Source organism: Azorhizobium doebereinerae UFLA1-100, from assembly GCF_000473085.1.
GTDB classification, from domain to species: domain Bacteria; phylum Pseudomonadota; class Alphaproteobacteria; order Rhizobiales; family Xanthobacteraceae; genus Azorhizobium; species Azorhizobium doebereinerae.
Map to the genome: position 1 here is coordinate 55,142 of NZ_AXBA01000005.1, position 56,162 is coordinate 111,303.

General features: G+C 70.2%; 51 protein-coding genes (2 of these 51 running past the window's edge). 33 read left to right on the top strand and 18 right to left on the bottom strand.

Annotated elements, in window-relative coordinates:
- Window positions 1-549, top strand: partial view of a tripartite tricarboxylate transporter permease gene (locus YU1_RS0106585; protein ID WP_029003395.1) — the 3' end only. The gene continues 951 nt to the left of window position 1, outside the view; only the last 549 of its 1,500 coding nucleotides appear in the window; the start codon falls outside the window, past its left edge; the stop codon is at window positions 547-549.
- Window positions 550-553: 4 nt separating this feature from the next.
- Here YU1_RS0106585 and YU1_RS0106590 read toward each other — a convergent pair whose 3' ends face one another.
- The 5 genes from YU1_RS0106590 to YU1_RS0106610 form a co-directional block, all read right to left on the bottom strand.
- Window positions 554-991, bottom strand: coding sequence for a hypothetical protein (locus tag YU1_RS0106590; protein WP_156921987.1), 438 nt, complete (start codon window positions 989-991; stop codon window positions 554-556).
- Between the two features lie 104 nt (window positions 992-1,095).
- On the bottom strand, window positions 1,096-4,839 hold the full coding sequence (gene metH / locus YU1_RS28285; protein WP_035714224.1) for a methionine synthase: 3,744 nt from the start codon (window positions 4,837-4,839) through the stop codon (window positions 1,096-1,098).
- 61 nt (window positions 4,840-4,900) lie between these two features.
- Window positions 4,901-5,158 (bottom strand): hypothetical protein, encoded by a 258-nt coding sequence (locus YU1_RS0106600; RefSeq protein WP_029003397.1) that lies wholly within the window; start codon window positions 5,156-5,158, stop codon window positions 4,901-4,903.
- A gap of 10 nt (window positions 5,159-5,168) precedes the next feature.
- Window positions 5,169-6,089, bottom strand: coding sequence for a methylenetetrahydrofolate reductase [NAD(P)H] (gene metF / locus YU1_RS0106605; protein ID WP_035714227.1), 921 nt, complete (start codon window positions 6,087-6,089; stop codon window positions 5,169-5,171).
- Window positions 6,089-7,111: an ArsR/SmtB family transcription factor gene (locus YU1_RS0106610; protein WP_035714230.1), complete on the bottom strand. Its 1,023-nt coding sequence runs from the start codon at window positions 7,109-7,111 to the stop codon at window positions 6,089-6,091. Before YU1_RS0106610 ends, metF begins: the two co-directional genes overlap by 1 nt.
- A gap of 308 nt (window positions 7,112-7,419) precedes the next feature.
- Between YU1_RS0106610 and YU1_RS32565 the strand changes: the two genes are divergently transcribed.
- Window positions 7,420-8,628 (top strand): L,D-transpeptidase, encoded by a 1,209-nt coding sequence (locus tag YU1_RS32565; protein ID WP_245263248.1) that lies wholly within the window; start codon window positions 7,420-7,422, stop codon window positions 8,626-8,628.
- A gap of 98 nt (window positions 8,629-8,726) precedes the next feature.
- Complete coding sequence (locus tag YU1_RS0106620; RefSeq protein WP_029003400.1) at window positions 8,727-9,179, top strand: GNAT family N-acetyltransferase; 453 nt, start codon at window positions 8,727-8,729, stop codon at window positions 9,177-9,179.
- A gap of 12 nt (window positions 9,180-9,191) precedes the next feature.
- On the opposite strand, the gene YU1_RS0106625 is transcribed toward YU1_RS0106620, so the two are convergent.
- A complete protein-coding gene (locus tag YU1_RS0106625; RefSeq protein WP_029003401.1) occupies window positions 9,192-10,724 on the bottom strand; it encodes a YifB family Mg chelatase-like AAA ATPase in 1,533 nt (510 codons plus the stop codon).
- A gap of 167 nt (window positions 10,725-10,891) precedes the next feature.
- Between YU1_RS0106625 and YU1_RS0106630 the strand changes: the two genes are divergently transcribed.
- Window positions 10,892-11,086 (top strand): hypothetical protein, encoded by a 195-nt coding sequence (locus YU1_RS0106630; RefSeq protein ID WP_029003402.1) that lies wholly within the window; start codon window positions 10,892-10,894, stop codon window positions 11,084-11,086.
- On the opposite strand, the gene YU1_RS0106635 is transcribed toward YU1_RS0106630, so the two are convergent.
- Together YU1_RS0106635 and YU1_RS0106640 are read right to left on the bottom strand one after the other, a co-directional pair.
- Window positions 11,077-11,418, bottom strand: a complete 342-nt coding sequence (locus YU1_RS0106635) for an acyl carrier protein (RefSeq protein ID WP_029003403.1) — start codon at window positions 11,416-11,418, stop codon at window positions 11,077-11,079. The genes YU1_RS0106630 and YU1_RS0106635 overlap by 10 nt on opposite strands.
- A gap of 103 nt (window positions 11,419-11,521) precedes the next feature.
- A complete protein-coding gene (locus YU1_RS0106640; RefSeq protein ID WP_029003404.1) occupies window positions 11,522-12,316 on the bottom strand; it encodes a helix-turn-helix transcriptional regulator in 795 nt (264 codons plus the stop codon).
- A 179-nt stretch (window positions 12,317-12,495) separates the two neighbouring features.
- On the opposite strand from YU1_RS0106640, the gene YU1_RS0106645 reads away from it, so the two are divergent.
- On the top strand, window positions 12,496-13,278 hold the full coding sequence (locus YU1_RS0106645) for a class I SAM-dependent methyltransferase (protein ID WP_051356573.1): 783 nt from the start codon (window positions 12,496-12,498) through the stop codon (window positions 13,276-13,278).
- Window positions 13,279-13,320: 42 nt separating this feature from the next.
- Here YU1_RS0106645 and YU1_RS0106650 read toward each other — a convergent pair whose 3' ends face one another.
- The 3 genes from YU1_RS0106650 to YU1_RS31810 form a co-directional block, all read right to left on the bottom strand.
- On the bottom strand, window positions 13,321-13,632 hold the full coding sequence (locus YU1_RS0106650) for a polyhydroxyalkanoic acid system family protein (protein WP_029003406.1): 312 nt from the start codon (window positions 13,630-13,632) through the stop codon (window positions 13,321-13,323).
- 58 nt (window positions 13,633-13,690) lie between these two features.
- Window positions 13,691-14,635: a glutathione synthase gene (gshB, locus tag YU1_RS0106655; RefSeq protein WP_029003407.1), complete on the bottom strand. Its 945-nt coding sequence runs from the start codon at window positions 14,633-14,635 to the stop codon at window positions 13,691-13,693.
- Between the two features lie 129 nt (window positions 14,636-14,764).
- Window positions 14,765-16,729 (bottom strand): M23 family metallopeptidase, encoded by a 1,965-nt coding sequence (locus YU1_RS31810; protein ID WP_051356574.1) that lies wholly within the window; start codon window positions 16,727-16,729, stop codon window positions 14,765-14,767.
- Between the two features lie 354 nt (window positions 16,730-17,083).
- On the opposite strand from YU1_RS31810, the gene YU1_RS0106665 reads away from it, so the two are divergent.
- From YU1_RS0106665 to YU1_RS0106735, 15 genes are all read left to right on the top strand, one after another.
- A complete protein-coding gene (locus YU1_RS0106665; protein ID WP_029003408.1) occupies window positions 17,084-18,001 on the top strand; it encodes a pirin family protein in 918 nt (305 codons plus the stop codon).
- A gap of 71 nt (window positions 18,002-18,072) precedes the next feature.
- Window positions 18,073-18,270, top strand: a complete 198-nt coding sequence (locus YU1_RS28300; RefSeq protein ID WP_035714235.1) for a hypothetical protein — start codon at window positions 18,073-18,075, stop codon at window positions 18,268-18,270.
- A gap of 110 nt (window positions 18,271-18,380) precedes the next feature.
- The gene (locus YU1_RS0106675) at window positions 18,381-19,025 is read left to right on the top strand and encodes a TetR/AcrR family transcriptional regulator (RefSeq protein ID WP_029003409.1); all 645 of its coding nucleotides are present in this window, start codon (window positions 18,381-18,383) and stop codon (window positions 19,023-19,025) included.
- The gene (locus YU1_RS0106680) at window positions 19,025-19,993 is read left to right on the top strand and encodes an HlyD family secretion protein (protein WP_035714239.1); all 969 of its coding nucleotides are present in this window, start codon (window positions 19,025-19,027) and stop codon (window positions 19,991-19,993) included. Before YU1_RS0106675 ends, YU1_RS0106680 begins: the two co-directional genes overlap by 1 nt.
- On the top strand, window positions 19,990-20,961 hold the full coding sequence (locus YU1_RS0106685; protein WP_029003411.1) for an ABC transporter ATP-binding protein: 972 nt from the start codon (window positions 19,990-19,992) through the stop codon (window positions 20,959-20,961). The genes YU1_RS0106680 and YU1_RS0106685 overlap by 4 nt, the downstream gene beginning before the upstream one ends.
- A complete protein-coding gene (locus tag YU1_RS0106690; RefSeq protein ID WP_029003412.1) occupies window positions 20,958-22,094 on the top strand; it encodes an ABC transporter permease in 1,137 nt (378 codons plus the stop codon). The genes YU1_RS0106685 and YU1_RS0106690 overlap by 4 nt, the downstream gene beginning before the upstream one ends.
- Before the next feature lie 212 nt (window positions 22,095-22,306).
- The gene (ccoN, locus tag YU1_RS0106695) at window positions 22,307-23,932 is read left to right on the top strand and encodes a cytochrome-c oxidase, cbb3-type subunit I (protein ID WP_035714243.1); all 1,626 of its coding nucleotides are present in this window, start codon (window positions 22,307-22,309) and stop codon (window positions 23,930-23,932) included.
- A gap of 11 nt (window positions 23,933-23,943) precedes the next feature.
- Window positions 23,944-24,684, top strand: coding sequence for a cytochrome-c oxidase, cbb3-type subunit II (ccoO, locus tag YU1_RS0106700; protein WP_029003414.1), 741 nt, complete (start codon window positions 23,944-23,946; stop codon window positions 24,682-24,684).
- Window positions 24,685-24,687: 3 nt separating this feature from the next.
- Window positions 24,688-24,843 (top strand): CcoQ/FixQ family Cbb3-type cytochrome c oxidase assembly chaperone, encoded by a 156-nt coding sequence (locus tag YU1_RS0106705; protein ID WP_029003415.1) that lies wholly within the window; start codon window positions 24,688-24,690, stop codon window positions 24,841-24,843.
- A gap of 2 nt (window positions 24,844-24,845) precedes the next feature.
- Window positions 24,846-25,727 carry a cytochrome-c oxidase, cbb3-type subunit III gene (gene ccoP / locus YU1_RS0106710; protein WP_029003416.1) on the top strand — a complete coding sequence of 294 codons (882 nt, stop codon included), beginning with the start codon at window positions 24,846-24,848 and terminating at the stop codon, window positions 25,725-25,727.
- 200 nt (window positions 25,728-25,927) lie between these two features.
- Window positions 25,928-27,400, top strand: coding sequence for a cytochrome c oxidase accessory protein CcoG (gene ccoG, locus YU1_RS0106715; RefSeq protein WP_084539705.1), 1,473 nt, complete (start codon window positions 25,928-25,930; stop codon window positions 27,398-27,400).
- Window positions 27,401-27,410: 10 nt separating this feature from the next.
- Window positions 27,411-27,917, top strand: coding sequence for a FixH family protein (locus YU1_RS0106720; RefSeq protein WP_051356575.1), 507 nt, complete (start codon window positions 27,411-27,413; stop codon window positions 27,915-27,917).
- 187 nt (window positions 27,918-28,104) lie between these two features.
- Window positions 28,105-30,357, top strand: a complete 2,253-nt coding sequence (locus YU1_RS28305) for a heavy metal translocating P-type ATPase (RefSeq protein ID WP_051356576.1) — start codon at window positions 28,105-28,107, stop codon at window positions 30,355-30,357.
- Window positions 30,354-30,518, top strand: a complete 165-nt coding sequence (gene ccoS, locus YU1_RS32570) for a cbb3-type cytochrome oxidase assembly protein CcoS (protein ID WP_084539707.1) — start codon at window positions 30,354-30,356, stop codon at window positions 30,516-30,518. The genes YU1_RS28305 and ccoS overlap by 4 nt, the downstream gene beginning before the upstream one ends.
- On the top strand, window positions 30,515-31,639 hold the full coding sequence (locus tag YU1_RS0106735; protein ID WP_029003419.1) for a hypothetical protein: 1,125 nt from the start codon (window positions 30,515-30,517) through the stop codon (window positions 31,637-31,639). The genes ccoS and YU1_RS0106735 overlap by 4 nt, the downstream gene beginning before the upstream one ends.
- Before the next feature lie 74 nt (window positions 31,640-31,713).
- Here YU1_RS0106735 and YU1_RS0106740 read toward each other — a convergent pair whose 3' ends face one another.
- Together YU1_RS0106740 and YU1_RS0106745 are read right to left on the bottom strand one after the other, a co-directional pair.
- A complete protein-coding gene (locus tag YU1_RS0106740; RefSeq protein WP_029003420.1) occupies window positions 31,714-33,609 on the bottom strand; it encodes a TRAP transporter large permease in 1,896 nt (631 codons plus the stop codon).
- Window positions 33,610-33,614: 5 nt separating this feature from the next.
- Window positions 33,615-34,634 (bottom strand): TRAP transporter substrate-binding protein, encoded by a 1,020-nt coding sequence (locus YU1_RS0106745; protein WP_029003421.1) that lies wholly within the window; start codon window positions 34,632-34,634, stop codon window positions 33,615-33,617.
- A gap of 198 nt (window positions 34,635-34,832) precedes the next feature.
- On the opposite strand from YU1_RS0106745, the gene YU1_RS28310 reads away from it, so the two are divergent.
- The 6 genes from YU1_RS28310 (at window position 34,833) to YU1_RS0106775 (ending at window position 40,389) form a co-directional block, all read left to right on the top strand.
- The gene (locus tag YU1_RS28310; RefSeq protein WP_051356577.1) at window positions 34,833-35,702 is read left to right on the top strand and encodes an IclR family transcriptional regulator; all 870 of its coding nucleotides are present in this window, start codon (window positions 34,833-34,835) and stop codon (window positions 35,700-35,702) included.
- Window positions 35,699-36,868 (top strand): acetyl-CoA acetyltransferase, encoded by a 1,170-nt coding sequence (locus YU1_RS0106755; RefSeq protein WP_029003422.1) that lies wholly within the window; start codon window positions 35,699-35,701, stop codon window positions 36,866-36,868. The genes YU1_RS28310 and YU1_RS0106755 overlap by 4 nt, the downstream gene beginning before the upstream one ends.
- Window positions 36,865-38,520 (top strand): acyl-CoA synthetase, encoded by a 1,656-nt coding sequence (locus YU1_RS28315; RefSeq protein ID WP_035714247.1) that lies wholly within the window; start codon window positions 36,865-36,867, stop codon window positions 38,518-38,520. The genes YU1_RS0106755 and YU1_RS28315 overlap by 4 nt, the downstream gene beginning before the upstream one ends.
- A complete protein-coding gene (locus tag YU1_RS28320; RefSeq protein ID WP_035714249.1) occupies window positions 38,517-39,083 on the top strand; it encodes a PPC domain-containing DNA-binding protein in 567 nt (188 codons plus the stop codon). Before YU1_RS28315 ends, YU1_RS28320 begins: the two co-directional genes overlap by 4 nt.
- The gene (locus YU1_RS0106770; protein WP_051356578.1) at window positions 39,073-39,504 is read left to right on the top strand and encodes a PCC domain-containing protein; all 432 of its coding nucleotides are present in this window, start codon (window positions 39,073-39,075) and stop codon (window positions 39,502-39,504) included. The genes YU1_RS28320 and YU1_RS0106770 overlap by 11 nt, the downstream gene beginning before the upstream one ends.
- Window positions 39,505-39,624: 120 nt before the next feature.
- Window positions 39,625-40,389 (top strand): SDR family NAD(P)-dependent oxidoreductase, encoded by a 765-nt coding sequence (locus YU1_RS0106775; RefSeq protein ID WP_029003424.1) that lies wholly within the window; start codon window positions 39,625-39,627, stop codon window positions 40,387-40,389.
- A gap of 36 nt (window positions 40,390-40,425) precedes the next feature.
- Here the strand turns inward: YU1_RS0106775 and YU1_RS0106780 are convergent, their stop codons facing one another.
- Window positions 40,426-41,250 carry a hypothetical protein gene (locus YU1_RS0106780; RefSeq protein ID WP_198018852.1) on the bottom strand — a complete coding sequence of 275 codons (825 nt, stop codon included), beginning with the start codon at window positions 41,248-41,250 and terminating at the stop codon, window positions 40,426-40,428.
- A gap of 122 nt (window positions 41,251-41,372) precedes the next feature.
- Here YU1_RS0106780 and YU1_RS0106785 point away from each other — a divergent pair, with 122 nt between their 5' ends.
- Together YU1_RS0106785 and YU1_RS31815 are read left to right on the top strand one after the other, a co-directional pair.
- Window positions 41,373-42,146 carry an SDR family oxidoreductase gene (locus YU1_RS0106785; RefSeq protein ID WP_051356579.1) on the top strand — a complete coding sequence of 258 codons (774 nt, stop codon included), beginning with the start codon at window positions 41,373-41,375 and terminating at the stop codon, window positions 42,144-42,146.
- A 172-nt stretch (window positions 42,147-42,318) separates the two neighbouring features.
- Window positions 42,319-45,585, top strand: a complete 3,267-nt coding sequence (locus YU1_RS31815) for a hybrid sensor histidine kinase/response regulator (RefSeq protein WP_198018854.1) — start codon at window positions 42,319-42,321, stop codon at window positions 45,583-45,585.
- 617 nt (window positions 45,586-46,202) lie between these two features.
- On the opposite strand, the gene YU1_RS0106795 is transcribed toward YU1_RS31815, so the two are convergent.
- Window positions 46,203-46,913 (bottom strand): GntR family transcriptional regulator, encoded by a 711-nt coding sequence (locus YU1_RS0106795; protein ID WP_029003427.1) that lies wholly within the window; start codon window positions 46,911-46,913, stop codon window positions 46,203-46,205.
- A gap of 193 nt (window positions 46,914-47,106) precedes the next feature.
- On the opposite strand from YU1_RS0106795, the gene YU1_RS0106800 reads away from it, so the two are divergent.
- The 5 genes from YU1_RS0106800 to YU1_RS0106820 are packed head-to-tail and all read left to right on the top strand — an operon-like array spanning window position 47,107 to window position 51,824.
- Window positions 47,107-48,150 carry an ABC transporter substrate-binding protein gene (locus YU1_RS0106800; RefSeq protein WP_029003428.1) on the top strand — a complete coding sequence of 348 codons (1,044 nt, stop codon included), beginning with the start codon at window positions 47,107-47,109 and terminating at the stop codon, window positions 48,148-48,150.
- On the top strand, window positions 48,147-49,238 hold the full coding sequence (locus YU1_RS0106805) for an ABC transporter ATP-binding protein (RefSeq protein ID WP_029003429.1): 1,092 nt from the start codon (window positions 48,147-48,149) through the stop codon (window positions 49,236-49,238). The genes YU1_RS0106800 and YU1_RS0106805 overlap by 4 nt, the downstream gene beginning before the upstream one ends.
- Window positions 49,235-50,104, top strand: coding sequence for an ABC transporter permease (locus tag YU1_RS0106810; RefSeq protein WP_029003430.1), 870 nt, complete (start codon window positions 49,235-49,237; stop codon window positions 50,102-50,104). Before YU1_RS0106805 ends, YU1_RS0106810 begins: the two co-directional genes overlap by 4 nt.
- Window positions 50,101-50,901: an ABC transporter permease gene (locus YU1_RS0106815; RefSeq protein WP_029003431.1), complete on the top strand. Its 801-nt coding sequence runs from the start codon at window positions 50,101-50,103 to the stop codon at window positions 50,899-50,901. The genes YU1_RS0106810 and YU1_RS0106815 overlap by 4 nt, the downstream gene beginning before the upstream one ends.
- The gene (locus YU1_RS0106820) at window positions 50,898-51,824 is read left to right on the top strand and encodes a polysaccharide deacetylase family protein (protein WP_051356580.1); all 927 of its coding nucleotides are present in this window, start codon (window positions 50,898-50,900) and stop codon (window positions 51,822-51,824) included. Before YU1_RS0106815 ends, YU1_RS0106820 begins: the two co-directional genes overlap by 4 nt.
- Before the next feature lie 72 nt (window positions 51,825-51,896).
- On the opposite strand, the gene YU1_RS0106825 is transcribed toward YU1_RS0106820, so the two are convergent.
- The 3 genes in view from YU1_RS0106825 to YU1_RS0106835 are tightly spaced (at most 48 nt apart) and all read right to left on the bottom strand, a layout consistent with a single transcriptional unit that may run on beyond the window.
- A complete protein-coding gene (locus YU1_RS0106825; protein WP_029003433.1) occupies window positions 51,897-53,075 on the bottom strand; it encodes an amidase in 1,179 nt (392 codons plus the stop codon).
- Window positions 53,072-54,322 carry an amidohydrolase family protein gene (locus tag YU1_RS0106830; RefSeq protein WP_029003434.1) on the bottom strand — a complete coding sequence of 417 codons (1,251 nt, stop codon included), beginning with the start codon at window positions 54,320-54,322 and terminating at the stop codon, window positions 53,072-53,074. The genes YU1_RS0106825 and YU1_RS0106830 overlap by 4 nt, the downstream gene beginning before the upstream one ends.
- A 48-nt stretch (window positions 54,323-54,370) precedes the next feature.
- Window positions 54,371-56,162 carry the 3' portion of a branched-chain amino acid ABC transporter ATP-binding protein/permease gene (locus YU1_RS0106835; protein WP_029003435.1) on the bottom strand. It continues 668 nt past the right edge of the window, so 1,792 of the gene's 2,460 nt are visible here — the last part of the coding sequence; the start codon falls outside the window, past its right edge; the stop codon is at window positions 54,371-54,373.

The following is a 56,162-nucleotide window of genomic DNA, read 5'->3' on the forward strand; positions in this document are numbered from 1 at the left end:
CCGCTGCTGACGCTCGGCCTGCCCACCTCCGCCACGGCCGCCATGATGCTGGCGGGCTTCCAGCAATACGGCCTCAATCCGGGGCCGCTGCTGTTCGCCGACCATCCGCAGCTGGTGTGGGGGCTGATCGCCTCGCTCTATCTCGCCAATGCCATGCTGCTGGTGCTGAACCTGCCGCTGGTCGGGCTGTGGGTGCGGCTTCTGGCCATTCCCCAGCCCTGGCTCTATGCCGGCATCCTGGTGTTCGCCACCATGGGCACCATCGCCGCCAAGCCCTCGGTGGTGGAGTTGGGCATGCTCACCGTCTTCGGCCTGATGGGCTACCTGATGCGGCGGTTCGACTATCCCGTCGCCCCGGTGGTGGTGGGGCTGATCCTCGGCCCGGTGGCCGAGGCGCAGCTGCGCCGGGCGCTCTCCATCAGCCTGGGCGATCCCATGGTGCTGCTGGAAAGCCCGATCTCGGCCACCTTGCTGGCGGTGGCTGCCATCGCCCTCATCGCCCCCTTCGTGATGAAGAACCTCGGGCGGTTCAAGGCGAACGAGGACTGAGCCTTCAGTTCGCGGCGCGCTTGATCTGCCAGCAGCCCACCACCTTGCTGGTGGGGAAGGAGTGCGCGTAGCACAGGTCGATGGTATTCAGGTCGCGCAGCGTGAAGGTGTACTGGCCGTCGTCGTCCAGCGCCACGCCGGTGCGGTTGTCGAGGCTGATGGCACCGATCACCGTCTCGGTGAACTTGCCATTGGTCGACGTCCCGACGAAGCGGTTGCCGTCCTGCTTGGTGAAGACATAGGTCATCTCGACCGCATTGGGCGGCAGGTTCGGCCCGTTGGATTCGGCCACCCGATAGGGGTTGGAGCCGATATGAACCACCGTCGCCATCCCCTTCCAGGTGCCGACGAGGTTGGGCGCCTCCTGCGCGGAGGCGGCGCCGGCCAGCGCCATGAGCACGCCGACGCCGCCCATGGCGGCGAGCTTCCGAATTCTGGACATTGGTCTCCCCCAGGATCGCAACCCGCGGCGGGCGGGCGGCGCATCCTGCAACCGGGAGCCGGAAAAGGACAGGGGTCGGCGCGTGGCCTTCCCCCGCCGCCCCCTCACTCCGCCGCGGCGCGGCGGGCGGGGTCGTAGTTCAGGATCGGCGCGAGCCAGCGCTCGCCCTGCTCCACGGTCCAGCCCTTGCGGGCGGCATAGTCTTCCACCTGGTCGCGCTCGATGCGGCCGACGCCGAAATAGGCGCTCTGCGGGTGGGAGAAATAGAAGCCCGACACCGCCGCGCCCGGCCACATGGCGAAGCTCTCGGTCAGTTCCAGGCCGATCTGGGCGGTGGCGTCCAGCAAGGTGAACAGCGTGCCCTTCTCGGTATGGTCCGGCTGGGCCGGATAGCCCGGCGCCGGCCGGATGCCCTGGTACTTCTCGGCGATGAGGTCGTCATTGGTCAGGGCCTCGTCCGCCGCATAGCCCCACAGCTCGGTGCGCACGCGGTGGTGCATGCGCTCGGCGAAGGCTTCCGCGAGGCGGTCGCACAACGCCTTGAGCAGGATGGCGGAATAGTCGTCATTCGCCGCCTTGAAGGCGTCGGTGCGCTCCTGCTCGCCGATGCCGGCGGTGACCGCGAAGCCGCCCACATAGTCCGCAACGCCGGTGTCGAGCGGCGCCACGAAGTCCGACAGTGCCAGGTTGAAGCGGCCTTCCCGGCGGGCGAGCTGCTGGCGCAGGGTGTGCAGGCTGGCCAGCGGCGTCTTGCGGGTATCGTCGCGGAACAGGACGATGTCGTCGCCCACCGCATTGGCCGGCCAGAAGCCGACCACGGCGCGGGCGGCGACCCACTTCTCCTCGACCATCTTCTTCAGCATGGCCTGCGCGTCGGCGAACAGGGAACGGGCGGCCTCGCCCACCTTCTCGTCCTGGAGGATCGCCGGATAGCGGCCCGCCAGCTCCCAGGAGGAGAAGAAGGGCGTCCAGTCGATGAACGGCACGATGTCGGCGAGGTCGTAATCCACAAACGCCCTGGTGCCGAGGAAGGACGGCTTCGGCGCCACCGCGGCGAAGTCCAGCTTGAGGCCGTTCTCGCGCGCCTTGGCCAGCGGCACGCGCTGCTTGGCCGCGTCGGCGCGGGCATGGGCGTCGGCCAGCTTCACATACTCGGCCTTGATCTCGGCCATGTAGCCGTCGCGGGTCTCCGGGCTGAGCAGGTTCGACACCACGCCCACGGCGCGGCTGGCGTCGGTCACGTAGACCGCCTGCCCGCGCTGATACTGCGGCGCGATCTTCACCGCCGTGTGGACGCGCGAGGTGGTGGCGCCGCCGATCAGCAGCGGCACGCGGAAGCCCTCGCGCTCCATCTCGGAGGCGACGGAGACCATCTCGTCCAGCGACGGGGTGATGAGGCCGGAAAGGCCGATCACGTCCACCTTCTCCGCCTTGGCCACTTCCAGGATCTTGGCGGTGGGCACCATCACGCCGAGGTCGATGACCTCGTAATTGTTGCACTGGAGCACGACGCCGACGATGTTCTTGCCGATATCATGCACGTCGCCCTTGACGGTGGCCATCAGGATCCGGCCGGCGGCCGAGGCCTCGGTCAGGCCCATCTCCGCCTTTTCCTTCTCCATGAAGGGCATCAGATAGGCCACCGCCTGCTTCATCACGCGGGCGGACTTCACCACCTGGGGCAGGAACATCTTGCCGGAACCGAACAGGTCGCCGACCACGTTCATGCCCGCCATCAGCGGACCCTCGATCACGTGCAGCGGCCGGGCGACGGACTGGCGGGCCTCCTCGGTGTCGGCCTCCACATAATCGGTGATGCCGTTGACCAGGGCATGGGCGAGGCGCTTCTCCACCGGCAGCGTGCGCCAGGTGAGATCGGCCTCCCGCTTCTCCTTGCCCGCCCCGCCCTTGAAGCCTTCCGCCAGCGCCAGCAGGCGGTCGGTGGCGTCCGGGTTGCGGTTCAGCACCACGTCCTCGCAGGCCTCGCGCAGCTCGGCCGGGATCTCGTCATAGACCGCCAGCTGGCCGGCATTGACGATGCCCATGTCCATCCCCGCCTGGATGGCGTGATAGAGGAACACCGCGTGCATGGCCTCGCGCACCGGCTCGTTGCCGCGGAACGAGAAGGACAGGTTCGACACGCCGCCCGAGATGTGGGCATGGGGCAGGTTCTGCCGGATCCAGCGCGTCGCCTCGATGAAATAGACGCCGTAGGGCGCGTGCTCCTCAATGCCGGTGGCCACCGCGAAGACGTTGGGATCGAAGATGATGTCCTCGGGCGGGAAGCCGATCTCCTCCACCAGGATCTTGTAGGCGCGGGCACAGATCTGCGTCTTGCGCTCGAAGGTGTCGGCCTGGCCCTGCTCGTCGAAGGCCATCACCACCACCGCAGCGCCATAGCGGCGCACGAGGCGGGCATAGTGGCGGAAGGCGTCCTCCCCCTCCTTCATGGAGATGGAGTTCACGATGCCCCTGCCCTGGATGCACTTCAGGCCGGCCTCGATGATCGCCCACTTGGAGCTGTCCACCATCACCGGCACCCGGGCGATGTCCGGCTCGGCGGCGACGAGGTTGAGGAAGGAGACCATGGCCGCCTGGCTGTCCAGCAGGCCCTCGTCCATGTTCACGTCGATCACCTGGGCGCCGCTCTCCACCTGGTCGCGGGCAACCGCGAGGGCGGCGGCGAAGTCGCCATTGGTGATGAGCTTGCGGAAGCGCGCCGAGCCGGTGACGTTGGTGCGCTCGCCCACGTTCACGAACGGGATCTCGGGCGTCAGCTCGAACGGCTCCAGGCCGGACAGGCGCAGGCGCGGCTCGATCCGCGGGATGGCGCGCGGCGCCTTGCCGGCCACGGCCCGCGCGATGGCGGCGATGTGGTCCGGCGTGGTGCCGCAGCAGCCGCCGACGATGTTGACGAGGCCGGAGGCGGCGAACTCGCCCACCAGCTCGCCCATGGCCTCCGGGCTCTCGTCATAGAGGCCGAACTCGTTCGGCAGGCCGGCATTGGGATAGGCGCAGACGAAGGTGTCGGCGACCCGGCCCAGCTCGGCGATATGGGCGCGCATCTCCCTGGCGCCGAGCGCGCAGTTGAGGCCGATGGAGAAAGGCTGGGCGTGGCGCAGCGAATACCAGAAGGCACTCGGCGTCTGGCCGGACAGGGTGCGGCCGGAGAGGTCGGTGATGGTGCCGGAGATCATCACCGGCACGCGGATGCCGCGTTCCTCGAACAGCCCCTCGATGGCGAACACCGCCGCCTTGGCGTTCAGCGTATCGAAAATGGTCTCGATCAGCAGCAGATCGGAGCCGCCGTCCAGCAGCCCGCGCGCCTGCTCGCCATAGGCGATGGCCAGTTCGTCGAAGCTGGTGGCGCGGAAGCCGGGATCGTTCACGTCCGGCGAGATGGAGGCGGTGCGGTTGGTCGGGCCGATGGCGCCGGCGACGAAACGGCGGCGGCCGTCCTGCTTCTCGGCTTCGATCGCCGCTTCCTTGGCGAGGCGCGCGCCCTCCACGTTCAGCTCATAGGCCAGCTCTTCCATGCCGTAGTCGGCCTGGGCGATGGTGGTGGAGGAGAAGGTGTTGGTCTCGACGATGTCGGCGCCGGCGAGGAAATACTTCAGGTGGATGGCCCGAACGTCGTCCTGCCGGGTCAGGTTCAGCAGGTCGTTATTGCCCTTCACGTCGCGCGGCCAATCGGCGAAGCGCGCGCCGCGATAGCCGGTTTCGTCCAGCTTCAGGCCCTGGATCATGGTGCCCATGGCGCCGTCCAGCACCAGGATGCGCTCCCGCGCGGCGATGATGAGGGCAGATTGGGCCGCGTCAGGGCCGGTCGGAGCGGGGACGGTGGTCATCGGAACCTCGTGGCTCGGCGGGGCCGAGAGCGGCGGAACGGGAAGGCCGGAGAGCCCAGGATTACTGGCTGTGCTTTTCGAGTGCCGCAAGGCGGCTTTCGATCTTCTCAAGGCGCTGCTCCACCTCCGCCACCGTGTAGCGGCCGAGGACGGATTCGCCGATCATTGCCTGGCGCAGACTTTCGAGCCGTTTGGAATTCTCGGCGACTTCGCCTTTTACCAAGCCGATTTCGCCATCCAGCTTGCCGAACCGCGCGTCCATGTGGGCTCGCAGTTCTCGCAGCAAGGTCGGGATCATATTGTCCGGCTCGCGTGCCATATCGCTCTCCTTACCCTGCCGCCGCCTGTAGGACAGCTTCTGCCGTCTGCGGGCGCAGGCCCAGCAGATGGCAGACCGCATAGACAAGATCAGCGCGGTTCAGCGTATAGAAATGGATATCCGTGACACCGCGATCAACCAGGTCCATCACCTGCTCGGCGGCGACGGCGGCGGCGATGAGCTTGCGCGTCTCGGGGTCGTCGTCCAGCCCCTCGAAGCGGGCCGCGAGCCAGGACGGCATGCTCGCCCCGGTGGCGGCCGCGAACTTCGCCGCCTGCTTGAAATTGGTCACCGGCAGGATGCCCGGCACGATGGGGATGTCGATGCCCCGCGCCCGCACCTTGTCCATGTAGCGGAAGTAGACGTCGTTATCGAAGAAGAACTGGCTGATGGCACGGCTGGCGCCGGCGTCCACCTTGCCCGCCAGCACGTCGATGTCGGCATCGATGCTGGGGCTCTCGGGATGCTTCTCGGGATAGGCCGAGACCGACACCTCGAAATCCCCCAGCCGCTTGATGCCGGCCACGAGGTCGGCTGCATAGGCATAGCCGCCGGGATGCGGGGCATAGGCGGTGCCCACCCCCGTGGTGGGGTCGCCACGCAAGGCGACGATGTGCTTCACGCCGGCTTCCGCATAGGAGCGCACCACCTCGTCGATCTCCGCCCGCGTGGCGGCGACGCAGGTGAGATGCGCGGCCGGGGCCAGCGCCGTCTCCTTGACGATGCGCGCCACGGTGGCGTGCGTGCGCTCGCGGGTCGAGCCGCCGGCGCCGTAGGTCACCGAGACGAAGCGCGGGGCGAGCGGCGCCAGGCGGTCGATGGAGGCCCACAGGGTGCGCTCCATCTCCTCCGTCTTGGGCGGAAAGAATTCGAATGACACCGAGACCGGGGGCTTCCCCACCGCGCGGCTCGCCCTGACGGGGCCGGACATCACATTACCTCCCTATGGGCTCCGGCGGCGGCCTGCTTGCGCGGGTCGCGCCCCAGCCAGAGCGAAACGATCAACCGCCCGGCGGCATTCCGCTCGGGACCGAGGGCCTGATGCGCCAAGGGCTCAAGGCCGGCCTGCGCCATCCAGCCCTCCACCGTCTCGGCGGAGAAGCCGAGGCGGCGATGGGCATGGGCGTCGCGCAGGAATTCCAGGTCGTGCGGCGCGAAATCCACCACCAGCAGCCGGCCGCCCGGCTTGAGCACGCGGGCCGCCTCGCGCACGGCGCGCGCGCCGTCGTCGAGAAAGTGCAGCACCTGGTGGATGATGACCGCGTCGAAGCTGTCGCGCGGCATGGCCAGATTGAAGATGTCGCCCTGCCGCACCGAGCAGTTGCGCAGGCCCGCCCGCTCCAGATTGGCGCGGGCCACCGCCAGCATGTCCGGCGACAGGTCGAGCCCGAGCCCGCGCGTGATCTCGTGCCCGAACAATTCCAGCATGCGCCCGGTGCCGGTGCCGAGATCGAGCAGCGTCTCGATGCGCTCGCCGCCGAGTATGGCATGCACCGCCGCCTCCACCTCCGCCTCGGGAGCGTGCAGGCCACGGATGTGGCCCCACTCCTCCGCATGGGCGCGGAAATAGGCCTGGGCGGCGGCGGCACGGGCGGCGCGCACGTCGGCGAGGCGCTCGCGGTCGCGCAGGAGCACCGGGTCGGCGGGATCGAGCAGCGCCAGCAGGCGCAGCGCCAGCACGCCGTTCGGGCCTTCGGTGGCCCGGCGGTAGAAGACCCAGCTCGCCTCGCGGTGCCGCTCCACCAGGCCGGCCTCGGCCAGGAGCTTGAGGTGGCGCGAGATGCGCGGCTGCGACTGGCCCATGATCTCGGTCAGGTCCGACACCGTCAGGTCCGCCTCGCCGAGCACGGCGAGCAGGCGCAGGCGCGTGTCCTCGCCGGCCGCCTTGAGGCCGTCGAGCAGCGTGCCGAACGCCAGGCGCGGCGTAAATTCGGAAGGCAATCCAAAAGACATAAACATATCTTTATGTGCAAAAAGGATACAGTGCAAGCAGACTCGACGGCCGGGCTTGCGTGAAGCCTTCACGATCGTTTGTCGGCGTCCCCGCGGTCATTGCGCCGCCGCATTCGCAGGGCTACAGACCCATACTCGGAACCAAACTCAACTCTGAGTCCTTGAAGCTTCAGCCTGCGTCAAATGGATCCAAAGTGGGACGATGATTCAGGTCCGCGTTTCCAATTTCGACACGTTTCGGGGTTAACAACAGTCCCATGACGCTGCGCACTTCTCTCCTTATTTCGCTTGGGGCCTCTCTGCTCGCCGTGTCCGCTCACGCGCAGACGATCCCCGGTCGCTATTATCTCCCCTCGTCGGACGATGAGGAGACGGGTGCCATCACGTCCGAGGCGCCGCCGGCCGCCCTGCCGCAGCAGGGCCCGGCAGGTTCGGTTCCCGGCTATGACGATCCCTATGCGCGGCCGGCCCGCCGCAGCGATGCCGTCGAGAGCGCGCCGATCTCGGCCCCCGTCGGCGCGCCGCAGGCCACCTATGCCCCGCAGGTGCCCTACACCGCGCAGCAGACCCCCGCCTACAATACCCAGCAGGGCTATGCGCAGCCGTCCGGCGCGCAGACCGGCTCGCAGCCCATGTCCATCGCCCCGCAGGGTGGCTATGCGACGGCCCCGGCGGCGCAGGGCGCCGGCCAGACCGCGAGCTACGGCCAGCCGCAGCCCGGCCAGCAGCAGATCTATATCCAGGGTCCGAACGGCGGCCAGCCGGTCGCCGTGGCGCCGCAGGGCAGCGCTCCGGGCTACAACCCGCGCACCGGCTACATGCCGCCGCAGAGCTACGAGCAGCAGCAGGCCAGCCGCGGCCAGGCCAACCCCTCCGCGGGCTATGTGGTCCAGCCGCAGCCGGGTTCGGTGCAGGCCGCCCAGGGCGGCGTCCAGCCGCCGGCCGGCGTGTACAGCCCGAACGCCGCCGTGGTGCCCGGCACCGCCGAGGCGCCGTCCGGCCCGCGCATCGAGGACGTCGATCCCAGCGAGCCGGTGCCGGATCGCTTCCGCCGCCAGACGGTGGACTATGTGACCTCGCAGCCCGCCGGCACGATCGTCATCGATACGCCGAACACCTACCTTTATTACGTGATGGGTGGCGGCAAGGCGATCCGCTACGGCATCGGCGTGGGCCGCGACGGCTTCACCTGGGCCGGCACGGAGAAGATCACCCGCAAGGCGGAATGGGCCGACTGGCGCCCGCCGGCGGAGATGATCCAGCGCCAGCCCTACCTGCCGCGCTTCATGGCCGGCGGCCCGGGCAACCCGCTCGGTGCCCGCACGCTCTATCTGGGCGGCACAGTCTACCGCATCCACGGCACCAACGAGCCGCAGACCATCGGCAAGTTCGTGTCCTCGGGCTGCTTCCGCATGCTGAACAACGACGTGGAAGACCTGTTCGACCGCGTCAACGTGGGCACCAAGGTGGTGATCCTGCCGAAGAGCGGCGGCGCCCAGGCCAACGCCCAGCGCTGAACCCATTCGTTTCGATGCAGAAGGGCGCGCCTCCGGCGCGCCCTTTTTGTTTCTTGCGCCCGGCGAAGGGTGCTACGCCCTCCCCCGGAGGTGCGGCGATGGCGCTGATCGTGAGAGACCCGGTGGCCGGCGACGAGGCCGAATGGCGGCGGCTCTGGGCCGGCTATAACGACTTCTACCGGGCCGATGTGCCGGACGAGGTCACCAGCTACACCTGGGCCCGCGTGCTCGACCCCGCCTCCCCTCTGTTCGGTCTCGTGGCCGAACTGGACGGCCGGCTCGCCGGCATGGCCTTGTGCGTGCAGCACGAGGGCACCTGGAGCCTGACCGGCCTGTGCTATCTGGAAGACCTGTTCGTCGACCCCGAGGCGCGCGGCGCCGGCGTCGGCCGGGCGCTGATGGACCATCTGGTGGCGCTGTGCCGCGCCCAGGGCTGGTCCGACCTCTACTGGCACACCCGCGACACCAACACGGCCGCGCGCAGCCTCTATGACACGTATGTCGCCGCCGACGACCATGTGCGCTACCGCATGGAGCTGGACCGGGACTAGAACCCGCGCCGGTCAGGCCGCCGCGCGCGGCTTGTCCGCCAGGGCGCGATAGGCCAGCGCCTCGGCGAGGTGGGCGCGCCCCAGCGTCTCCGCGCCTTCGAGATCGGCCAGCGTGCGGGCGACCTTGAGCACCCGGTGATAGCCGCGGGCGGACAGGCGCATGGCGTCCGCCGCGTCGCGCAGCAGCGCCTGCCCCGCTCCGTCCGGCCGCGCCATCTCATCCAGCAGCGGGCCGGTGGCTTCCGCATTGACCGCAAGGTCCGGCCGGCCGAGGGCGGCAAAGCGCTCGCGCTGCACCACGCGGGCGGCGGCGACGCGGGCCGCCACTTCCGCCGAACCTTCGACCGGGGCCGGCAGCACGAGATCCGCCGCCGTCACCGCCGGCACCTCCAGATGGATGTCGATGCGGTCGAGGAAAGGACCCGACAGCCGGCCCTGGTATTCGTCGGCGCAGCGCGGCCCGCGCTTGCACACGAAGCCCGGCTCGCCGGCCCGGCCGCACTTGCACGGATTCATCGCGGCGACGAGCTGGAAGCGGGCGGGATAGGTGACACGATGGTTGGCGCGGGCGATCAGCACCTCGCCGGTCTCCATGGGCTGGCGCAGGCTGTCCAGCACCTGGGGGGTGAATTCCGGCAGTTCGTCCAGGAACAGCACGCCGAGATGGGCCAGCGACACCTCGCCCGGCCGCGCCTTCAGCCCGCCACCCACCATGGCGGCCATGGAGGCTGAGTGATGCGGCGCACGGAACGGCCGTCGGTCCACCAGTGCTCCGTCCTCGATGGCGTTGGCCACCGAGGCCACCATGGACACCGCCAGCATCTCGGCCGGCGCCAGCGGCGGCAGGATGGACGGCAGGCGTTGCGCCAGCATGGACTTGCCCGAGCCGGGCGGGCCCACATAGAGCAGGTTGTGCCCCCCGGCGGCGGCCACCTCCAGGGCACGCTTGGCGATCTCCTGGCCTTTCACGTCGCGCAGGTCGAGGCCGCCCGCGCGGGCATCGCGCAGGCGCGGATCGGGCCGCGCCAGCACCTGCCGGCCGGTGACGTGGTTGGCCAGCTGGATCAGCGAGGACGGCGCCAGGATCTGCATGTCCGGGCTCGCCCAGGCGGCTTCCGCCCCACAGGCGGCCGGGCAGATGAGGCCATGGCCGCGTGCATTGGCGCCGATCGCCGCCGGCAGCACGCCCGCCACCGCGGCGATGGAGCCGTCGAGCCCCAGTTCCCCCACCACGGTGAAGCCGCTGAGCGCATCGGACGGAATGGCGCCGATGGCCGCCATCAGGCCGAGCGCGATGGGCAGGTCGTAATGCGAGCCTTCCTTCGGCAGGTCGGCGGGCGCGAGGTTCACGGTGATGCGGCGGGCGGGCAGGGCAAGGCCCGAAGCGATGAGCGCGGCGCGCACCCGCTCCTTGGCCTCGGTCACCGCCTTGTCGGGCAGGCCGACGATGGTGAAGGCCGGCAGCCCGGCGGCCACATGCACCTGCACGTCCACGGGACGCGCATCCACGCCCTCGAAGGCGACCGTTGCCACCCGCTGGATCACGCCCGCGCCCCCAAAGCCCCAAGCTCGCCTTACGGTAGTGGAGGCGGCCGGGGCGCACAAGAACGGATTGGGAACGCCCGTTGACGGGGCCTTTATGTACGCGGACGGCCTTCCCGATCGCGCCTTTATGCCAGGCGGGGGGATAAGACGGCGGAAAGGTGCTTCCCATGCCCTACCGTCCCACGCCCTACCGTTCGCCCGCCGCTCTCACCGCGCTTGTCGTTCACCGCGCCGCCCACGCGCGGCTGCCCGTCGGCATCCCCGGCACGCTGATGCGCATGGCGCTCAAGCTTGCGGTCCTGGCGCCGCTGGTGCTCGGTGCCTTCGCCCTGCGCTACGCGGCGATGCTCTTTCAGCCCTGAACCGCGCGGGGGTTGAGATCGACGGCCCGGGCGACGAAGTCGTCCGCCAGGAAAGGCGGCTGCTTGTAGAAGCCGGCCAGCCAGCTCGCCAGCAGGCACAGTTCCTCAAGCCTGACCAGTTCGTCCAGCGCATCGTCCGGAAAGCGGATCTGGAAGGCCTCGCTGACGATTTCCATCACCTGCTCGACCTGCTCGGCGTCGAGCCCGAGATCTTTCTCGATGGTGGCGTGGCGGGTCAGCTGTTCTTCCGGAATGCCATAGTCGTCGCGGATCAGCTTCACGATCCAGCGGAACATGTTCATCCAGTTCTTGACGTCTTCCGAGCCGCGCATGCCCTCTCCCACGCCCGAGTTCGACAGGCGCCCGTACCGTCTCCTCGCACGCGTAGCATGCGGAGCTTGGCTCCAGCTTGCGCATCCGCAACAAGATCCGGCTTCAGGGCGCGAAGGGGGTGAGCACGACGAGCTTGCTCCGCCCGCCCGGCAGGGGCACCAGGGTCACCTGCTCGAACTGCACCAGCGCCCCTTCCGCGTCGCGGAACAGGCGCAGCCCGCCCTCGCGGCCGAGCACCGCCTGGGCTTCCCACAGGCGCGCGAACAGCGGCGCGCCGGCCTTGAGCTCGGCGACGAGCATGGCAAGCGCCGGTTCGGCCATGTGCCGGGAGGTGTCGGCGCGGAATTCCGCCAGCACGCGGCGCGCCCGCTCCGCATGGTCGGGGATCAGCGCCACCGCCGCCGGCGACAGGAAGATGAAACGCAGCAGGTTGCGCTCGGCCGCCCCGTCCAGCCAGCCCCGGAACAGCTCCGCCGCCGGGCCGTTCCAGGCCCGCGCGGTCCAGGCGCCGTCCAGCATGTAGGCGGGATAGGGCAGGGCCTCGATCATCCGCAGCAGGGGGTTCAGCGTGCCGGGCGGGTCCTCGCCGGGCGGCTCCGGATCCTCGCGGCCGGCAAGGTCGAACAGATAGGCCCGCTCGGCCGGCGACAGCCCGAAGGCCCGCGCCAGGCGCGCCACCGCGGACGCCGAGAGCGACACGTCGCGCGCCTGCTCGATCCAGGTGTACCAGGTGGCGCTGAGGCCGGCGATCTGCGCCATCTCCTCCCGCCGCAAGCCCGGCGTGCGGCGCCGGCGCAGGTCGAGGAAGCCATGGCCGGCGGGATCGAGCCGCTCGCGCTGAGCCCGGACGAAGCCGGCGAGCGCCCGGCGGCGGGCCATATCGGGTGCGGTGATCATGGTGGCGTTTATACCAGGATAAGATTGATCCTGGCACCTGTTTACGGGCGGGCCTAGCACAGCGGAGCCGCCGCTTGGCGACCGCCGCGACGCCGCCGGACGGCTTGCCCGTCCGATGGCGTCGCGGTGAAGATGCCCGTCACATCGGTCAGCGCCCGCAGGGCCGATCAAGAGGAAAGATGTCCATGTCCCATCCCGCCCGCCCCGGCCACGAGGGCCACGTCTCCGCCCAGTTCAGCCCCCAGGCCCAGGCCTATGTGGCAAGCGAGGTCCACGCCAAGGGCGCCGATCTCGCGGCGCTGGCGGCCCGGCTCGCCGGGGCCGGGGTCGGGCGCCTGCTGGATCTCGGCTGCGGCGGCGGCCATGTGAGCTTCACCGCCGCCCCGCACGTGGGCGCGGTGGTCGCCTACGATCTGTCGGCGGAGATGCTGGCGGCGGTGGCCGGCGAAGCCGCGGCGCGGGGGCTGGCGAATATCGAGACCGTGCGCGGCGTGGCGGAGGAACTGCCGTTCCCGGACGCGAGCTTCGACGTGGTGGTCTCGCGCTACAGCGCCCACCACTGGCGCGACCTCGGCGCGGGCCTGCGCCAGGCGCGGCGGGTGGTGAAGCCGGCCGGCACGGTGATCTTCATGGATGTGGTGGCGCCGCCCACCCCGCTGCTCGACACTTTCGTCCAGAGCATTGAGCTGCTGCGCGACACCTCCCATGTGCGGGACTATTCGGTGGCGCAGTGGACGGCGGCGGCGGAGGTCGCCGGGCTGGTGCTGAAGGGGGTGGAGACGCGGCGCCTCAAGCTGGAGTTCGCCTCCTGGATCGCCCGCATGAAGACGCCGCCGGTGCTGGCGGCGGCGATCCGCGCGCTGGAGGAAAGCGCCTCCGGGCCGGTGCGCGACTATTTCGAGATCGAGCCGGACGGCACCTTCACGCTCGACACCGCCAGCCTCGTCTTCGCCCCGGCATGACGCCGGAGGCCCCGGTCAATGGCCGGGGCCGTACGGGGGCGCCTATTTCTTCTCCAGCAGCACGGTGCCCTGCTTCTGGATCAGGTCCTTGATCTTGGTGCCGGCCAGATGGAGCAGATAGGGCAGCTCGACGGCGAGATGCACCGCATCCTCCGCCACGTCGATCTGCCCCGCGGCCTGCTGGCCCATGGCCGCCACCTTGAAGTCCAGGTGGGCGTCGGTCCAGGTGTCCTCGACGATCGTGATCTTGTCGCCGAACTTCTCCCGCAGCAGGCTGGTGCCCTTCTGCAGGCGGCGCACCGCCTCCTCGCGGCCGAGGCTGTGAGGGACGGAAACGGTGAGCGGTGCAGCCATGCGAGGCTCCTTGCCGGGCGGATGACCCGCTTGTGCCAGTGACAATGTGCGCACGCCCTCAGGCGCCGCGCTTTTCCTCGATCTTGTCCCAGATCTGGACGGCGATGTCCGGCCCGCCCAGGCGCTTGATGGCGCGCAGGCCGGTGGGCGAGGTGACGTTGATCTCGGTCAGGTTGCCGTCGATCACGTCGATGCCCACGAACAGCAGCCCCATCTTGCGCAGCGAGGGGCCGATGCGGGTGCAGATCTCCTTCTCCCGGTCGGTGAGGTCGGTGGGCCGTGCCGCCCCGCCACGCACCATGTTGGAGCGCAGGTCGCCCTCGCTCGGCACGCGGTTCACCGCTCCCGCCGCCTCGCCATCCACCAGGATGATGCGCTTGTCGCCATGCTTCACGGCGGGGAGGAAGCGCTGGATCACCCATGGCTCGCGGAAAGTCACAGCGAAGAAATCATAGAGCGAGCCGAAATTGAGGTCATCCTCGGTGAGGCGAAACACGGCGCCGCCGCCGTGCCCGTAGAGCGGCTTCATCACCACGTCCTTGAACTCGGCGCGGAACGCCTTGATCTCGTCGAGGTCGCGGGTGATCAGCGTCGGCGGCATCAGGTCGGGAAATTCGGTGACGAAGATCTTCTCCGGCGCGTTGCGCACATGGGCCGGGTCGTTCACCACCAGGGTCTTGGGGTGGATGCGCTCCAGAAGGTGCGTCGTCGTCACATAGGCCATGTCGAACGGCGGGTCCTGGCGCAGCAGCACCACGTCGTAATCCGACAGCGCCACGCGGCGCTTCTCGCCCAATTGGAAATGCTTGCCCACCTCGTCCGCCACGGTGAGCGGCTCGATGGTGGCGAACACCTGGCCGTCGCGCATGGCGAGGCGCTCGGGCGTGTAGTGGACCAGGGAATGGCCCCGGCGCTGGGCTTCCAGCAGCAAGGCAAAGGTGGAATCGCCCGCCACATTGATGTGGGCGATATGGTCCATCTGGACCGCGACCTGAAGGCTCATGGGATGCTCCGGCGGATGCCCGGAAAGGGGTGTCCCCTGTTATCTATCGCCCCCGGCGGCCCACCGCCAGACCGGCGCGGCGTTTTGCGGCCGCGCGGCGCCTTCCGGGCCGCAGCCCCGGCGGCCGCCTCAGGGCGCAGCGGCTTCCGCGGCCGGGGCGGCAGCCAGCGCATCCATGCGGGCCCGCTCCTTCTGGAAGGCGGCGACGACATCGCCCTGGAGGATGCGCCCGCCCGCCAGCTTCACGCGGGTGGGGTCGGCATAATGGCCGTTGATCTTCAGTTCGTAATAGAGATGCGGCCCGGTGGAGAGGCCGGTGGAGCCCACATAGGCGATGGTCTGGCCCTGGCGCACCCGCTGGCCCACCTTCAGGCTGGAAGGGAAGCCGGCCACATGGGCATAGGTGGTCTCGTAGCCGCCGTCGTGCCGCAGCCGCACATATTTGCCGTAGCCGCTCTCGTAATCGATCTTCTCCACCACGCCGGACCCCGCCGCCACGATGGGCGAGCCCGCCGGCCCGGCATAATCCACGCCGTTGTGGAACCGCCGGTCGCCGAGGATCGGATGGACACGCCAGCCGAAACCATCGCCCAGCCGCCCGTTGGCGAACGGCTTGCGCAGCAGCAGCTTGGTCAGCGAGCGGCCGTCGGCGTCGTAATAGTCCACCGCGCCGTCGTCGGGGGTCTTGAAGCGATAATAGCGCCGCGTCCGGCCATCCACCTTCAGCGCGGCGAAGGCGATCTCCTGACGGAACTCCTCCTGCCGGCTGTCGTCCCGCTCCGGCGGCGCATAGACGAGGTCGATGCTGTCCGTGGCGGCGAGCGGGGCATCGAGGTTCACGTCATGGTCGGCGAGGCGTACCAGCTCATCCACCAGCCCTTCGTCGACCACCTTGGCGTCGGCGAGGCGATAGAGCCCGTCGCGCACGGTCACGCCATCGAGCAGCGCCGGGTCGATCTCATCCGCGCCCGCCGGAGCCGCGGCCTGCCGGGGCGGATCCGGCGGCAGGGGCACATAGGCGCCGGCATCCGTCGCGGCGAGCCGGGCCAGCGTCGCCGTGCCGCGCACCAGGCGGACCTTCAGCGGCCGCGCCGCCCGCCCCTCCAGGGCGGCGGGCTCGGACAGCACGATCTCCTCGCCGCCGCCGAAGCTGGAGCGGAAGCCGAAGGGGCCGCGCCGCAGCGCCGTGGCCAGGGCCTGCGCGTCCTCGGTATCGACCCCGGCGGCGCGCAGCATGTCCTCCGGCGTATCGCCGGATTTCGCCACCAGCACCCGGTCGGCCAGGATGGGGACGGCCTCGCCCTTCGCCAGCACGGAGACATTCTCCGGCACGCCGATGGCGCTGGTGTCGTCTTCGAACATGGCGAAGCCCGGCGCCGCAGGGGGTGGGGGCGGCGGAGGCGGCACGGAGGCGCCCTGCAGGATCTCCGGCGGCAAATGGACGGGCGGGGGCGGCGCCGGCGCAAATCCGAGGGCCGCGCCGGGCGGCGGCGCGGCCGCCGGGGCGCGCCGCGCCATGGCGCCGAGCGCGAGGTCAGCCACCGCTTGCGCCTCCTGCGCCCGGGTGCGGGCGCCCTTCACCCCGTCGCGCCGGGCACTGGCCAGAGCGGCCGGCGGCAGCGGCGGAGGCTCATCCTCGGCGACGGGCTGGGCCTCGGGCGGCGGACGCCGCTGCGGCTGCGGCACGTCCGGCGTTGCCGCCACCACCGCCGCGAGCTTCGCCGCCACGTGGGTGAAGGCATGCATGCCGGAGGCGGTCAGTTGCTCCACCTTCAGCTCGCGCGAGAGATCGCGCCTGGCCGCACGCATGGCCTCCAGATGCAGCCGGTCGCCGCGGGGCTTGTCGAGCGGGCGCCGGCTCAGGAGGCGGGCGGCGAGGATCGGGCGCGAGACATGGCGGCTGTCGCGGCTGATGGACGCGAACAGTGCGCCGCACATGAGCGCCAGGGCCACCGCTCCCATGAGGCCGGTGGCGGACAGCCAGCGCGCGTTGAACCGGCGGCGCTCCGGCCCCGTCCCCGCCTCGCGGTGCTCAAGCCCGTCGAGGCCCAGCGGCGGGGCCTCCCACAGCGGAACGGCAGAACCGGCCTGCAATGCGGCGCCTCAGCCGGCCGCGCGCGAGGCGCCGCGCGACCATCGCGAAGCCCTGGCATCGACCCGCCGTATCCGCTGCCTGTCCATGCCGCTGCCGCCTCTCGCCTGGTCCGTTGCCGGCGCGCAGAGCCGAGCCGCAAGGCGGCCCCGGTCTGCCGCAAACGCACGACGTCGCGCGCAAAGCGCCATCGCAATGTGGCGTCCGTGGGGCTTCCGCTGGGGCGTGACCCAGCGGCACGGCGGGGGATCGCCTGCGGACCGCAGGCCGGCTAGTCTGTCCATCCTTGGCACCGGACGCGGTCCGGCCCGCCCAGAGACACGGCCATGGCGCAGGGCCGCGCACAGGAGATCCCCATGAGCTGGATGCCCTCCACCGACCCCGTCCTCGGCGATCCGCGCTCCTGCGATGCGTTGGAGCTGGTTATCGTGCCGCGCGTGCGCGACCTCGGCGATGGCTTCGCCGTGCGCCGCGCCCTGCCCCACGGCAAGCGGCAGATGGTCGGCCCGTTCATCTTCTTCGACCAGATGGGTCCGGTGCAGTTCCTGCCGGGCCAGGGGCTCGACGTGCGGCCCCACCCGCATATCGGGCTTGCCACCGTCACCTATCTGTTCGACGGCCGCATCATGCACCGGGACAGCGAGGGCAACGCGCTGGAGATCACCCCCGGGGCCATGAACCTGATGACCGCCGGGCGCGGCATCGCCCATTCCGAGCGCAGCCCGGCGGAGGCCCGCACCGGCACCCAGACCATGGCCGGCATCCAGAGCTGGATCGCCCTGCCGCAGGCGCTGGAGGAGGTCGCCCCCTCGTTCCAGCATTTCGCCGCCGCCGATTTGCCGGTGGTGGAGGATTGCGGCGTCACCGCGCGGGTGATCGCCGGCTCCGCCTTCGGCGCCCGCTCGCCGGTGACCATGGCCTCGGACTGGCTCTATGCGGAGGTGCTGCTGGACGCGGCAGCGCAGATCCCGCTCGATCCCGACACGGAGGAGCGCGCGGTCTATGTGGCGGACGGCGAGGTGGAGATCGCCGGCGACCGCTTCGAGGGGCCGCGCCTGCTCATCTTCCGCCCCGGCGACCGCATCACCATCCGCGCCTTGCGCGCCTCCCGCCTGATGCTGCTGGGCGGCACCGCGCTGGAAGGCCCGCGCTACATCTGGTGGAACTTCGTCTCCTCCCGCAAGGAGCGCATCCAGCAGGCCAAGGAGGACTGGAAGACCGGCCGCTTCGGACATGTGCCGGACGAGAGCGAATTCATCCCCTTGCCGGAATAGGCCGGATCCGCGCGCGGCTTGGTCTGCCGTCCGCCGGCTCCGGCGCAGCGTGCTCGAACAGGGAGGCTCACATGAGCGACGTGCCGAACGAGGGGAAAGTTCCGGCCCCCAGCCACCCCGAGGAGCTTACCGCCGACTGGGAGCTGAAGCTCGGCAAGCTGAACATCCACGCGCGAGCCCGATGCACGCCCGCCGGCATCGTGACCGCCGGCATCGCGGCGACCGCGATCCTGCTGGCGGTGCGCGCCCTCATCCGCGCCCGGCGCTGAGCGGGATCGACCGACGCAGCGAATGCCGCCTGGACGCGCAGGATGGCGATTTTCGACCTTAACGCGTCCCTGCGATTGACTGACTGACGAGTCAGTCATAACGTTCCGGCATGACCAGCCTGTCCCCCGCCCGTCGCCCGCACGACAAGGCCGCCCGCCGCGCCGACATCCTGGCGGCGGCGCTTGAGGTCTTCGCCGCCAACGGCTTCGCCAACGCGCGCCTGGACGACGTGGCGCGTGCGGCGGGGGTCGCCAAGGGCACCCTCTATCTCTATTTCGCGGACAAGCAGGCGCTGTTCGAGGGGCTCATCAAGGAGAATCTCGCGCCCATTCCCGACGTCGCTTCCGGCATGCTGAGCGCCTTCGAGGGATCGACGTCGGAATTGATCCGCGCCCTCGTCGCCCTGCTGCTGGCCCGCATCCAGACGCCCCAGGCGCGGCAGGTGATGCAATTGATGATCAGCGAGGGGCATCGCTTCCCCGACCTGGCGGCCTTCCATTATCGCGAGGTGGTCACGCCGGGTCTCGGCGTCGTCCGGGCCATCGTGGCGCGCGGCGTGGCGCGCGGCGAGATCCGGCGCGCGCCGCAGGCCGAGGCGCTGACCCGCCATCCGCAGGCGCTGTTCGCGCCCTTCCTTACCGCCGTGGTCTGGAACATGACCTTCGACAAGGTGGCGCCGCTCGACGAGGCGGCGTTCGCCGAGGACTACATCGCCCTGCTGCTGGGCGGCCTGAACGGCGGAGAGACGTCCTGATGCGTGCCCTTCGTCCGATCCCGCGTCTCGCCCTGCCGCTCTGCGCCCTCCTCGCCCTCGCCGCCTGCGGCGCCGAGGAGCCGCGCAGCTTCTCCGGCTATGTGGAAGGCGACCTGCTCTATATCGGCCCGCAGGAGGCCGGGCGCGTCCTCACCCTGCCGGTCCAGGAAGGCAGCCGCGTCACCGCCGGCGCCGTCGTGGCGAGGCTGGAGGACGACGTGCAGAAGGCCGACCTCGCCGCCGCCCAAGGCACGCTCGCGGAGGCGCAGGCCAAGCTCGCCAAGGCCAGGGCCGCCGCCCAGCGGCCGGAGGAGATCGCCATCCTCCAGGCCAGCGAGCGCCGCGCCACCACCGCCCTCGACCTCGCGCGCATCGAGCTGGAGCGCCAGAAGACGCTGGTGCCGAAGGGCGCCTCCTCCCAGGCCAATCTCGACACCGCCCAGCACACCTACGACCAGAACCAGGCCAGCCTGGACGAAATCCGCCGCCAGATCGACGTGGGCCGCATCGCCTCCCGCGACGAGGACATCGCCGCCGCCGACGCCGCCGCCCGCAGCGCGAGCGCCACCGCGGACGCCGCCGCCATCCGCCTCGCCCGCCGCACCCTGGTGACGCCGCAGGACGGACAGGTGCAGACACTCTATTACCGCGTGGGCGAGCTGGTGCCGGAGGGGCGCCCCGTGGTCTCCGTGCTCCCCCCCGGGCTGGTGAAGGTGCGCTTCTTCGTGCCCGAGGCGCAATTGCCCAAGGTGAAGATAGGCCAGCCCGTCGCCGTGTCCTGCGACGGCTGCCCGCCGCTGACGGCCGACGTCTCCTTCATCTCCGACAGCGCGGAATATACCCCACCGGTGATCTACAGCCGCGAGGAGCGCTCCAAGCTGGTCTATCTGGTGGAAGCCCGTCCGCGCGATCCGGCGCTGGCCCGGCCGGGCCAGCCGGTGACGGTCTCGCTGACGGGCACGCCATGACCGCGGCGGGCGCCTTCGCGCCGCCGGAGGTGGCGATCTCGGTGGAGGGGCTGAGCAAGAAGTTCGGCGACCGGCTGGTGGTGGACAACCTCACCATGAGCGTGCGGCGCGGCCAGATCTACGGCTTCCTCGGCCCCAACGGCTCGGGCAAGACCACCACCATCCGCATGCTCTGCGGCCTGCTGACCCCGGACGCCGGGCACGGCACCTGCCTCGGCCTCGACATCCGCACCCAGTCGCGCGAGATCCGGAAGCACGTGGGCTACATGACGCAGAAATTCTCGCTCTATACGGACCTCTCCGTGCGCGAGAATTTGGAGTTCGTCGCCCGCCTCTACGGCGTGCCCCGGCCGGAGGATGCCGCCCAGCAGGCGCTGGTGCGGCTCGGGCTGGAGGGGCGCGGCCGGCAATTGGCCGGTGAGCTCTCCGGCGGCTGGAAGCAGCGCCTCGCGCTCGGCGCCTGCATCCTGCCCGCGCCCCAGCTCCTGCTGCTGGACGAGCCCACCGCCGGCGTCGACCCGCAGGCACGCCGTGAATTCTGGGCCCAGATCCACGACCTGGCCGCCGAGGGCCTCACCGTGCTGGTCTCCACCCATTACATGGACGAGGCCGAACGCTGCCACGAGATCGCGTACATCGCCTATGGCCACCTGCTCGCCCGCGGCACGGTGGCGGAGGTGGTCGCCGGCTCCGGCCTCGTGACCTATGTGGTGGACGTCGCCCGCGACGGCCGCGATCCCGGCGCCGTCATCGCCGCGCTGAGCAAGGCACTCAGCGGGAACCCGGCGGTGAAGATGGTGGCGCCCTTCGGCATCAGCCTGCATGTCTCCGGCCATGACGCCGACGCCCTGGAGGCGGCGATCGCCCCGTTCCGGGCGCAGGAGGGCCTCTCCTGGCGGCGCGAGACCGCGACGCTGGAAGACGTGTTCATCGACCTGATGATGCGCTCCCAGGACATGCTGCGATGAGCGCGCCCCCCGACATCGCCGGCTTCTTCCGCCGCGTCGCCGCCATGGTGCGCAAGGAGTTCATCCAGCTGCGCCGCGACCGGGTGACGTTCGCCACCATGATCGCCATCCCGCTGCTCCAGCTCATCCTGTTCGGCTATGCCATCAACACCACGCCGCGCCACCTGCCCACCGCCGTGCTGGTGCATGAGAACACCGCCGCCAGCCGGGCCATCCTGGCGGCGCTGAAGAACACCGCCTTCTTCAGCCTGACCCACGAGCCGGCCGACGATGCCGAGGCCGAGCACCTGATCCGCGGCGGCGACGTGCTGTTCCTCGTCGAGATCCCCGCCGGCTTCGAGCGCGCGCTGCGGCGCGGCGAGACGCCCCAGTTGCTCGTGGCGGCGGACGCCACCGACCCGGTGGCCTCGGGCAATGCGCTCGGCGCTCTCTCCGGCGTCGTGTCCAGCGCGCTGGCCCGCGAGCGCTTCGTGGATGCCGCCGGCACCGCCCCGTTCGAGATCGTCCAGCACCGGCGCTACAATCCCGCCGGCACCTCGCAGCTCAACATCGTGCCGGGCCTGCTCGGCACCATCCTCACCATGACCATGCTCATCTTCACCGCCTTGTCGGTGACCCGGGAGACCGAGCGCGGCACCATGGAGAGCCTGCTCTCCATGCCCATCCATCCGGTGGAGATCATGCTGGGCAAGATCATCCCCTATGTGCTGGTGGGGGTGATGCAGGGGGTTCTGATCCTCGGTGCCGGGATGATCCTGTTCTCGGTGCCGCTGGAAGGCAGCCTGCTGCTGCTCTCGGCCGGGACGCTGCTGTTCATCACCGCCAACCTCGCCACCGGCTACACCTTCTCCACCCTGGCGCAGAACCAGCTCCAGGCGGTGCAGATGACCTTCATGTACTTCCTGCCCAACATCCTCCTGTCCGGCTTCATGTTCCCCTTCGCCGGCATGCCGGTGTGGGCGCAGTGGATTTCCGAATGCCTGCCGCTCACCCATTACCTGCGCATGGTGCGCGGCATCCTGTTGAAGAATGCGGGCTTCGCCGACCTCCAGTCGGACATCGCCATCCTCGCCGTCCTGATGCTGGTGTCCATGGGCATCGCCGTGGCCCGCTTCCGCCAGACGCTGGATTGAGCGGGAGCCGGCCGCGCCGCGCCCGAAGCTGGAACGAGGCTTACGTATTTCCCCGTGCGACAACCCGGACGGCCCCTCCGGTCACGTACCTTTGACCTGTATCAAGGTGAAACGACCCTCCTGCCGCAAGGTGCCCGCGAGGCTAGCGGGCGGCTTGTCCGCCTCGCCGCAAGGGGTTGCCAATGTCCACTGTCCAGACACCCGCCAAGAGCATGACCGGGGGAGAACTCGGTCTGATCCTGGTGTTCGCCGCGCTCGGCTTCTTCTCGGTTGTCGTGGCCGCCAAGGCCTACACGCCGGAATATGCCTTCCACGCCTATCTGTTCGCAGCGGCGAGCATCGCCACGGTTTTCATCATCGGGAACCGCTACATGGACCGGCCGGCGGAACTTCCGCCCCAGACCATCGACGGTAAGCCCAACTACAACATGTTGCCCGTGAAGGTCGGCACCCTGCTGGCGCTGTTCTGGGGCATCGCGGGCTTCCTCATCGGCGTCATCATCGCCCTGCAGATGGCCTTTCCGCTGCTGAATTTCGACCTGCCCTGGATTTCCTTCGGCCGGCTGCGCCCGCTGCACACCTCGGCGGTGATCTTCGCCTTCGGCGGCAACGTGCTGATCGCCAGCTCGTTCTACGTGGTCCAGCGCACCAGCCACGCCCGCCTCGCGGGCTATCTGGCGCCCTGGTTCGTGGTCCTGGGCTACAATTTCTTCATCGTCATCGCCGGCACGGGCTATCTGCTCGGCATCACCCAGGGCAAGGAATACGCCGAGCCGGAATGGTATGCCGACCTGTGGCTGACCATCGTGTGGGTGACCTACTTCCTGGTGTTCCTGGGCACGGTGCTGAAGCGCAAGGAACCCCACATCTATGTGGCCAACTGGTTCTATTTCGCCTTCATCCTGACCATCGCCGTCCTGCACCTCGGCAACAACGCCGCGATCCCGGTCTCGGTGTTCTCGCCCAAGTCCTACATCGTCTGGTCGGGCGTGCAGGATGCCATGGTGCAGTGGTGGTACGGCCACAACGCGGTGGGCTTCTTCCTGACCGCGGGCTTCCTCGCCCTCATGTACTATTTCATTCCGAAGCGGGCTGAGCGGCCGGTCTATTCCTACCGCCTGTCCATCGTCCATTTCTGGGCGCTGATCTTCCTCTACATCTGGGCCGGTCCCCACCACCTGCACTACACGGCGCTGCCGGACTGGGCGCAGACGCTGGGCATGACCTTCTCCATCATCCTGTGGATGCCCTCCTGGGGCGGCATGATCAACGGCCTGATGACGCTCTCGGGCGCCTGGGACAAGCTGCGCACCGACCCGGTGATCCGCATGATGGTGGTGGCCGTCGCCTTCTACGGCATGGCGACCTTCGAAGGCCCGATGATGTCGGTGAAGAGCGTGAACTCGCTCAGCCACTACACGGAATGGGGCATCGGCCACGTGCATTCCGGCGCGCTCGGCTGGGTCGCCTACATCTCCTTCGGCGCTATCTACTGCCTGGTGCCGTGGCTCTGGAACAAGCGCGAGATGTATTCGATGAAGGCCATCGAGTGGCACTTCTGGATCTCGACGCTCGGCATCGTGCTCTACATCTCCTCCATGTGGGTCGCGGGCATCCTCCAGGGCCTCATGTGGCGCGCCTACACCTCGCTGGGCTTCCTCGAATACTCCTTCATCGAGACGGTCGAGGCGATCCATCCGCTGTACGTGATCCGTGCCGTGGGCGGCATCCTCTTCCTCGCCGGCGCCCTCATCATGGCCTGGAACGTGGTCATGACCATCTATCGTGCCGAAACGGTGTCGCAGCCGAGCGGCGTCGCCCTCGCGCCCGCCGAATGACGGAGGCATAAATGTCCGCGACATCCATCTGGTCCAAGCACGCCATCTTCGAGAAGCACTCGATCTTCCTGCTTCTCGGCGTGCTGATCGTGATCTCCATCGGCGGCCTCGTCGAGATCGTCCCGCTGTTCTACCTGAAGAGCACCATCGAGAAGGTGGACGGGGTTCGCCCCTACACCCCGCTGGAGCTCGCCGGGCGCAACATCTATCTGCGCGAGGGCTGCTATGCCTGCCACAGCCAGATGATCCGCCCGCTGCGCGACGAAGTGGAGCGTTACGGCCACTATTCGCTGGCCGCCGAGAGCATGTACGACCACCCCTTCCAGTGGGGCTCCAAGCGCACTGGCCCGGATATCGCCCGCGTGGGCGGCAAGTATTCGGACATGTGGCAGCTTGAGCATCTCAACAACCCGCGCTCCGTGGTGCCCGCCTCGATCATGCCCGGCTATCCCTGGCTGGCGAAGACCCCGCTCTCCGCCAAGCACATCGCCGACGACATGAAGGTGCTGCGCGCGGAAGGCGTGCCCTACACGGACGAGATGATCGCCTCCGCGCAGGACGACCTGAAGCTCCAGGCGACGCCCGAAGCCGACGCCGACGCATTGCAGAAGCGCTATCCCAAGGCGCAGGCCCGCGACTTCGACGGCAATCCCGAGACGCTGACCGAAGCGGACGCCCTGATCGCCTATCTCCAGCAGCTCGGCACACAGGTCGATTTCAAGCTCTACGACAACAAGGCGAACGTGAGGTGAGCCATGCGTGACATCTACATGCAACTGGCCGGCTTCGCGCAGACCTGGGGCCTGATCTACTTCTTCGGTGCCTTTCTCTGCGTGTGCGCTTACGCCTACTGGCCCTCGAAGAAGAAGAGCTTCGATGCGGCCGCCCAGATTCCCCTGAAGGAGGATTGATCGTGAGCACCGCGCACGACAGCCATGACAAGGGGGTGGATGCCGCGACGGGCACCCCCACCACCGGCCACGAGTGGGACGGCATCCAGGAACTCAACAATCCGCTGCCGCGCTGGTGGCTGTGGACCTTCTACGCCACCATCCTGTGGGCCATCGGCTATTGGGTGGTCTATCCGGCCTGGCCGCTGGTCTCCAGCTTCACCCCCGGCCTGTCGGGCTGGCATTCCCGCTCGGCGGTGGTGGAGCAGCTGGCGGACCTGCAGAAGCTGCGGGCCGTCTCCTCGGCCAAGCTCGCCAACGTTCCGCTGGACGAGATCGAGAAGAATCCCGAGCTTCTCAACCTCGCCCGCGCCGAGGGCCGGGTGGCCTTCGCCGACAATTGCGCGCCCTGCCACGGGGCGGGCGGCGGCGGCGCCAAGGGCTTCCCGAACCTCAATGACGACGACTGGCTGTGGGGCGGCACGCTGGAGCAGATCAGCGCCACCATCACCCACGGCGCCCGCTCGGGCGACGACGAGGGCCACCAGGGCAACATGATGGCGTTCGGCCCGATCCTGACCAAGGCGGAGATCTCCGACGTGGCGGACTATGTCCGCTCCCTGTCGGGCACCGGCCCCAAGGATCTGCCGAGCGTGCAGAAGGGCGCCGCGGTGTTCGCCGCCAATTGCGCCGCCTGCCACGGCGAGGACGGCAAGGGGAACCAGGAGCTCGGCTCCAAGAACCTCACCGACGGCATCTGGCTCTATGGCGGCGACAAGGCCACCATCGTCCAGACGATCACCAACGGTCGTGGCGGCGTGATGCCGGCCTGGACCAGCCGCCTGTCGCCCACCACCATCAAGGCCCTGACCGTCTACGTCCACACCCTGGGCGGCGGCCAGTGACCCTCGGGATCCGGGCCGGCCACGCCGGGCCGGATCACGCATCAGGATCGAGACCCCATCCCGTCCGGCATGCCGGGCGGGATGGGCTCCAGGCGCCGGCGGTCCGCACGCGACCTGCCGGCGTTCGTGCAGGCCCCAGGGGACGGCGCATGGCGCATCCCCATCCTCATCCGGGATAGACCCGGCAAGAGCCCCGCATCATGACCGCCGCCGCCCTCAAGCCCCAGCCCCCCCGCAAGACGGAGCCTGCCGCACCCGCCGAAGAGGTGCTCTATGCAGCCCGCCGCGCCATCTATCCGCAAAGCGTCCATGGCCGCCTGCGCACCACCAAGTGGGTGCTGCTCGCCATCACGCTCGGCATCTACTACTTCCTGCCGTTCGTGCGCTGGGACCGCGGTCCCGATGCGCCCAACCAGGCGGTGCTGATCGACTTCCCGACGCGGCGCTTCTACTTCTTCTTCATCGAGATCTGGCCGCAGGAATTCTATTACCTCGCCGGCCTGCTGATCCTCGCCGCCCTCATCCTCTTCCTGATGAACGCGGTGGCCGGGCGCGTGTGGTGCGGCTACCTCTGCCCGCAGACGGTTTGGACCGACCTGTTCCTCGCCGTGGAGCGGCTGATCGAGGGTGACCGCCGCGAGCACATGCTTGCCGATGCCGGTCCCTGGACGCTGGAGAAGGTCGCCCACAAGACGCTCAAGCACAGCGTCTGGCTGCTGCTCGCCTGGTGGACCGGCGGCGCCTGGGTGCTCTATTTCGCCGATGCGCCGAGCCTGGTGTGGGATCTCGCCACCTTCCAGGCGCCGACCGTGGCCTATGCCTCCATCGCCGTGCTGACCTTCACCACCTACACGCTGGCCGGCCACATGCGCGAGCAGGTGTGCACCTACATGTGCCCCTGGCCGCGCATCCAGGCGGCGCTGACCGACGAATACGCCCTCAACGTCACCTATCTCTATGACCGCGGCGAGCCGCGCGGCTCGGTGAAGAAGGCGGCGGTGGCGCGCGCCGCCGGCGAGAAGGCGGGCGACTGCATCGACTGCAACCAGTGCGTCAACGTCTGTCCCACCGGCGTGGATATCCGCCACGGGATGCAGCTAGAATGCATCCAGTGCGGCCTGTGCATCGACGCCTGCAACAACGTGATGGACAAGATCAGCCGCCCGCGCGGGCTGATCGCCTATGAGTCCGAGAAGAACCTGGAGGCCCGCGCGGCGGGCCTGCCGCCGGTGCGGCGCATCGTGCGGCCGCGCACCGTCCTCTACACGGCGCTGATCGCGCTGGTGGGCGGCATCATGATCTACAGCCTCGCCGACCGCAGCACCGAAGGGCTCGCCGCCATCCACGACCGCAACCCGGTGTTCGTGCGGCTGTCCGACGGCGCCCTGCGCAACGCCTATACCGTGCGGCTCATCAACAAGAAGCTGGAGCCGCGCCGCTTCGTCCTGACCCTGGACGGGCTGCCCGACGCGCGCATCGCGGTCGTGGGCACGGAATCGGGACCGGAAGGCGACGTGCTCACCGTCGGCCCGGACCAGACCCTGGAGGCCCGCGTGCTGGTGACGCATGCCGGCAAGCTCGACGCCGGCGCCTCCATCCCCGTCTTCTTCCGCATCCGCGATCTCACCAGCGGCGAGACCGCCATCGCCAAAGACCACTTCATCGGCCCCTGAGGAACACACCATGGCACAGGCTCAAGCCCGGCCGCGCGCCGGGGGCAAGATCACCGGATGGCACGTCTTCACCATTCTCGTCGCCTTCTTCGGCGTCATCATCTCCGTCAACGTGGTGATGGCCCATTATGCCATCAGCACCTTCGGCGGCCTGGAGACCGAGAGCTCCTACAAGGCCGGCCTCGCCTTCCGGGGCGAGGAGATCGCCGCCGCCGACCAAGACGCGCGAAAGTGGCAGGTGAACCTCACCGTCCGTGACGGGGCGGACGGCAGCCGCATCGTCGCCATCGAGGCCGTGGACGCCAAGGGCAATCCCCTGGCCGGATACGACGTGGACGCGCGCTTCGCCCACCCCGCCGACGCCCGCCAGGACGTGGTGGTGGACCTCAACGAAGCCACCGGCGGGCGCTATCAGGGCACGGCCAGCGTGCACAAGGGGCAATGGGAGCTGATCGTTGATCTGGCTCAAGGCGGCACCCGCCTGTTCCGGTCCAAGAATAGAGTGCAGCTGCGCTAAGCCGAACCCGTTCTCTGGGGGGAACATGGTTCATCAGGCGAACGCAGCGCCGGCCGAGGCGGTCGGGCGGACCGCTTCGGCCGGCACCTTTCAGGCCGGCCCTTCCGCCCAGGGTTCCATCGCCTCTGGATGAAGGCGCCGATGCCGGATAAACCGGACGTCCGGCACCGAACCACAGGCACGACGCATGGCCCAGGCTGTCGATTATTCCATCTTCATGGCGCGGGAGGCCGATGGCCGCTCCCAGATGAGCCTCGCCATCGACGGCATCGACTGCGCCGCCTGCATCTCCGACATCGAAAACGGCGTGTTGGCCCTGCCCGGCGTGGTGCAGGCCCGGCTCAACTACAGCACCCACCGCCTCACGGTGGCCTGGGACGGCGAGGGCGAGCCCGCCGCGCTGGTCAGCCGGCTGGAGAGCCTGGGCTATCGCGCCCACCCCTTCGCGGGCCGGGCGGAAGAGGCGGAGGCGCGGCGCTCGCAATGGCTGCTGCGCTGCCTCGGCGTCGCCGGCTTCGCCATGATGAACGTCATGCTGCTCTCGGTCTCGGTGTGGGCCGGCAACGTTACCGACATCACGCCGGAAACCCGCGACCTGTTCCACTGGATCTCCGCGCTCATCGCCCTGCCGGCGGCGGCCTATGCCGGCCAGCCCTTCTTCCAGAGCGCCTACCGGGCGCTGCGCACCCGCTCACTCAACATGGACGTGCCGATCTCGCTCGGCGTCATCCTGGCGCTCGGCATGTCGCTGGTGGAGACCATCCTGCACCGCGAGCACGCCTTCTTCGACAGCGCGGTGATGCTGCTGTTCTTCCTGCTGGCCGGGCGCTATCTCGACCATGAGGCGCGCCGGCGCACCCGCGCCGTGGCCGGCAACCTCGCCGCCCTGCGCGGCGAGATGGCGCAACGGCTCGATGCCGCCGGCCATGCGGTGTGGGTCCCCGTCCAGGCGCTGAAGCCCGGCGACCGCATCCTGGTGGCGGCCGGCGAGCGGGTCGGCGCCGACGGCATCGTGGAGGCCGGCGCCTCAGCGCTCGACGAAGCGCTCATCACCGGCGAGACCCTGCCTCGCGCCGTCACCGCGGGCGACCGCCTCTATGCCGGCAGCCTCAACGGCGCCGGTGCCCTGACCATCCGCGTCACCGCCGGCGGCGAAGGCACGCTGATCGACGACGTGCAGCGCCTGCTGGACGGCGCGCTGTCGCAGCGGGCCGGCTATGTGCGCCTCGCCGACCGCGTGGCCCGGCTCTATGCGCCGGTGGTGCATCTCACCGCCCTTGCCTCCGCGCTCGGCTGGCTGCTGTTCGGCGCCAGCGTGCATGACGCGGTGATGATCGCCGTGGCCGTGCTCATCATCACCTGCCCCTGCGCCCTGGCTCTGGCCGTGCCCGCCGTGCAGGTGGTGGCGACCGGGCGCCTGTTCCGCGCCGGCCTGCTGGTCAATGCCGGCGACATGCTGGAGCGCCTCGCCGGCGTGGACACGGTCGTGTTCGACAAGACCGGCACCCTCACCCTGCCCGAACCGGCGCTGCGGCTGCCGGCCGGCGCCGAGCCGGACCTGGTGGCGCTCGCCGCCCGCCTGGCCCTGTCCAGCCGCCACCCGCTCGCCGCCGCCCTCGCCCGCCACGCCCAGGGGCCCGCCTTCGAAGACGTGGAGGAAGTGCCCGGCGCCGGCGTGAAAGCGGTGGTCGACGGGCAGGAGCTGCGCCTCGGCAGCCTCGCCTTCTGCGACACCGTTTTGCCCGCCGATCTTCCGGCCACCGCCACGCCCATCGCCGTGCGGGCCGGCAACCGGGCGACGGTGATCGGGCTCGACCAGGCGCTGCGCGCCGATGCGGTCGAGGTGGTCGCCGCGCTGAAGGCCCGGCGTCTCGACGTGCGCATCCTCTCCGGCGACCGCGAGGGGCCGGTGGCGGCCGTGGCGGCGGCGCTCGGCATCTCCAGCTATGGCGCCGGCCTGCGCCCGGCGGACAAGATCGCGGCGCTGGAGCGCCTCAAGGCCGAGGGCCGCAAGGTGCTGATGGTGGGCGACGGGCTCAATGACGCCCCGGCCCTGGCCGCCGCCACCGTGTCGCTCTCGCCGGCCAGCGGCGTCGCGGTGACGCAGGCCCAGGCCGACGCGGTGTTCATCGGCACCCGCCTCGCCCCGGTGCGCCTCGCCATCGACGGTGCCCGCGTCGCCGCCCGGCTGATGCGGCAGAATCTCGGCGTCGCCGTGCTCTACAATCTGATCGCCGTGCCGCTCGCGGTTGCCGGCCATGTGACGCCCCTGGTGGCGGCGCTCGCCATGTCCGGCTCGTCCATCCTGGTCACGGTGAACGCCATGCGCGCCGGCCGGCCGCTACGGCGCGAGCGCCCGGCGGAGGACGATGCGGTGGACGATGGCGCGGTGGATAATGGCGCGACGCCGCCGCTGACGCCCGTGGAGGTCCGCGCATGACCGTTCTGCTTTATCTCGTGCCCGCCGCCCTGGGCCTCGGCTTCTGCGGCCTGCTGGCCTTCCTGTGGAGCCTGAAGGCCGGGCAGTATGAGGATCTCGACGGCGCGGCCGTGCGCATCCTCTCCGACGACGACCTGCGCAAGGAGGACCTGCCCCGATGAGCCGCCTCGCGCCGGTCAGCGCCACCCGCGCCGGCATGCTCGCCTGCATCTGCGACCCCAGCTTCGATGCGCCGGCCAATGACAATGCCGGGGCGCGCCCGCGTGCGCTGCCGCTGGCGCTGGGCTTCGCCTTCGCCGTCCTGGCGCAGACGCTGGCCGCCGGTGTGCTGCCGCTCGCCGGCGCGCTGCTGGCGCCGCGCCCCTCGCTCGCCACCCTGCCGTTCGCCGCGCTGATGCTGGGGGCGGCCCTCGCCTCCTTCCCGGCCTCCTTCCTGGGCGATGCCTTCGGCCGCCGCACCGGATTTGCGCTCGGCGCCTCGCTGGGCATCGCCGGCGGCGCCATCCTCGCCGCCGGCCTGCTGCAGCGGCAGTTCACCTTCGCCTGCCTCGGCGCGCTGTGGCTCGGCATGGCGCAGGGCTTTTCCTTCTTCTACCGGCACGAGGCCGCCGCTTCCGCCGGGCGCCCCGCCGCAGCCGCCGCCGGGGTGATGGCAGGCGGGCTGCTGGCCGCTCTCGCCGGCCCGACGCTGGCGGGCTTCGCCGAAGCGCTGTTCTCCCCGGTCTTCCTGGTGGGCTCGGCGGTGCTGGCCGCGCTCGCCCACACCGCATCCCTGGCGGTGGCCGTGCGCCTCGCCCCCGATGTGCGCCCGTGGACGGAAACCGGCGTGGCGGGGCCGCTGCGCGCCATCGTCCTGCCGACGGCGGTGGGCATGCTGGCGTGGTTCGGCATGAGCCTCATCATGGCCGGTGCGCCGCTGGCGCTGCTCGGCTGCGGCATCGGTGAGGGCGCGGTGTTCGGCTTCATCGCGCTGCACGTGGCGGCCATGTACGCGCCCGCCGTGCCGCTCGCCCTCATCGGCCGGCTGCTGTCGCCGCAGGTGCTGGCCTTCGCCGGCCTCGCGCTGGTGGCGGCGGCCTATCCGCTCCAGGTCTCCGGCCAGCCGACGCTGCTCGCCGCCGCGCTCATTCTCGTCGGCGCCGGCTGGTCGGTGGCCACCGTGGGTTGCACCGGATGGCTGCACCAGGCGGCACGGCCCGGCCGCCTCGGCCTCGCGCTGCATGACGGCGCGCTGTTCTCCGCCGCCATCGTCGGCGCCGCGCTCGCCGGGCGCCTGTTCTGATCCTCGCTCGGGCCTGAAACGTGACGGGCGCCGCGCGGGTCTCCCCGGCGCGGCGCCCGCTGAATGTCACGCCCTCACAGGAAGCCGATGGAGAACCACGGCACCAGGGCCACCACCACGAGACCGATGAACAGGGCGATCATGTAGCCGAGGATCGGCTTCATGCCCGCCACCGGGTCCACCCGGCCGATGGCGCAGGCGGCGTAATAGCCCACCCCGAACGGCGGGGCGAACAGGCCGATGCCCATGGCCAGGATGACCACCATGGCATAGTGCACCTCGTGGATGCCCACGGCGCGGGCGATGGGGAACAGCAGCGGCCCGAACAGCACGATGGCGGGGATGCCCTCCAGCACGCTGCCCAGCACGATGAAGGCCACCACCGACACGGCCATGAAGGTCATGGCACCGCCCGGCAGGCCGGTCATGGCGGTGGCCAGCGAGCGGGAGAAGCCGGACTGCGTCAGCCCCCAGGCCATGCCCGTGGCGGTGCCGATGATCAGCAGGATGGCGCCCGACAGGCAGGCGGTGTCCACCAGCATGGGCACCAGCCGCCTGGCGTCGAACTTGCGGTAGATGAACAGGCCCGCCGCCACGGCGTAGACGATGCCGATGGTGGAGACCTCGGTGGCCGTGGCCACGCCCTCGATCACCGCCGCGCGGATGACGAAAGGCAAGGCGATGGCCGGGAAGGCGATGACGAAGGTGCGCAGGATGTGGCCCCAGGAGGCCCGCTCCACCCCGCTCATGTCCTCGCCGCGATAGCGCCACCACACCACCGCGCAGAGCGTCACCGCCAGCACCACGCCCGGCAGCAAGCCGCCGGTGAACAGGGCCGAGATGGACACGCCGGTCACCGAGCCGATGGTGATGAGCACGAGGCTCGGCGGGATGGTCTCGGTCTGCGCGCCGGTGGCCGACAGCAGCGCCACGAGGTCGCCTTCCTTGGCGCCGCGCTGCTTCATCTCGGGAAACAGCACCGGGGCCACCGCCGCCATGTCCGCCGCCTTGGCGCCGGAGATGCCGGAGACCAGGTACATGGCGCCGACCAGCACATAGTGCAGGCCGCCCTTCACATGGCCGAGCAAGCTGGCGAGGAACTGCACCATGGCCTTGGCCATGCCGGTCATCTCGATCAGCATGCCGAGGAAGACGAACAGCGGCACGGACAGCAGGATGAGATGGCTCATGCCCTCATCCATGCGGCCGACCAGCACCATCATCGGCGTGCGCGTGGTCAGCGCCAGATAGCCGAAGGTGGCGAGCCCGAAGGCAAAGGCGATGGGCACGCCGGCGAACACGCACACCGCCACCACGCCGACGAAGAAGATCAGCAGGTTCATGTTGCCCAGCGGCCGGAACATGGGGCCGAGCAGCCAGAAGGCGGCGACGATGGCGCCGGTGGTGATCAGCGCCGCCGCCAGCAGCCGCAGGTCGGCCACGCGGGCAAGGCGCAGGACGGCGAACACCACCATCAGGCCGAGCCCCACCGGGAGCGCCGCCGCGCGGATGGAATTGGGAATCTCCAGCGCCGGGGTGAGGATGAACGCCTCCTCCTCGGCATATTCCAGCGCGTGGGGGAACACCATGGCGAGGAAGGCCAGAGCGGAGGTGATGGCGATGAGGTCGAGGAAGGCCCGCGCCTGCGGGCTCACCTTGGCGGCCACCGCCGTCATGCGCATGTGCTCACCGCGGCGGAACGCCACCACGGCGCCCAGCATGGCGAGCCACAGGAACAGGATGGAGGCCAGTTCGTCCGACCAGACGATGGGCTTGTGGAAGACGTAGCGGGCGACCACGCCCGCGAACAGGACGCAGATTTCCACCGCCACCAGCAAGGCGGCGGGGATTTCCACCAGCAGCCCGAGCACGCGGTCGGCCAAGGCGGCGGCGGCGGCGATCGGGCTGAGGGGAGCGGACGCCGCAAGCGGCGCCCCTCCATGGCCGTGCAGGGTAGGGACGCCGGCCATATCGGTCACGACAACTTGCCGACCGCGTTTTCCAGCACCGTCCAGGCTTCGTCGCCGAACTTGCCCTTCCATTCCGAATAGAAGCCGGCGGCGCGCAGCTTCTCACGGAACGGGGCCGGATCGGGCTTGTTGAAGGCGAGGCCCTTGCCCGCGAGGTCTTCCTGCAGCGTGGCGTTGAGCTTGGCGACGTCCGCCCGCTCCTTCTCGCCGGCCGCGTTGATATGCTTGGCGACGATAACGCGCATGTCCTCGGGGATCGCCATCCAGGCGCGGCGGTTGGCCAGGAACCAGAAGCCGTCCCACATGTGGTTGGTCAGCGAGCAGTATTTCTGCACTTCGTAGAGCTTCGCCGTGGCGATGATGGCGAGGGGATTTTCCTGCCCGTCCACGATCTTGGTCTGCAACGCCGAATAGACTTCGGCGAAATTGATGGACGCCGGGGCGGAGCCGAACGCCTTGTACATGGAGGTCCACAGCGGCGAGACCGGCACGCGGATCTTGAAGCCTTCGAGATCCTTCGCGGTCTCGATCGGCTTGGTGGACGAGGTGGTCTGGCGGAAGCCGTTGTCCCAGATCTTGTCCATGGCCACGAGGCCGAACTTGGCGATCTGGCCGCGCACATAGGTGCCGAGCTCGCCGTCCATGGCCTTCCACACGGTGGCATAGTCCGGGAAGGCGAAGCCGATGCCGCTTACCGAGGCGTTGGGCACCAGGGTGGAGAGGATCAGCGGCGAGAGGGTGAAGAATTCCACACCGCCGGAGCGCAGCTGGCTCAGCACGTCGGTGTCGGAGCCCAGCTGGCTGGACGGGAAAACCTGGAGGTCGAACTTGCCGCCGGTGTCCTGCTTGATCGCCGCCGCCATCTCGCGGGCGCGGATGTTCATGGGGTGCGTGTCGGGCAGGTTGTTGGCGTATTTGTAGGTGAATTCCGCCTGCTGGGCGCGCGCCACGAACGGGGCGAAAACCGCGCCGGTGACGGCGGTAGCGGCCGTGGCCTTCAACAGGGCGCGACGAGACACTGACATGAACCTGCTCCTCCTGGCTTGGTCCGGTGGACCTATTTCCTCTTTAGGGTCCAAGATATGGACCTCTTAATTGCGTCACCTATACTGACCCACTTGTAGGATCTGCACAAGGTGTCTATCATCCTACATACCGTCGTCAATGGATCGGCGGATATAAAGAAAAAATACGGTCCACATGATGGATCTCGGGAGCGAAACGTGAGCAGGACCGGCGACGACCCTCTTTCGGGCGGCGGGACTCAAAGCATCGAGCGCGCCATCGCCCTGCTGCTGCTGGTCGGCCGCGGCGGCAATGCGGGCCTGCGCCTGTCCGATCTGGTGGCACGCTCCGGCCTCCCCAAGCCGACCGTCCGGCGCGTCCTGCTGGCGCTGGTCCGGGCCGGGCTGCTGGACCAGGACGCGCTGACGCGGCGCTACCATATCGGACCGGAGACCTACGTTCTAGGAACATTGGCGAGTGAACGCTTCGGCATACACGCGCTCTCGCTGGACGGCCTCTCGCGCCTGGCGCAGGAGAGCGGCGACACCGCCTTCCTCTCCGTGCCGCGCGACAGCTTCGTGGTGTGCCTGCACCGCGAGGAGGGCCCCTTCCCCATCCGCACCCATGTGCTGAACGCCGGCGACCGCCACCCCATGGGCATCGGCGCCGGCAGCCTCGCCATCCTCTCGGCCCTGCCCGACGCCGAGATCGACCGCATCTTCGCGGCAAATGCGCAGGTGCTCGCCAAGGATTACCCAGCCTATTCCGAGACGCTGCTGCGCAACTGCGTGGCCGACGCCCGCAGCCGCGGCTATGCCCTCAATCCTGGTATCCTGATGCCCGGCTCCTGGGGCATCGGCGTGCCCGTCATGGGTCCCGACGGCGGCCCCGTCGGCGCCCTGTCCATCGCCGCCATCGAGAGCCGCCTCGGCGAGGACCGGCGGCGCGATCTCGTGCCGCTGCTGCGCCGCGAGGCCAAGCTGCTGGAAGCGGCGCTGCGCCGCCCCGCTCCCCGTGCCGACATCCTGTCTCCCTCACCCCGCGCCCGCCTCGCCGCGCCGCGCACAGCCATGAAGGTGAAATCATGACCCGTGCCTGCATCGTGGGCTATGCCCACACCCCGTTCGGCAAGCTCGAAGAGCCCGATACCGAAGCCCTGATGGCCCGCGTCTCCGGCGCCGCTTTGGAGCATGCCGGCGTGCCCCCGGACAAGGTGGACGGCATCTTCGTCGGCGTCATGAACTCCGGCTTCCAGAAGCAGGACTTCCAGGGCGCCCTGGTGGCCATGGCCGACGAGCGCCTCGCCTATGTGCCGGCCATGCGGGTGGAGAACGCCTGCGCCACCGGCTCCGCCGCCATCTACACCGCGCTCGACTTCATCGAGAGCGGCCGCGGCCGCATCGCCCTCGTGGTGGGCGCCGAGAAGATGACCGCCAAGCCCACCGCCGAGGTCGGCGACATCCTGCTCAACGCCTCCTACCGCAAGGAGGAGGCGGACATCGAGGGCGGCTTTGCCGGCCAGTTCGGGCGCATCGCGCAGAACTATTTCCAGCGCTATGGCGACCGCTCCGAGGAGCTGGCGCGCATCGCCGCCAAGAACCACCGCAACGGCGTGTCCAACCCCTACGCCCAGATGCGCCGGGACTTCGGCTTCGAGTTCTGCAACACGGTGTCGGAGAAGAACCCGCTGGTGGCCGGCCCGCTGCGCCGCACCGACTGCTCGCTGGTGTCCGACGGCGCGGCGGCCCTGGTGCTGGCGGACGAGGAGATCGCCCGCGACCTGGAGCGGGCCATCGCCTTCCGCGCCCGCACCCACCGCAACGACATCCTCGCCATGTCGCGCCGCGACCCCACCGCGTTCGAAGGCGCCCGCCGCGCCTGGGCCGGCTCGCTGGCCGATGCGGAGATGACGCTGGACGACCTCGACTTCGTGGAAACCCACGACTGCTTCACCATCGCCGAGCTGATCGAATACGAGGTCATGGGCCTCGCCAAGCCGGGCGAGGGCTACAAGGTGGTGCGCGAGGGCATCACCGAGAAGACCGGCCGCCTGCCGGTGAACCCCTCGGGCGGCCTGAAGGCCAAGGGCCACCCCATCGGCGCCACCGGCGTCTCCATGCACGTGCTCTCCGCCATGCAGCTGCTGGGCGAGGCCGGCGACATGCAGATCAAGGACGCGGCGGTCGCCGGCATCTTCAACATGGGCGGCGCGGCGGTCGCCAACTACGTATCGATCCTGGAGCGGCTGAAGTGAGCGGAACAGGGATCGCCGCACCCAAGGGCGGGGTCGCCCCCTGCACCAAGAGGGTGATGAACCTGTCCCACGTTCTCCGGCAGGCGGCCCGCCGCTTTCCCGGCGAAGTGGGCTTCGTGCACGGCCCGCTCACCGCCACCTGGGCGGAGATGGACGCGCGGGTGGACGCCATGGCGTCCGCCCTCGCGGCCAAGGGCCTCATCAAGGGCGACCGGGTGCTGGTGCAGTCCAAGAACTGCCTCCAGATGTTCGAGAGCATGTTCGCCTGCTTCCGGCTGGGCGCCGTCTGGGTGCCCACCAACTTCCGCCAGACCCCCGGCGAGGTGGCCTATCTCGCCGCCGCCTCCGGCGCCACGGCGATGATCTGCCACGCGGACTTCCCCGAGCATGTGGCGGCGGCGCAGGCGGAGGCCCCGGCCATCGACACCGTCATCGCCATCGGCGAGGCCCCGTTCGGGCCGGACTATGACGCGCTGGTGGCCGCCCATCTCGGCACGCGCTTCGCCGCCGCCGACGTGGAGCATGACGACCCCTGCTGGTTCTTCTTCACCTCCGGCACCACCGGGCGGCCGAAGGCGGCGGTGCTGACCCATGGCCAGATGGCCTTCGTCATCACCAACCATCTGTGCGACCTGATGCCCGGCACCACGCAAGGGGACGCCTCGCTGGTGGTGGCGCCGCTCTCCCATGGCGCCGGCATCCACCAATTGGTGCAGACCGCCCGCGCGGCGAAGACCATCCTCCTGCCCTCGGAGCGCTTCGACGTGGCCGAGGCCTGGGGGCTGGTGGAGCACTGGAAGGTGACCAACATCTTCACCGTGCCGACCATCACCAAGATGCTGGTCGAGCATCCCTCCGTGGACCAGTTCGACCATTCTTCCTTGCGCTACGTCATCTATGCCGGCGCGCCCATGTATCGCGAGGACCAGAAACGGGCGCTCGCCAAGCTGGGCAAGGTGCTGGTGCAGTATTTCGGCCTCGGCGAGGTCACCGGCAACATCACGGTGCTGCCGCCCACGCTGCATGAGCCGGAGGACGGCCCGCACGTGAAGATCGGCACCTGCGGCTTCGAGCGCACCGGCATGCAGGTGCAGCTCCAGGACGAGGCCGGCGCCGAGGTGAACCCGTTCGAGACCGGCGAGATCTGCGTCTGCGGCCCGGCGGTGTTCGCCGGCTATTACGAGAATCCGGAGGCCAACGCCAAGTCGTTCCGCAACGGCTGGTTCCGCACCGGCGACCTCGGACATATGGACGCCGAGGGCTTCGTCTACATCACCGGCCGGGCCTCGGACATGTACATCTCCGGCGGCTCCAACGTCTATCCGCGCGAGGTGGAGGAGAAGCTGCTCCAGCATCCCGCGCTGGTGGAAGTGGCCATCGTCGGCGTGCCGGACCCCATGTGGGGCGAGGTGGGCGTGGCGGTGTGCGTCGCCCGCGCGGACACGCCGGTGGACGAGGCCGAGGTGGCCGCGTTCCTGGACGGCAAGGTGTCGCGCTACAAGCTGCCCAAGCGCGTGTTCTTCTGGGACGCCCTGCCGAAGTCCGCCTACGGCAAGATCACCAAGAAGATGGTGCGCGAGGCGCTGGAAGAGCGCGGCCTGCTGCCGCTCGACAAGCCCGCCCCGGCGGCGTCGCTGGAGCGCAGCGCATGAGCCCGCCCGGCGACGTCCCCGTCCGACTTCTCAAGCACCCCGGGCCCGTGGCGGCCCGGCGGTGGGACAGCCTCTCCTGCGAGAAGGCGCGCGCCTTCCGCTTCCTGCTCATCCCCGGCCGCTCGCTGTTCGACGGCATCTTCAACGCCATGAAGGCGGCGAACGTCTCGGCCGCCGCCCTCACGCTTACCGGCGGCACCTTCGCCCGCGTGGACTACTGCCTCGCGGCGCCGCGTCCCGGCAAGCCGCAGGTCGCCGGCTACACCGACCCCGAACGCATGGGCGGCCCCATCGGCCTGATCGGCGCCAGCGCAACGCTGGGGCTCGATGTGAAGGGCCGGCCCATGGTGCATTGCCACGCGCTGCTCTCCGGCCCCGACGGCCAATTGTTCGGCGGCCACATCATGCCCGGCGAGAGCATCGTCGGCGCCGTGCCGCCGGTGGTGTTCGCCCGCGCCTTCGCCGGCGAGGCCATCCGCCAGCGCTACGACCCCGAGACCATCATGTCGGTGTTCCATCCGGCGGAAGCCGAGCCTGCCACGGGAGACCATCATGCCGGCTGATCCTCAGGACGCCGTATCCCACGCCCTGGACGGACCGCCGCCGGAGAGCGGCCAGACCGGCCGCATCCTCTACGCCCGCGTGCGGCCCAACGAGGACCTCGTCCACACCATCGAGAAGCTGTGCCTGCAACACGGCTTCGCCGACGCGGTGGTGCGCGGCAGCCTCGGCAGCCTCAGCCAGTGCTGCCTGGAGCTGCATACCGGCGTCCGCATCGACGTGCCCGGCCCGGCGGTGGAGATGCTCACCCTCATGGGCGAGGTGCGCAGCACCGACGGCGCGCCCTACGCCCAGCTCAGCGGCACCGTGGCCGATCCCGAGGGCCGCATCTTCGCCGGCCGCTTCGTGGCCGGCCGCAACCCGGTGTGCATCACCTTCGAGATCACCCTTGAAGAGTGGCTGGCGGACGCCCACGCCGCCTGACCCCCAGCCTCCGGCCGTCGTCGCTCCGCCCCGGCGGAGCACGACCCCGCATGCATGGACCAGCGCCGGCGCCCGTGCCGGCGAAAGACGGGGCCGCAGGCCCGACGAAGGGAGACAGTCGTGTCCAAGGAAAAAGGTAGCGTGATCGTCACCGGCGGTGCCTCCGGCATCGGCCTCGCGCTGGTGGAAGGCCTGCTGGCCGAAGGCTGGCGGGTGGCGGCGGCGGACGTGGTTCCCGCCAGCATCGAGAGCGCCAGGGCCCGCCTCGCCGGCCATGGCGACAAGGTGCGGTTCGTCCAGCTCGACGTGTCCGACGAGGCGGCCGTGGTGGCCGCCGTCGCCGCCCTCGACGCGGAGTTCGGCCCGCTGTGGGGCGTGGTGAACTCGGCCGGCATCGGCAAGGACCTCCCCGCTTTGGAGACCTCGGCGGACTTCTTCCGCAAGATCCTCGACGTGAACCTCGTCGGCTCCTTCCTGGTGGCGCGCGAGGCGGCCAAGGCCATGAAGGCCCACGGCGGCGGCTCCATCGTCAACATCGCCTCGGTGTCCGGCCTGCGCGGCAACCTGGGCCGGGCCGCCTACGGCTCGTCCAAGGCCGGCGTCGTCATGCTCACCCAGATCCTCGCGGTCGAGCTGGCGCCGGAAAAGATCCGCGTCAACGCCATCGCCCCCGGCCCCATCGAGACCCCGCTGGTCAAGGCCATGCACACGGACGAGGCCCGCGCCGGCTGGATGAAGACGGTGCCGATGAAGCGCTATGCGGACCCCTCCGAGGTGTCGGGCGCCATCGCCTTCCTGCTGGACGAGGGCAAGTCCTCCTTCGTCACCGGCCAGACCATCGCCGTGGACGGCGGCTTCATGGCCGGCGGGCTCATCGGGCTGTGAGACCACGCGCCGTGCGGGGCACGCCCCCGCACGGCCTCAGGCCGCGCCCGAGGCGCGCGCCGCCGCCGGCTCGAAGGCGAGATTGGCCGGCTCGAAGCACATCAGGCGCTTCCATTCGTGCAGGCCCGGAGCGCCATGCTCCATGGCGCCATACATGAACCAGCGCAGGCCCTGCGTTTCCGCCGCCCGGCGATCCATCAGCCAGCGGGCGACCTCCAGAAACAGGAACTTCATCGCCCCGGTGCGCAGATAGTCGCCATGGCCCATGAGCTCATGGGTGCGGCACATGTCGCCGACGCGGCGCAGCGCCAGATAGGCGATCAGGCGCGGCCCCTCCGCTTCCTCGATGAAGGCCCCCCAGGCCAGCGTCCAATGCGCCGGGCAGCCCGCCGCCGCGGGCGCCTCCCGCGTATCCGCCGTCCTCGTGCCCGTGCCGATCCAGGCGGCGAGCACCGGCCCGCCGGAGCGGACGCGCTTCGAGCCGGTGATCGCGGCGATGCTCGCCGCATAGCTCTCCGGCCGGATCGGCGCCCAGGTCACGCCGAGACGCGCGGCCTTCTTCGCGGCGCGGGCGATATTGCCGCGGGAACGCCTGGAGACCGCCTCGGCATAGGCCTCGCCGCTGGGAAAGCGGTCGAGATCGAGCAGCATGGCGGTGGGCACGCCCCAGCGCCGCAACCCGGCGCGCGGGGCGTTGCGGCGGTGGAATCCGCGCGCATCGGCCGCCAGCAGGCCGCACAACGGATCCGCGCAACCGCCGGCCGGTCCCGGCCGGACCAGCGCCACCGGAAGCACGGCGCCGGGCGCCAGGTCGAAGTCCCGCAGCCGCCCCTTGCGGGCAGCGGACTGCCAGGGCTCCAACGCGGTGTGCAATCTGGTAGTGAAAAAACGCGCGAGCGGCATGGCCGAAGTGCCCATCGCCGTCGGACAACCCACGGCACAGAATACGCTCCGGATATACGCGATCATCGCAAGGACCTTCAATGCCAAGTCACCGCCTGCCCGGCTTTCCCGGCTTCGACCTCAGCGGCCGCACCGCCCTCGTCACCGGCGGCGTCGCCGGCCTCGGCCTGGAGATCGCCAGGGGGCTGGCGCAGGCGGGCGCGCGGGTGCTGGTGAACGGCCGTGACGACGCCCGCCTCGCCGCCGCCGTCGCCGAGATCCGCGCCGCCGGCGGGACGGCCGAGCCCTGCCGCTTCGATGCCACGGACGAAGCCGAGATGCTGCCGGCGGTCGCCGCCGCCGGGCCGGTCGACATCCTGGTCAACGGCGTCGGCCTGCGCGACCGGCGCGCGCTGCTGGACATGGAGCCCTCCAGCTTCCGCCGCCTCATCGAGCTGGACCTGGTGGCCCCGGCGCTGCTGGCCCGCGCCGTGGCGCCCGGCATGATCGCCCGCGGCTTCGGGCGGATCATCAACATCACCTCCATCGCCGGGCCGCTGTCGAAGGCGGGCGACACCGCCTACACCACCGCCAAGGGCGGCCTTGCCGCCCTCACCCGCGCGCTCGCCGCCGACCTCGGGCCGCACGGCATCACGGTCAACGCCATCGCGCCCGGTTATTTCGCCACCGCGCCCAACGCCGGCCAGATGGCCGATCCGGAGGTCAACGCCTTCCTCGCGCGCCGCACCTCGCTGGGCCGCTGGGGGATGCCGGAGGAGATCGCCGGCAGCGCCGTGTTCCTGGCCTCGGCGGCGGCGGGCTACGTGACCGGGCACGTGCTGGCGGTGGACGGGGGCTATCTGGCCCATTTCTGAGCCGCCGGCGCGCGGCGAGGCGCCCGCTGTCCTCCCCGACGGCACGATCCGTGAGCGAAAGTCCGGCGAAACGCACGTCGCGCCGGAACCATCCGGGCGTTCATCCATTTCCGCACTCAGTCATGCTATAGCCTGATCGCGCCTGAGCCTGTCCGCGTGACGATGGATGCCGATGCCCGCCGACGACCAGCACGCCTTTCTTGCCGGGGGTGGCGAAACCGGAGCGCTCATCGCCCGCTTCGACTGGGGCGCCACCTCGCTCGGCCCCATTTCCGGCTGGCCGCAGAGCCTGCGGACGGCGGTTTCGCTGCTGCTGCGATCCAACCTGCCCATCGTGATGCTGTGGAATCCCGACGGGCTGATGATCTACAACGACGCCTATTCCCATTTCGCCGGCGGCCGGCATCCCGCGCTGCTGGGTTCCAAGGTGCTGGAAGGCTGGCCGGAGGTCGCCGCCTTCAACGCCCATGTCATGGACGTGGGCCTGAAGGGCGGCACCCTGTCCTATCGCGACCAGCACCTCGTCCTCCACCGCCACGGCGCGCCGGAAGACGTGTGGATGAACCTCGACTACAGCCCGGTGCTGGACGAGAGCGGCACGCCGGCCGGCGTGCTCGCCATCGTGGTCGAGACCACCGAGCGGGTGCGCACCGAGCAGCGCCTGCGCATCGCCCAGGAGGCGGGCGGCGTCGGCATCTTCGAATGGTTCCCCGAGACCGGACGGCTCGACGTCTCGGCGGAATACCGCCGGATCTGGCGCCTGCCGCCCGACCAGGAGATCACCGACGACCTGCTGGTGGGCCTGCTGCATCCGCAGGACCGGCCGCTCGCCGGCCCGAACCGGCGCGGGCGCGAGAACCCGCTGGAATATACCGAGTATCGCCGCATCGACCCGAGCACCGGCGAAACCCGCTGGATCGCCCGCCGCGGCGAGGTGGTGTCCAGCCCCGAGCTGGGCAACCGCCGCTTCGTCGGCATCGCCATGGACATCACCGACCGCAAGCGGGTGGAGGAGGACCTGCGCGAGAGCGAGGCCCGCTGGCGCAACCTGTTCGAGCAGATGCAGGAGGGCTTCTTCATCGGCGAGGCGGTGCGCGACATGGAAGGGCGGGTGCAGGACCTGCTGGTCATCGAGGTCAACCCCGCCTTCGAGACCCAGACCGGCATCTCCGCCGCGCAGGCGCTGGGCCGCACCGTGCGCGAACTCATCCCCAACCCGCCCGAGGCGATGATGCAGCGCTATGCGGACGCGCTCGCCGCGCCCGACGCCACGCAGTTCGAGATCCATGTCCCGCAGCTGGCGAACCGCTGGTTCGAGGCCCGCGCCCGCGCCGTGGGCACCGACCGCATCGCCGTGCTGTTTCTCGACATCTCCCGCCGCAAGGCGGCCGAGGAGGCCATCCGCCAGAGCGAGCTGCGCTTCCGCCTGCTGGCGCAGTCCATGCCCAACCACGTGTGGACCGCCACCGCCGACGGCACGCTCGACTGGTTCAACGACCGCACCTACGCCTATTGCGGCCGGCCCTACGGCACGCTCGACCGCGCCGCCTGGAACGCCATCGTCCATCCCGACGACCTCGCCTCCGCCACCATCGCCTGGGTGAAGTCGCGCGAGGACGGCGCGCCCTACCAGGCCGAACTCCGCCTCAGGCGCTATGACGGCGCCTATCGCTGGCACATCTCCCGCGCCGTCCCGGTGCTCGACGCGTCCGGCGCCGTGAACCGCTGGGTCGGCAGCAACACCGACATCGAGGACCAGAAGGTGGCGGAAGCGGCGCTGGCCGACCTCGCCGCCTCGCTGGAGGCGCGCATCGAGGCGCGCACGACGGAACTCGCCCGCACCCAGGACGCGCTGCGCCAGAGCCAGAAAATGGAATCGCTCGGCAACCTCACCGGCGGCGTGGCGCACGATTTCAACAACCTGCTCCAGGTCATCAGCGGCAACCTGCAATTGCTGGCCCGCGACATGGCGGGCCATCCCAAGGCCGAGCAGCGCATCCAGAGCGCCATGACCGGCGTGGCGCGCGGCTCGCGCCTCGCCTCCCAGCTTCTCGCCTTCGGCCGCCGCCAGCCGCTGGTCCCCAAGGTGGTCAATCTCGGCCGCTTCATCGCCAACATGGACGATCTGCTGCGGCGGGCGCTCGGCGAGGCGGTGGAGATCCAGACCGTCATCGCCGACGGCCTCTGGAACACCCTCATCGACCCCGGCAACGTGGAGAACGCGCTGCTCAACCTCGCCATCAACGCCCGCGACGCCATGGACGGACGCGGGCGGCTGACCATCGAATTGAGCAACGCCTTCCTGGACACCGCCTATGCCGGGCAGAACACGGACGTGACCGCCGGGCAATATGTGCTGCTGGCGGTCACCGATACCGGCTGCGGCATGGCGCCGGACCTGCTGGAGAAGGTGTTCGAGCCGTTCTTCACCACCAAGCCCGAAGGCAAGGGCACCGGCCTCGGCCTGTCCATGGTCTACGGCTTCGTCAAGCAGTCGGGCGGCCACATCAAGCTCTATAGCGAGCCGGGCCAGGGCACCACCGTCAAGCTCTATCTGCCGCGCTCCGCCCAGGCGGAGGATGTGCTGGTGGACGCGGAGACCGGGCCGGTCTCGGGCGGCATCGAGACCATCCTGGTGGCGGAGGACGACCACGCGGTGCGCGAGATCGTGGTCGGCCTGCTGGCCGACCTCGGCTATCGGGTGCTGAAGGCCAAGGACGCGGAAAGCGCGCTCTCCATCATCGAGAGCGGCATGCCCATCGACCTGCTGTTCACCGACGTGGTGATGCCCGGCCCGCTGAAAAGCACGGAACTGGCCCGCAAGGCCCGCGAGCGCCTGCCGAACCTCGCTATCCTGTTCACCTCCGGCTATGCGGAGAATGCCATCGTCCATGCCGGCCGGCTGGACGAGGGCGTGGAGCTGCTGAGCAAGCCCTATACGCGCGAAGCCCTCGCCCGCAAGCTGCGCCAGGTGCTGGGCGGGGCGGGCGCGGCCGCGCCGGCGGCGGCGGCGGCGGCCCCGCCCTCCCCGCTCCCGCAGGCTATGCCCGAGACGGCGCGCCCGGCGACATGGCCCGGCACCATCCTGCTGGTGGAGGACGACTGGCTGGTGCGCACCAGCACCGTGGACATGCTGGAGGAGCTGGGCCACGAGGTGCTGGAGGCGGCGGACGGCGCCTCGGCCCTGGCGCTGCTGGGCAAGCGCAAGGTGGACCTGCTGCTCACCGACATCGGCCTGCCGGACATTTCGGGTGTCGCGCTGGCGCAGCAGGCGCGCGCCCGCGACGCCGCGCTGCCCATCGTCTTCCTGACCGGCCAGAGCGATGCCGGCGCGCACGGGCTCGGCGCCGGTGTGCGGGTGATCACCAAGCCCTATACCGCCGCCGGGCTGGCCGACATCATCGCCGACATGCGGGACACGGAACGAAACGGCGGGTGAGCCGCTCCGCCGGGCGGCTCACCCGCTGGGCTGAACGGATAACGCGTTCTCTTTCCTGGCGTTGGAGTCTGACCCGGCGTTCAGCTCCGCCGCCTTTCGCAACCGAGGGCCGTCATCCCCGATCCCGCGCGACGCGCCCCCTCCCCCCTTGCGGGGGAGGGATGGGGAGGGGGGTGAAACGTGCGCCGACCGTCCCCGCTACGTGATCCGGGCGCGCGCCGCTTCATCTGCCCCTAAGCCGACGCTCAAGGCGGCAAAGCCGGGTGAAAGCGGATGGCGTTTCACCCCCCTCCCTGCCCCGCAAGGGGGGAGGTGCCCGCGCCTATGCTTGCATCCTCCGCCCGGGACATCGCCGTCCATATCTGCGGGCGGTAGGATTTCTGGCTGCGAGACCTTTGGCTGCAAGACTTCTCGTTGCAGGACGTTTCGCAGCAAGACCTGCGGTCAGATGCCGAGCGCGCGCTCCATCGAAGCGTTGGCGCCTGATCTGATCAGGCTGAAGCAAACTGATCGGTCAATCAGTCTCCCAGCAGGTGAGGAAGAACGCATGATCCGATCAGCTTGCGATGTGGGCTGAGCGGCGCGGGCTCCGGAAACCGCTTCGCCTTTCAGGTCGATCAACCCTGGGCCGGGCCGAACAGCGCCCGCAGGTCCGCCGGCGGCGCGGGCACGGGATCGAGCCGCAGCCGCTGCTCCACATGGCGGAAATGGTGGCGCGACAGATCGATGGCGCGGGGCACGTCGCGGGCGCGCAGCGCCTCCACGATGGCGCCGTGCTCGTCCACCGCGCACACCGACTGGGTAGCCGGCTCGTAGACCGACACCATCACCGAGGACCGGCTGAGCAGGTCGCGCAGGAAGCGGGAGAGCTCCTCATTGCCCAGCGCATCCACCAGATGCGTGTGGAAGGCGCCTGACAGCCGCACCGAGGCGGCGCGGTCGCCGCGCGCGGCGGCATCGCGCTCCTCCACCAGATGGGCATCGAGCCGGGCGAGGATCTCGTCATTGAGCATCTGGCCGAGCTGCACCAGCACGCCCGCCTCCAGCACCCGGTGGGCCTCGTAGACCGCGCGAATCTCCTCCGGCGTGGGCGAGGGCACGCGCGAGCCGCGATTGGGCACGATCTCGATGCGCCGCTCGGCGCCGAGCCGGTGCAGCACCTTGCGGATGCGCTCGCGCGACACGCCGAAGGCTTCCGCCAGCGTCTGCTCCACCAGCTTGGTGCCGGCCCTCAGGCGCCCGTCCATGATGGCGCGGGTGATGGACTGGTAGATCGCCTCGTCCGCCGCCGGATCCGCCTTGGCCGCGCGCTGCCTCGCTTCGCTCACACCGTCTCCTGCACCGCTTCAAAAATGTGCACATTAATGGCAATAAATGTGCACATTATTCGCCGACGACGACTTTTCTGTCCGTCAGATACAGCACGAGGCCTTCCTGCGCCAACGTTTTCGAAAAATGTGCACAATTGGCCCGGCCCTTGCAGAGGTATCCTCATCGCCAGCGTCCCTTCGCGAGGAAGCCATGCCTGATCCCATTCTATCCCGACGCACCCTCCTGAAGCTCAGCGCCGGGGCGCTGGCGGGCGGCGTGGCCATGCCCGCCATCGTCCGCGCCGCGCCGAAGGAGATCGTCATCGGCGGCCCGGCCGGCGCCGCCAAATATTTCAACGCCGACGTCTTCCCGCTCATCCAGAAGATGCTCGACGTCTCCATCCTCTATGAAGGCACCAACTCGCTCACCAATCTGCAGAAGATGCAGGCGGACAAGGCGAGCCCGAAGATGTCGGTCGTCATCATGGACGATCCGGTCATGCTGCCCGCCGCCGCCGAGGGCCTCATCACCCCCATGGCCGCCTCCGGCGTGCCCAACCTCGCCAAGCTGGTGCCCGGCACCATTCATCGCGACGGCCTGTGGGCCAACTACCAGAAGCCCTGGGCCGGCATCGCCTATTCCACCAAGCGCATGGCCGCCGCGCCGGCCGACTGGACCGCGCTGTGGGACCCCAAGTATGCGCAGAAGGTCATCGTGCCCTCGCTCCAGAACACCGAGGGCTTCTGGACCCTGCTCGCCGCCGCCCACCTGGAGACCGGCAAGCCCTACAAGGACGCGCAATACGACATCGACGCCGCCTTCCGGAAGCTGAAGAGCCTGAAGCCGAACCTGCTCAACGTCTACACCAACGCCCCCCAGGCCATAAACCTGCTGGAGCAAGGCGAGGCCTGGATGATCGGCGGCCAGTTCTCCGCTTATACCCTCATCCGCAAGGCCGACGGCTCGCCGGTGGACCTCTCGGTGCCCAAGGACGGCGGCTTCGCCATGCCCTCCGGCATCGCCAAGGTGACCGGCGCCCCGGCGGGCGACACCGCCGAGGCGGTGATCAACGCCTTCCTCTCCCCCGAGGTGCAGGGCGTGCTCGCCGCCAAGGCCTTCGTGGCGCCCACCAATGCCGGCGTGCCGACCCCGGCCGGCTTCCCGGACGCCGCCTCGCTGTTCGCCCCCGACTGGGCCTTCGTCGCCAAGGAGCGCGCCGGCTGGGTTGATCGCTGGATCAAGGAGATGTCATGAGCCAGGAGCCCATCGACGCCGCCTCCCATCTCGTCGTCCGGCAGGCCTCCAAGCGCTATGGCGCCACCACCGTGCTCGACCGGGTGGACCTCGCCATAAGGCGCGGCGAGCTGGTGACGCTGCTCGGCCCCTCCGGCTGCGGCAAGACCACCCTGCTGCGGCTGATCGCCGGCCTCGCCTTGCCCGATGCCGGCACGGTGGCGATCGCCGGGCGGGACGTCACCCGCGTGCCGCCGCACAGGCGCAACGTCGGCGTGGTGTTCCAGAACTACGCTTTGTTCCCGCACCTCTCGGTGGCCGGGAATGTCGCCTTCGGCCTGACGGTGCGCCGCCGGCCGAAGGCCGACATCGCGCGCGCGGTGGACAAGGCGCTCGCCCTCGTCCATCTCGACCATCTGGCGGCCCGCCCCATCTCGGCTCTGTCCGGCGGCCAGCAGCAGCGCGTGGCGCTCGCCCGCGCGCTGGCGGTGGAGCCGGACGTGCTGCTGTTCGACGAGGCGCTCTCGGCGCTGGACCGCAAGCTGCGCGAGGAAATGCAGGGCGAGATGCGCCGCATCCTGCGCGACATCAACGCCACCGCCATCTTCGTCACCCACGACCAGGACGAGGCGCTGACCATGTCCGACCGGGTGGCGGTGATGAACGGCGGGCGGATCGAGCAATTGGCTGAGCCTCGGCTCATCTACCAGCGGCCGGCGAGCCTGTTCACGCTTAATTTCGTCGGCCTCTCCACCCGCATTTCCGGCACCGTGGTGGCCTGCGACGGCGGCATCGTCCAGGTGGACACCAAGGTCGGCCGGCTCGCCGCCACCGGCCGCTTCCTCGCCGGCTCGCAGGTGGTGGTGGCGACCCGGCCGGAGCACCTGCGCCCCGCCGCCGGAGCGACCGGCAACGCGGTGAGCGGGCGGGTGCGCGCGGTGGTGTTCCAGGGCTCGCGCAGCCTGGTGGAGGTGGGCGCCGGCGGCGAGACGCTGCTGGCCGAGCTGCCCGGCCAGGAGGCCGCGCTGCTGGCGCCGGACGCCGAGATCCGCCTCGCCTGGCCGGTGAGCGAGACCTTCGCCTTTCCCGCCCCGGAGATGGCCGCATGACCGACACAGCTCTGCCCCTGGTCAAGGCGCCCGCCGCGCCCGGCCGCGAACGCTGGCTGGCGGTGGCGCTCGCCGCCCCCGCCCTCCTCATCCTGCTGGCGCTGTTCGCCCTGCCGCTGGCGAAACTGCTCGCCGCCAGCGTGGCCGGGCCGGACGGCCCGACCCTGGCGGAATACGCCAAGCTGCTGGGCACGCCCTATTATCTCGGCGTCATCTGGAATTCCGTGCGCCTCGCGCTGCTCACCACCGGTATCGCGCTGGTCATCGGCTATCCGGCCGCCTTCGCGCTGGCACGGGCGCGCGGGGCGGTGCGCAGCGCGCTGCTGGCCTGCCTGTTCCTGCCGCTCGCCGCCAGCGTCATCGTCAAGGCCTTCGCCTGGACCATCCTGCTGCGCAGCGACGGGCTGGTGAACGAGACCCTGCTGGCGCTCGGCCTCATCGACGCGCCGATCCGCATGATCTTCACCGAGACCGCGCTGATCGTCGGCTCGGTGAACATCTTCCTGCCGTTCATGATCCTGCCCATCTACACGGTGGTGGCGCAGCTCGACCCCCGCCTCATGGAAGCCGCCGCCACGCTGGGCGCCGCCCCGGCGGAGGCGTTCGTGCGCGTGGTGGTGCCGCTCACCGTGCCCGGCGTGGTGGCGGGCGTGGCGCTGGTGTTCTCGCTCGCCGTGTCGGCCTATGTGGTGCCGACTTTGCTGATCGGCGAGCGCTATCCCACCCTCTCCACCACCATCGCCAAGGCCTATCTTCTGGCCCGCCAGCCCACCTTCGGCGCGGCGGCGGGCGTGGTGCTGCTGGTGATCGCGGTGGCCACCGTGGCGCTCAGCACCCGCCTCGCCCGGCTGGGAGGCGCCCGATGACCCGGCCCCTCGCCATCCTGTTCGCCTGGACCATGGCGCTCGGCGCCGCGCTCTTCCTGCTGGCGCCGCTCATGGTGATCGCGGCGGCCTCCTTCTCGCCCACCCCGGTGTTCGACCTGCCGGTGGGCGGGGCCTCGCTGCGCTGGTACGCCCGCATCGGCCAGATGGACGGCTTCTGGCCGGCCCTCTCGCTGTCGCTGCAGATCGCCGCGCTGTCCACCGCGCTGGCGCTGGCGCTGGGCACGCTGGCGGCCATCGCCATCGCCCAGGGCCGCCTGCCGGGGGCGGAGGCCATCGGCACCTTCCTGGTCTCGCCCCTGATGATGCCCGGCCTCGTGCTCGGCATCGCCTTGCTGCAATATTTCCGCGCCATGGGCTTTTCCGCCGCCTGGAGCGCGCTGCTGCTGGCGCACCTGGTGGTGACGCTGCCCTATGTGGCCCGCACCATGATCGCCGGACTGTCGCGCTTCGACTTCACCTTGGTGGAGGCCGCGCGCACGCTCGGCTGCACCTATCCCGGCGCCATCCTCAAGGTGATGGTCCCGGCGCTGGCGCCCTCCTTCCTCACCGCGGGGCTGTTCGCCTTCCTCGCCTCCTTCGACAACTATCCCGTCTCGATCTTCCTGACCGACGTGCGAACCAAGACGCTGCCCATCAAGATGCTGCAATATATCGAAGAAGCCCCCGACCCCACGCTCGCGGCCCTGTCCACGCTGATCCTCGGCGCGACCGTGATCCTGCTGGTCGCCAGCGACCGCCTCGTCGGCCTGCACCGCATGGCGGGGACCGGCCAATGAGCCCGCTCGCCCTGAAGCCCGCCCTGCCGCCGCGCGACCGCGACCTGAAGGGCTATGCCGGCAGCCCGCCCGACCCGCAATGGCCGGGCAAGGCGCGCGTCGCCGTCTCCTTCGTGGTCAATTTCGAGGAGGGGGCCGAGTTCACCGTCTCGGAAGGCGATGGCGTCAACGAGGGCATCTATGAGGTGGACCATCGTCTCGATGGCCCGGACCCCTGCATCGAGAGCCATTTCGAATACGGCACGCGGGCGGCGTGGTGGCGGGTGATGGACCTGTTCGACGCCCACGGCGCCAAGGTGACGGTGAGCGCCTGCGGCCGCGCCGTGGAACGCTCGCCCGAGCTGGCGCAAGACGCCGTCCGGCGCGGCCATGAGGTCGCCGCCCACGGCTGGCGCTGGGAGAGCCACGCGGGCATGGACGAGGCCACCGAGCGCGCCCGCATCGCCCGCACCGTCGCGGCCATCGCGCGGGCCACGGGGCAGCGGCCGGTGGGCTGGCACACCCGCTCCGCCTCCACCGCCAACACCCGGCGCCTGCTCGTGGAGGACGGCGGCTTCCTCTATGACAGCGACGCCTACAATGACGACCTGCCCTATGAGGTGGAGGTCGCCGGCCGCCGCCATCTGGTGCTGCCCTATGCGTTCGACACCAACGACATGCACTTCCAGCACACCCAGCGCTTCCGCGGCGCGGACTTCGCCGATTATGTGATCGACGCCTTCGACTGGCTGGCGCGGGAGGGCGAGCGGGCGCCGAAGATGCTCTCCATCGGCCTCCACCTGCGCATGATCGGCCGCCCCGGCCGCATCGGCGCGCTGGAGCGCATCCTCGCCCATGTGCAGGGCTCCGGCGTCGCCTGGGTGGCGCCGCGCGCGGCCATCGCCCGGCACTGGCGCGCCACCTTTCCCGAGGGCGGGGCGTGAGCGCCGTCGCCCCCCGCATCCGCAGGTCGCGGGGGGCTTATCGATAGATCGCTCAGCAAGAGAGGAGGCGGCTCAGGCCGCCATCACCTTGCGGGCGAGGTCCAGCAGCGCCTCGTCGCGCCCACGCGGGGCGATGATTGAGAGGCCCACGGGGCAGCCGTCCAACGTGCCGAGCGGCAGCGAGATCTGCGGCAGGCCCGCATGCCCCGCCGGGCAGAGCAGCTCCAGCGCACGGGCGCGGAAGGCGTCCAGCTCCGGCTCCGGCGTCGCCAGCAAAGGCGCGATGCCCGGCCCGGTGGGCAGCAGCAGCAGGCCATCGTCGCCCAGGATGTCGTCCATGCGGGCGCGGATGTCGGCGCGCAGGGCGAGCGCGCCCTTCACCTCCTCAGGGTCGAGCCTGGCGGCGGCGGCGAAGCGCTCACGCACGCCGGGGCCGAACGCCGGCTTCACCTGTTCCACCCATGGCCCGTGCGCCGCCCAGGCCTCGGCGGACTGGATGAGCCGGAAGGCGTTGCGCCACGGCCCGAGGCCGCCCGGCGCCACGGTCACGGAAGCCGCCGGGGCATAGAGCGCCATCACCCGGGACAGGCCGTCCTTCAACGCCGCGCCCACCGCCGGGCCGGCGGCGGCGAACAGGTCGTCGGCGACCATCAGGCGGTTCGGCAGCGGCGCCGTGGGGGCCGGGCCGAGCAGCACCGCGCCGACCTGCGCGAACAGCTCCGCGTCGCGGGCGAACCAGCCCAAAGTGTCGTAGCTCGGCGCCAGCGGCACCGCGCCGGCGAGGGAGACGCGCCCGTGCGTCGTGCGGATGCCGATGATGCCGCAATAGCTGGCCGGCAGGCGCACCGAGCCGCCGGTGTCCGAGCCGATGGCGAAATCCACCAGCTTGCCGGCCACCGCCGCCGCCGAGCCGGAGGACGAGCCGCCGGGAATGCGCCCCGGCGCGGCCGGATTGGTCGGCGTGCCGTAATGGGCGTTCTCGCCGTTGAGGCTCCAGGCCAGTTCGTCCGTATGGGTCTTGCCCACCAGATGGGCGCCGGCGTCCAGCAGCAGGTCCACGCAGGGCGTGCTGGCGGTCGGCACCGGGTGGCTGGCCAGCCAGTGCGGGCTGCCCGCCCCGGTGGGCACGCCGGCGAGGTCGAAGAAGTCCTTCAGCGCGAAGGTGCGGCCGGCCAGCGGGCCGTCGGTGCGGCGCTGGATGTCCACCGCCCCATGGGCGACGAAGGCGTTGAGCGGATCGTGCAGGGTCATGCGGCAGCGGGCTCCAAAGCGGGAAGGTGCAGGCTGACGGCGGGGCGGGTGAAGGTGCGCCGGCCCGCCTTGAGGCCGAACAGCGGCGGCGCCAGTTCCGACACCGCCTCGGCCCGGGTGGCGCAGTCGAGCACCACCATGTTCGCCGGCGCCCCCTCCCGAATGCCGTAATCCTTGAGATTCAGCAACCGCGCGGAGGTGGCGGACACCATGTCGAAGCACGCCGCCATGCCGGCGGGCGTGCCCACCTGGGCGACGTTGGCATAGAGGTTGGAGATCCGTACCAGCGAGCAGTCGCCGAACGGGGTGAACGGGTTCAGCACGTTGTTGGTGGACAGCGAGCAGGTGACGCTGTGCTCCAGCAGCACATGGGCCAGCGCCACGCCGCGCGGCACGTTGTGGTCATGCTCGCGGCCGATCAGGAACAGGTCGGTGGCCGGCAGCGCGGTGACGGCTACCCCGGCGCCGGCGAGGCGCCTGGCCAGCTCGATCAATTGCGGGCGCGGCACGGCGGACAGCTTGGTCACATGGCCGATGGCCACCCGCCCGCTCCAGCCGGTCTTCTCCGCCAGGCGGCACACCTCCAGCAGGTCGAGGTGGGAGGGATCGAGCCCGAAGTCGAGGTGGAAGTCCACATCCACGCCGAAGCGCTGCGCCAGCTCGAAGACGCGGGCGATCTGGCCATGGCTGTCGGCGTCCATGTAAGGCGCGCCGCCCACCACGTCCGCCCCCGCCTCCAGCGCCGCCACCATCACGTCGTCGCAGCCTGGGTCGTCCAGCAGGCCCTCCTGCGGGAACACGCAGAGCGTCAGATCGATGGCCCAGGCATAGTCCTGCTTGAGCTTTTGCAAGGCGTGGATGGAGGTCAGCCCGATGCGCGGGTCCACCTCCACATGGGTGCGCATGCGCTGCGTGCCCTGGAGGATGGCCTTCCTGAGCGTGCGCTCGGCACGGGCGTAGACGTCCTCTTGCGTGAAGCCCGTCTTGGCGGCGGCGACCGCGCCGATGGCCTCGTCCAGCGTGCCCTTCTCGCAGACGCAGCGGCCCAGCAGGCAGGATTTGTCGAGATGGATATGGGTCTCGATGAAGCCGGGCATGACGAGGCGCCCGCCCAGATCCTCGAACGGCGCGCCGGCATCGAGCCCCATGCCGATGGCGGCGAAGCGGCCGGCGCTCATGCCGATGTCCACCGTCTCGTCCTCGCGCCCGGCGATGCGGGCATTGCGGAAGATATGGTCGAGGCTCATGTGGCGTTCCTTTGGGCGTTCATGCGGCGATGGGGGCGCGGTGGGCGGTCAGGCCCCGCCGGCCTTGGCCCCGAGATAGGCGGCTTCCAGCTCCGCATCGCCGGCCAGATCGGCAGCGGCGCCGGCCTTCACGACGCGGCCCTGCTCCAGCACATAGGCGCGGTCGGCGACGGTGAGCGCCAGCGCCGCCATCTGGTCCACCAGCAGCAGCGTCACGCCCTCGTCCCGGAGCTCGGCGAGGATGTCGAACAGTTCGCCGATGATGGCGGGAGCGAGCCCGAGGGAGGGCTCGTCCAGCAGCAGGATCTTCGGCCGGGCCATCAGCCCGCGGGCCACCGCGAGCATCTGCTGCTCGCCCCCCGAGAGCAGGCCGGCGCGCTGCGACAGGCGCTCGCGCAGGCGCGGAAAGCGCGTGAGCAGCGCCTCGAAGTCCGCCGCCACCTCGGCCGCGCCCGCCTTGCCGCGGGCAGCCTTGCCGCGCGAATGGGCGCCGAGCATCAGGTTGTCGCGCACGGAGAGTTCCGGAAACACCTGCCGGCCCTCGGGCACGAGGGCGAGGCCCATGCGGGCGATCACGTGCGCCGGCAGCGCGCCGATGGGCGCGTCCGCCAGCACCACTTCGCCCGCCACCGGCCGCAGCAGGCCGGACAGGGCGCGCATGGCGGTGGACTTGCCGGCGCCGTTGGCGCCCAGCAGCGCCACCGCCTCGCCCGGCCGTACGTCGAGCCCGACGCCGTTCAGCACCGGCGCCGCGCCATAGCCGGCGGTGAGGCCCACGGTGGTGAGCACCGCGTCGCGGCTGCCGTCCCAGGCCGCCGCGCGCGGCCGGCCGCGCCCGGTGTCGCCGCCGAGATAGGCGGCGATGACCGCCGGGTCCGCCCGCACCTCGGCCGGAGCGCCGGCCGCGATCACCCGCCCGGCGTCGAGCACCACCACATGGTCGGAAATGCCCATGACCAGCGCCATATCGTGCTCCACCAGCAGCACGGCGAGGCCGGCGTCGGCGATCCGGCGCAGCAGGAGGGCCAGCCGGTCCTTGTCGGCGCGCATCAGGCCGGCGGCGGGCTCGTCCAGCAGCAGCACGCGGGGACGCATGGCGAGCGCGCGGGCGATCTCGACGAGCCGGCGGTCCACATGGGCGAGGTCGTCGGCGGGCGCGTCCAGGTCGCCCCCATAGCCGACGAAGGCCAGCAGCGCCTCGGCCTGCGCGGGATCGCCCTTCAGCGCGATGCGCACATTGTCGATGACGCTGAGCGAGCCGAACAATTGCGTGGTCTGGTAGGTGCGGGCGATGCCGGCCCGCGCCACCTTGTAGGCGGGCGCGCCGGCGAGGTCCCGGTCGAGGCGCACCGCGCCCGCGTCCGGCCGGTAGAAGCCGCCGATCATGTTCAGCACGGTGGTCTTGCCGGCGCCGTTCGGGCCGATGAGGCTGGTGACGGCGCCGGGCCGGGCGGTGAAGCTCACGCCATTGCTCGCCTTGATGCCGCCGAAGGCGATGGCGAGGTCGCGCACCTCCAAGGGCAGCGGCGCGCCCTGCGGGGCGAGCATGGCGGCGCCGGCGTCCGCGCGGACCGGGCGCGGGCGGCGGCGCACGAGACGCCGCGCCACTTCGCCGACGATGCCGCGCGGGGCGAGCCACAGCACCGCCAGCAGCAGGCCGCCGAACAGGAGCAGGCGATATTCGGCGAAATCCGCCAGCAACTCCGGCAGGCCCACCACCACCAGCGCCCCCACCACCGGGCCGAACACCGTTCCGGCCCCGCCCACCACCACGGCGAACAGGAACAGGATGGATTGCGAGAAGGGGAAGGAGCCGGGGGAGATGAACATCATCAGCGGC

Excerpts from the sequence above, each read along its gene's own strand:
- YU1_RS0106675 (WP_029003409.1), top strand. The coding sequence starts at position 18,381 with ATGACCAGCCTGTCCCCCGCCCGTCGCCCGCACGACAAGGCCGCCCGC.
- YU1_RS0106825 (WP_029003433.1), bottom strand. The coding sequence starts at position 53,075 with ATGACCCTGCACGATCCGCTCAACGCCTTCGTCGCCCATGGGGCGGTG.
- YU1_RS0106630 (WP_029003402.1), top strand. The coding sequence starts at position 10,892 with ATGCCCTACCGTCCCACGCCCTACCGTTCGCCCGCCGCTCTCACCGCG.
- YU1_RS0106800 (WP_029003428.1), top strand. The coding sequence starts at position 47,107 with ATGCCTGATCCCATTCTATCCCGACGCACCCTCCTGAAGCTCAGCGCC.
- gshB (WP_029003407.1), bottom strand. The coding sequence starts at position 14,635 with ATGAGCCTTCAGGTCGCGGTCCAGATGGACCATATCGCCCACATCAAT.
- YU1_RS0106735 (WP_029003419.1), top strand. The coding sequence starts at position 30,515 with ATGAGCCGCCTCGCGCCGGTCAGCGCCACCCGCGCCGGCATGCTCGCC.
- ccoO (WP_029003414.1), top strand. The coding sequence starts at position 23,944 with ATGTCCGCGACATCCATCTGGTCCAAGCACGCCATCTTCGAGAAGCAC.
- YU1_RS0106590 (WP_156921987.1), bottom strand. The coding sequence starts at position 991 with ATGTCCAGAATTCGGAAGCTCGCCGCCATGGGCGGCGTCGGCGTGCTC.
- YU1_RS0106705 (WP_029003415.1), top strand. The coding sequence starts at position 24,688 with ATGCGTGACATCTACATGCAACTGGCCGGCTTCGCGCAGACCTGGGGC.
- YU1_RS0106610 (WP_035714230.1), bottom strand. The coding sequence starts at position 7,111 with ATGTCTTTTGGATTGCCTTCCGAATTTACGCCGCGCCTGGCGTTCGGC.
- metF (WP_035714227.1), bottom strand. The coding sequence starts at position 6,089 with ATGTCCGGCCCCGTCAGGGCGAGCCGCGCGGTGGGGAAGCCCCCGGTC.
- YU1_RS0106770 (WP_051356578.1), top strand. The coding sequence starts at position 39,073 with ATGCCGGCTGATCCTCAGGACGCCGTATCCCACGCCCTGGACGGACCG.
- metH (WP_035714224.1), bottom strand. The coding sequence starts at position 4,839 with ATGACCACCGTCCCCGCTCCGACCGGCCCTGACGCGGCCCAATCTGCC.
- YU1_RS0106740 (WP_029003420.1), bottom strand. The coding sequence starts at position 33,609 with ATGGCCGGCGTCCCTACCCTGCACGGCCATGGAGGGGCGCCGCTTGCG.
- YU1_RS0106620 (WP_029003400.1), top strand. The coding sequence starts at position 8,727 with ATGGCGCTGATCGTGAGAGACCCGGTGGCCGGCGACGAGGCCGAATGG.
- YU1_RS0106690 (WP_029003412.1), top strand. The coding sequence starts at position 20,958 with ATGAGCGCGCCCCCCGACATCGCCGGCTTCTTCCGCCGCGTCGCCGCC.
- YU1_RS0106720 (WP_051356575.1), top strand. The coding sequence starts at position 27,411 with ATGGCACAGGCTCAAGCCCGGCCGCGCGCCGGGGGCAAGATCACCGGA.
- YU1_RS28305 (WP_051356576.1), top strand. The coding sequence starts at position 28,105 with ATGGCCCAGGCTGTCGATTATTCCATCTTCATGGCGCGGGAGGCCGAT.
- YU1_RS0106665 (WP_029003408.1), top strand. The coding sequence starts at position 17,084 with ATGAGCTGGATGCCCTCCACCGACCCCGTCCTCGGCGATCCGCGCTCC.
- ccoN (WP_035714243.1), top strand. The coding sequence starts at position 22,307 with ATGACCGGGGGAGAACTCGGTCTGATCCTGGTGTTCGCCGCGCTCGGC.
- YU1_RS0106830 (WP_029003434.1), bottom strand. The coding sequence starts at position 54,322 with ATGAGCCTCGACCATATCTTCCGCAATGCCCGCATCGCCGGGCGCGAG.
- YU1_RS0106685 (WP_029003411.1), top strand. The coding sequence starts at position 19,990 with ATGACCGCGGCGGGCGCCTTCGCGCCGCCGGAGGTGGCGATCTCGGTG.
- YU1_RS28320 (WP_035714249.1), top strand. The coding sequence starts at position 38,517 with ATGAGCCCGCCCGGCGACGTCCCCGTCCGACTTCTCAAGCACCCCGGG.
- YU1_RS0106635 (WP_029003403.1), bottom strand. The coding sequence starts at position 11,418 with ATGCGCGGCTCGGAAGACGTCAAGAACTGGATGAACATGTTCCGCTGG.
- YU1_RS31815 (WP_198018854.1), top strand. The coding sequence starts at position 42,319 with ATGCCCGCCGACGACCAGCACGCCTTTCTTGCCGGGGGTGGCGAAACC.
- YU1_RS0106680 (WP_035714239.1), top strand. The coding sequence starts at position 19,025 with ATGCGTGCCCTTCGTCCGATCCCGCGTCTCGCCCTGCCGCTCTGCGCC.
- YU1_RS0106650 (WP_029003406.1), bottom strand. The coding sequence starts at position 13,632 with ATGGCTGCACCGCTCACCGTTTCCGTCCCTCACAGCCTCGGCCGCGAG.
- YU1_RS0106815 (WP_029003431.1), top strand. The coding sequence starts at position 50,101 with ATGACCCGGCCCCTCGCCATCCTGTTCGCCTGGACCATGGCGCTCGGC.
- YU1_RS28300 (WP_035714235.1), top strand. The coding sequence starts at position 18,073 with ATGAGCGACGTGCCGAACGAGGGGAAAGTTCCGGCCCCCAGCCACCCC.
- YU1_RS0106805 (WP_029003429.1), top strand. The coding sequence starts at position 48,147 with ATGAGCCAGGAGCCCATCGACGCCGCCTCCCATCTCGTCGTCCGGCAG.
- YU1_RS0106755 (WP_029003422.1), top strand. The coding sequence starts at position 35,699 with ATGACCCGTGCCTGCATCGTGGGCTATGCCCACACCCCGTTCGGCAAG.
- YU1_RS0106820 (WP_051356580.1), top strand. The coding sequence starts at position 50,898 with ATGAGCCCGCTCGCCCTGAAGCCCGCCCTGCCGCCGCGCGACCGCGAC.
- YU1_RS0106645 (WP_051356573.1), top strand. The coding sequence starts at position 12,496 with ATGTCCATGTCCCATCCCGCCCGCCCCGGCCACGAGGGCCACGTCTCC.
- YU1_RS0106745 (WP_029003421.1), bottom strand. The coding sequence starts at position 34,634 with ATGTCAGTGTCTCGTCGCGCCCTGTTGAAGGCCACGGCCGCTACCGCC.
- ccoG (WP_084539705.1), top strand. The coding sequence starts at position 25,928 with ATGACCGCCGCCGCCCTCAAGCCCCAGCCCCCCCGCAAGACGGAGCCT.
- YU1_RS0106600 (WP_029003397.1), bottom strand. The coding sequence starts at position 5,158 with ATGGCACGCGAGCCGGACAATATGATCCCGACCTTGCTGCGAGAACTG.
- YU1_RS0106810 (WP_029003430.1), top strand. The coding sequence starts at position 49,235 with ATGACCGACACAGCTCTGCCCCTGGTCAAGGCGCCCGCCGCGCCCGGC.
- YU1_RS0106785 (WP_051356579.1), top strand. The coding sequence starts at position 41,373 with ATGCCAAGTCACCGCCTGCCCGGCTTTCCCGGCTTCGACCTCAGCGGC.
- ccoS (WP_084539707.1), top strand. The coding sequence starts at position 30,354 with ATGACCGTTCTGCTTTATCTCGTGCCCGCCGCCCTGGGCCTCGGCTTC.
- YU1_RS0106640 (WP_029003404.1), bottom strand. The coding sequence starts at position 12,316 with ATGATCACCGCACCCGATATGGCCCGCCGCCGGGCGCTCGCCGGCTTC.